The organism is Flavisericum labens (assembly GCF_045446075.1).
Classification (GTDB): domain Bacteria; phylum Bacteroidota; class Bacteroidia; order Flavobacteriales; family Flavobacteriaceae; genus Flavisericum; species Flavisericum labens.
In genome coordinates this window covers 403,701-461,371 of the sequence record NZ_JBJJBQ010000001.1, presented here as the reverse complement: position 1 = coordinate 461,371, position 57,671 = coordinate 403,701, and the positions used below count along the sequence as shown (strand labels likewise).

General features: G+C 36.2%; 51 protein-coding genes and 1 pseudogene (2 of these 52 cut by a window edge). 24 read left to right on the top strand and 28 right to left on the bottom strand.

Annotated features, from left to right (window positions below; all coding sequences use genetic code 11):
- Positions 1–517, bottom strand: partial view of a flavin reductase family protein gene (locus tag ACIEHO_RS02035; RefSeq protein WP_406968125.1) — the 5' portion only. It extends 353 nt beyond the left edge of the window; the window shows 517 of its 870 coding nt (coding positions 1–517); the start codon lies at positions 515–517; its stop codon lies beyond the left edge, outside the window.
- 124 nt (positions 518–641) lie between these two features.
- Between ACIEHO_RS02035 and ACIEHO_RS02030 the strand changes: the two genes are divergently transcribed.
- The gene (locus ACIEHO_RS02030; RefSeq protein ID WP_406968124.1) at positions 642–1,802 is read left to right on the top strand and encodes a sensor histidine kinase; all 1,161 of its coding nucleotides are present in this window, start codon (positions 642–644) and stop codon (positions 1,800–1,802) included.
- On the top strand, positions 1,795–2,145 hold the full coding sequence (locus tag ACIEHO_RS02025) for a hypothetical protein (protein WP_406968122.1): 351 nt from the start codon (positions 1,795–1,797) through the stop codon (positions 2,143–2,145). Before ACIEHO_RS02030 ends, ACIEHO_RS02025 begins: the two co-directional genes overlap by 8 nt.
- Here the strand turns inward: ACIEHO_RS02025 and ACIEHO_RS02020 are convergent.
- On the bottom strand, positions 2,140–2,529 hold the full coding sequence (locus ACIEHO_RS02020) for an HIT family protein (protein ID WP_406968120.1): 390 nt from the start codon (positions 2,527–2,529) through the stop codon (positions 2,140–2,142). The genes ACIEHO_RS02025 and ACIEHO_RS02020 overlap by 6 nt on opposite strands.
- Positions 2,530–2,628: 99 nt before the next feature.
- A complete protein-coding gene (gene greA / locus ACIEHO_RS02015) occupies positions 2,629–3,102 on the bottom strand; it encodes a transcription elongation factor GreA (RefSeq protein WP_406968118.1) in 474 nt (157 codons plus the stop codon).
- Between the two features lie 194 nt (positions 3,103–3,296).
- Between greA and ACIEHO_RS02010 the strand changes: the two genes are divergently transcribed.
- The gene (locus ACIEHO_RS02010; protein ID WP_406968116.1) at positions 3,297–3,728 is read left to right on the top strand and encodes a hypothetical protein; all 432 of its coding nucleotides are present in this window, start codon (positions 3,297–3,299) and stop codon (positions 3,726–3,728) included.
- Between the two features lie 46 nt (positions 3,729–3,774).
- Here ACIEHO_RS02010 and ACIEHO_RS02005 read toward each other — a convergent pair whose 3' ends face one another.
- The 5 genes and pseudogenes from ACIEHO_RS02005 to pnuC all read right to left on the bottom strand — a co-directional run bounded on the left by ACIEHO_RS02005 (position 3,775) and on the right by pnuC (position 9,341).
- Positions 3,775–5,910: a TonB-dependent receptor gene (locus ACIEHO_RS02005; protein ID WP_406968114.1), complete on the bottom strand. Its 2,136-nt coding sequence runs from the start codon at positions 5,908–5,910 to the stop codon at positions 3,775–3,777.
- A gap of 310 nt (positions 5,911–6,220) precedes the next feature.
- Positions 6,221–6,628: an alternative ribosome rescue aminoacyl-tRNA hydrolase ArfB gene (arfB, locus tag ACIEHO_RS02000; RefSeq protein ID WP_406968112.1), complete on the bottom strand. Its 408-nt coding sequence runs from the start codon at positions 6,626–6,628 to the stop codon at positions 6,221–6,223.
- Between the two features lie 3 nt (positions 6,629–6,631).
- Complete coding sequence (locus ACIEHO_RS01995) at positions 6,632–8,179, bottom strand: DUF4301 family protein (RefSeq protein ID WP_406968110.1); 1,548 nt, start codon at positions 8,177–8,179, stop codon at positions 6,632–6,634.
- Between the two features lie 14 nt (positions 8,180–8,193).
- Positions 8,194–8,748, bottom strand: a pseudogene (locus ACIEHO_RS01990) (AAA family ATPase).
- Positions 8,709–9,341 (bottom strand): nicotinamide riboside transporter PnuC, encoded by a 633-nt coding sequence (gene pnuC, locus ACIEHO_RS01985; protein WP_406968108.1) that lies wholly within the window; start codon positions 9,339–9,341, stop codon positions 8,709–8,711. The pseudogene ACIEHO_RS01990 and the gene pnuC overlap by 40 nt, the downstream one beginning before the upstream one ends.
- Positions 9,342–9,563: 222 nt before the next feature.
- Here pnuC and ACIEHO_RS01980 point away from each other — a divergent pair, with 222 nt between their 5' ends.
- From ACIEHO_RS01980 to ACIEHO_RS01970, 3 genes are all read left to right on the top strand, one after another.
- Entirely contained in the window at positions 9,564–11,663 is a 2,100-nt protein-coding gene (locus tag ACIEHO_RS01980; RefSeq protein ID WP_406968106.1) for a rhamnogalacturonan lyase family protein, read from the top strand.
- 257 nt (positions 11,664–11,920) lie between these two features.
- Positions 11,921–13,717: a rhamnogalacturonan lyase gene (locus ACIEHO_RS01975; protein WP_406968104.1), complete on the top strand. Its 1,797-nt coding sequence runs from the start codon at positions 11,921–11,923 to the stop codon at positions 13,715–13,717.
- A gap of 15 nt (positions 13,718–13,732) precedes the next feature.
- Positions 13,733–16,561 (top strand): sugar-binding domain-containing protein, encoded by a 2,829-nt coding sequence (locus ACIEHO_RS01970; RefSeq protein WP_406968102.1) that lies wholly within the window; start codon positions 13,733–13,735, stop codon positions 16,559–16,561.
- A 4-nt stretch (positions 16,562–16,565) separates the two neighbouring features.
- On the opposite strand, the gene ACIEHO_RS01965 is transcribed toward ACIEHO_RS01970, so the two are convergent.
- Both ACIEHO_RS01965 and ACIEHO_RS01960 read right to left on the bottom strand, forming a co-directional pair.
- Positions 16,566–17,288 carry a phosphoglycerol geranylgeranyltransferase gene (locus tag ACIEHO_RS01965; RefSeq protein WP_406968100.1) on the bottom strand — a complete coding sequence of 241 codons (723 nt, stop codon included), beginning with the start codon at positions 17,286–17,288 and terminating at the stop codon, positions 16,566–16,568.
- Positions 17,289–17,915, bottom strand: coding sequence for a 4'-phosphopantetheinyl transferase family protein (locus ACIEHO_RS01960; protein ID WP_406968098.1), 627 nt, complete (start codon positions 17,913–17,915; stop codon positions 17,289–17,291).
- 130 nt (positions 17,916–18,045) lie between these two features.
- On the opposite strand from ACIEHO_RS01960, the gene ahcY reads away from it, so the two are divergent.
- Positions 18,046–19,362, top strand: a complete 1,317-nt coding sequence (ahcY, locus tag ACIEHO_RS01955; RefSeq protein WP_406968096.1) for an adenosylhomocysteinase — start codon at positions 18,046–18,048, stop codon at positions 19,360–19,362.
- A gap of 85 nt (positions 19,363–19,447) precedes the next feature.
- Positions 19,448–19,918, top strand: coding sequence for a very short patch repair endonuclease (locus tag ACIEHO_RS01950; protein WP_406968094.1), 471 nt, complete (start codon positions 19,448–19,450; stop codon positions 19,916–19,918).
- Between the two features lie 9 nt (positions 19,919–19,927).
- On the opposite strand, the gene ACIEHO_RS01945 is transcribed toward ACIEHO_RS01950, so the two are convergent.
- Entirely contained in the window at positions 19,928–20,200 is a 273-nt protein-coding gene (locus tag ACIEHO_RS01945) for a hypothetical protein (RefSeq protein WP_406968092.1), read from the bottom strand.
- Between the two features lie 110 nt (positions 20,201–20,310).
- Between ACIEHO_RS01945 and ACIEHO_RS01940 the strand changes: the two genes are divergently transcribed.
- Positions 20,311–20,775 carry a DUF1569 domain-containing protein gene (locus ACIEHO_RS01940; RefSeq protein ID WP_406968090.1) on the top strand — a complete coding sequence of 155 codons (465 nt, stop codon included), beginning with the start codon at positions 20,311–20,313 and terminating at the stop codon, positions 20,773–20,775.
- A gap of 75 nt (positions 20,776–20,850) precedes the next feature.
- Here the strand turns inward: ACIEHO_RS01940 and rpmA are convergent, their stop codons facing one another.
- The 3 genes from rpmA to ACIEHO_RS01925 all read right to left on the bottom strand — a co-directional run bounded on the left by rpmA (position 20,851) and on the right by ACIEHO_RS01925 (position 22,340).
- Positions 20,851–21,111, bottom strand: a complete 261-nt coding sequence (gene rpmA / locus ACIEHO_RS01935; RefSeq protein WP_166960674.1) for a 50S ribosomal protein L27 — start codon at positions 21,109–21,111, stop codon at positions 20,851–20,853.
- 35 nt (positions 21,112–21,146) lie between these two features.
- Positions 21,147–21,809, bottom strand: coding sequence for a 50S ribosomal protein L21 (rplU, locus tag ACIEHO_RS01930; protein ID WP_406968088.1), 663 nt, complete (start codon positions 21,807–21,809; stop codon positions 21,147–21,149).
- A gap of 84 nt (positions 21,810–21,893) precedes the next feature.
- Entirely contained in the window at positions 21,894–22,340 is a 447-nt protein-coding gene (locus ACIEHO_RS01925) for a DUF4199 domain-containing protein (protein ID WP_406968086.1), read from the bottom strand.
- A 204-nt stretch (positions 22,341–22,544) separates the two neighbouring features.
- Between ACIEHO_RS01925 and ACIEHO_RS01920 the strand changes: the two genes are divergently transcribed.
- A complete protein-coding gene (locus ACIEHO_RS01920) occupies positions 22,545–22,922 on the top strand; it encodes a heavy-metal-associated domain-containing protein (RefSeq protein ID WP_406968085.1) in 378 nt (125 codons plus the stop codon).
- 117 nt (positions 22,923–23,039) lie between these two features.
- On the opposite strand, the gene gldD is transcribed toward ACIEHO_RS01920, so the two are convergent.
- From gldD to mutY, 4 genes are all read right to left on the bottom strand, one after another.
- Positions 23,040–23,645 (bottom strand): gliding motility lipoprotein GldD, encoded by a 606-nt coding sequence (gene gldD, locus ACIEHO_RS01915; protein ID WP_406968083.1) that lies wholly within the window; start codon positions 23,643–23,645, stop codon positions 23,040–23,042.
- 31 nt (positions 23,646–23,676) lie between these two features.
- Positions 23,677–24,981 (bottom strand): gliding motility-associated protein GldE, encoded by a 1,305-nt coding sequence (locus ACIEHO_RS01910; RefSeq protein WP_406968082.1) that lies wholly within the window; start codon positions 24,979–24,981, stop codon positions 23,677–23,679.
- Positions 24,982–25,034: 53 nt separating this feature from the next.
- On the bottom strand, positions 25,035–25,487 hold the full coding sequence (locus ACIEHO_RS01905; protein WP_406968080.1) for a single-stranded DNA-binding protein: 453 nt from the start codon (positions 25,485–25,487) through the stop codon (positions 25,035–25,037).
- Positions 25,488–25,576: 89 nt separating this feature from the next.
- Entirely contained in the window at positions 25,577–26,617 is a 1,041-nt protein-coding gene (gene mutY / locus ACIEHO_RS01900) for an A/G-specific adenine glycosylase (protein WP_406968079.1), read from the bottom strand.
- A 139-nt stretch (positions 26,618–26,756) separates the two neighbouring features.
- Between mutY and ACIEHO_RS01895 the strand changes: the two genes are divergently transcribed.
- Together ACIEHO_RS01895 and ACIEHO_RS01890 are read left to right on the top strand one after the other, a co-directional pair.
- Positions 26,757–27,047 carry an HU family DNA-binding protein gene (locus ACIEHO_RS01895; protein ID WP_019386001.1) on the top strand — a complete coding sequence of 97 codons (291 nt, stop codon included), beginning with the start codon at positions 26,757–26,759 and terminating at the stop codon, positions 27,045–27,047.
- A 416-nt stretch (positions 27,048–27,463) separates the two neighbouring features.
- Complete coding sequence (locus tag ACIEHO_RS01890) at positions 27,464–29,011, top strand: Rne/Rng family ribonuclease (RefSeq protein ID WP_406968076.1); 1,548 nt, start codon at positions 27,464–27,466, stop codon at positions 29,009–29,011.
- Positions 29,012–29,094: 83 nt separating this feature from the next.
- Here the strand turns inward: ACIEHO_RS01890 and ACIEHO_RS01885 are convergent, their stop codons facing one another.
- The 3 genes from ACIEHO_RS01885 to ACIEHO_RS01875 all read right to left on the bottom strand — a co-directional run bounded on the left by ACIEHO_RS01885 (position 29,095) and on the right by ACIEHO_RS01875 (position 32,152).
- On the bottom strand, positions 29,095–30,135 hold the full coding sequence (locus ACIEHO_RS01885) for an NADP(H)-dependent aldo-keto reductase (RefSeq protein ID WP_406968074.1): 1,041 nt from the start codon (positions 30,133–30,135) through the stop codon (positions 29,095–29,097).
- Positions 30,136–30,402: 267 nt separating this feature from the next.
- Positions 30,403–31,362: an OmpA family protein gene (locus ACIEHO_RS01880; RefSeq protein WP_406968072.1), complete on the bottom strand. Its 960-nt coding sequence runs from the start codon at positions 31,360–31,362 to the stop codon at positions 30,403–30,405.
- A 25-nt stretch (positions 31,363–31,387) separates the two neighbouring features.
- The gene (locus tag ACIEHO_RS01875; protein ID WP_406968070.1) at positions 31,388–32,152 is read right to left on the bottom strand and encodes an exodeoxyribonuclease III; all 765 of its coding nucleotides are present in this window, start codon (positions 32,150–32,152) and stop codon (positions 31,388–31,390) included.
- 178 nt (positions 32,153–32,330) lie between these two features.
- Between ACIEHO_RS01875 and ACIEHO_RS01870 the strand changes: the two genes are divergently transcribed.
- The 4 genes from ACIEHO_RS01870 (at position 32,331) to ACIEHO_RS01855 (ending at position 41,728) form a co-directional block, all read left to right on the top strand.
- Positions 32,331–35,753: a hypothetical protein gene (locus ACIEHO_RS01870; protein ID WP_406968068.1), complete on the top strand. Its 3,423-nt coding sequence runs from the start codon at positions 32,331–32,333 to the stop codon at positions 35,751–35,753.
- A 39-nt stretch (positions 35,754–35,792) separates the two neighbouring features.
- Positions 35,793–36,185, top strand: a complete 393-nt coding sequence (locus ACIEHO_RS01865) for a hypothetical protein (protein WP_406968065.1) — start codon at positions 35,793–35,795, stop codon at positions 36,183–36,185.
- A gap of 78 nt (positions 36,186–36,263) precedes the next feature.
- On the top strand, positions 36,264–40,577 hold the full coding sequence (locus ACIEHO_RS01860; RefSeq protein ID WP_406968063.1) for a CusA/CzcA family heavy metal efflux RND transporter: 4,314 nt from the start codon (positions 36,264–36,266) through the stop codon (positions 40,575–40,577).
- Between the two features lie 2 nt (positions 40,578–40,579).
- Positions 40,580–41,728 carry an efflux RND transporter periplasmic adaptor subunit gene (locus ACIEHO_RS01855; protein ID WP_406968061.1) on the top strand — a complete coding sequence of 383 codons (1,149 nt, stop codon included), beginning with the start codon at positions 40,580–40,582 and terminating at the stop codon, positions 41,726–41,728.
- A 16-nt stretch (positions 41,729–41,744) separates the two neighbouring features.
- Here the strand turns inward: ACIEHO_RS01855 and ACIEHO_RS01850 are convergent, their stop codons facing one another.
- The 5 genes from ACIEHO_RS01850 to ACIEHO_RS01830 all read right to left on the bottom strand — a co-directional run bounded on the left by ACIEHO_RS01850 (position 41,745) and on the right by ACIEHO_RS01830 (position 48,159).
- Positions 41,745–42,668 (bottom strand): M28 family peptidase, encoded by a 924-nt coding sequence (locus ACIEHO_RS01850; protein ID WP_406968058.1) that lies wholly within the window; start codon positions 42,666–42,668, stop codon positions 41,745–41,747.
- 83 nt (positions 42,669–42,751) lie between these two features.
- Entirely contained in the window at positions 42,752–43,495 is a 744-nt protein-coding gene (locus ACIEHO_RS01845; RefSeq protein ID WP_406968056.1) for a succinate dehydrogenase/fumarate reductase iron-sulfur subunit, read from the bottom strand.
- Positions 43,496–43,505: 10 nt separating this feature from the next.
- On the bottom strand, positions 43,506–45,518 hold the full coding sequence (locus ACIEHO_RS01840; protein WP_406968054.1) for a fumarate reductase/succinate dehydrogenase flavoprotein subunit: 2,013 nt from the start codon (positions 45,516–45,518) through the stop codon (positions 43,506–43,508).
- An 11-nt stretch (positions 45,519–45,529) separates the two neighbouring features.
- Positions 45,530–46,201: a succinate dehydrogenase cytochrome b subunit gene (locus ACIEHO_RS01835; protein ID WP_406968052.1), complete on the bottom strand. Its 672-nt coding sequence runs from the start codon at positions 46,199–46,201 to the stop codon at positions 45,530–45,532.
- Positions 46,202–46,359: 158 nt separating this feature from the next.
- Positions 46,360–48,159: a T9SS type A sorting domain-containing protein gene (locus ACIEHO_RS01830; RefSeq protein ID WP_406968050.1), complete on the bottom strand. Its 1,800-nt coding sequence runs from the start codon at positions 48,157–48,159 to the stop codon at positions 46,360–46,362.
- Positions 48,160–48,268: 109 nt separating this feature from the next.
- Here ACIEHO_RS01830 and ACIEHO_RS01825 point away from each other — a divergent pair, with 109 nt between their 5' ends.
- Positions 48,269–49,561, top strand: coding sequence for an aminopeptidase P family protein (locus ACIEHO_RS01825; protein ID WP_406968048.1), 1,293 nt, complete (start codon positions 48,269–48,271; stop codon positions 49,559–49,561).
- A 57-nt stretch (positions 49,562–49,618) separates the two neighbouring features.
- Here ACIEHO_RS01825 and ACIEHO_RS01820 read toward each other — a convergent pair whose 3' ends face one another.
- Positions 49,619–50,941, bottom strand: coding sequence for an aspartate kinase (locus ACIEHO_RS01820; protein ID WP_406968046.1), 1,323 nt, complete (start codon positions 50,939–50,941; stop codon positions 49,619–49,621).
- A 112-nt stretch (positions 50,942–51,053) separates the two neighbouring features.
- On the opposite strand from ACIEHO_RS01820, the gene ACIEHO_RS01815 reads away from it, so the two are divergent.
- The 4 genes from ACIEHO_RS01815 to ACIEHO_RS01800 all read left to right on the top strand — a co-directional run bounded on the left by ACIEHO_RS01815 (position 51,054) and on the right by ACIEHO_RS01800 (position 53,180).
- Positions 51,054–51,710 carry a hypothetical protein gene (locus tag ACIEHO_RS01815; protein ID WP_406968044.1) on the top strand — a complete coding sequence of 219 codons (657 nt, stop codon included), beginning with the start codon at positions 51,054–51,056 and terminating at the stop codon, positions 51,708–51,710.
- Positions 51,711–51,755: 45 nt separating this feature from the next.
- Positions 51,756–52,535: an alpha/beta fold hydrolase gene (locus tag ACIEHO_RS01810; RefSeq protein ID WP_406968042.1), complete on the top strand. Its 780-nt coding sequence runs from the start codon at positions 51,756–51,758 to the stop codon at positions 52,533–52,535.
- A 58-nt stretch (positions 52,536–52,593) separates the two neighbouring features.
- Positions 52,594–52,848, top strand: coding sequence for a hypothetical protein (locus ACIEHO_RS01805; RefSeq protein WP_406968040.1), 255 nt, complete (start codon positions 52,594–52,596; stop codon positions 52,846–52,848).
- A gap of 74 nt (positions 52,849–52,922) precedes the next feature.
- Complete coding sequence (locus ACIEHO_RS01800; protein ID WP_406968038.1) at positions 52,923–53,180, top strand: hypothetical protein; 258 nt, start codon at positions 52,923–52,925, stop codon at positions 53,178–53,180.
- Here the strand turns inward: ACIEHO_RS01800 and thiL are convergent.
- Positions 53,170–54,216: a thiamine-phosphate kinase gene (gene thiL, locus ACIEHO_RS01795; RefSeq protein ID WP_406968036.1), complete on the bottom strand. Its 1,047-nt coding sequence runs from the start codon at positions 54,214–54,216 to the stop codon at positions 53,170–53,172. The two genes, ACIEHO_RS01800 and thiL, sit on opposite strands and share 11 nt — an antisense overlap.
- Positions 54,217–54,299: 83 nt before the next feature.
- Between thiL and ACIEHO_RS01790 the strand changes: the two genes are divergently transcribed.
- The 3 genes in view from ACIEHO_RS01790 to ACIEHO_RS01780 are tightly spaced (each overlapping or abutting the next) and all read left to right on the top strand, a layout consistent with a single transcriptional unit that may run on beyond the window.
- Entirely contained in the window at positions 54,300–55,652 is a 1,353-nt protein-coding gene (locus ACIEHO_RS01790) for a choice-of-anchor B family protein (RefSeq protein WP_406968034.1), read from the top strand.
- Entirely contained in the window at positions 55,652–57,013 is a 1,362-nt protein-coding gene (locus tag ACIEHO_RS01785; protein WP_406968032.1) for a hypothetical protein, read from the top strand. Before ACIEHO_RS01790 ends, ACIEHO_RS01785 begins: the two co-directional genes overlap by 1 nt.
- On the top strand, positions 57,010–57,671 hold the 5' portion of the coding sequence (locus ACIEHO_RS01780) for an MbnP family protein (RefSeq protein ID WP_406968030.1). It continues 106 nt past the right edge of the window; the window shows 662 of its 768 coding nt (coding positions 1–662); it begins with the start codon at positions 57,010–57,012; its stop codon lies off the right edge, out of view. Before ACIEHO_RS01785 ends, ACIEHO_RS01780 begins: the two co-directional genes overlap by 4 nt.

The following is a 57,671-nucleotide window of genomic DNA, read 5'->3' as shown; positions in this document are numbered from 1 at the left end:
CGTTTTCATCTAAAAACTCATCGTCAATATGTAACCTAACGACTTCACAAATAATTAAATTTCCTGCTCCACCTTCAGTACCTAACTTAATAATATTGTTCACGGTACACTCAAATTGTACTGGCGATTCACCAACTCTAAAAGGTTTAACAATATCTGATTTGAGCATGGTAAACCCAGCCTTTTCAAATTCATTAACCCCATCAGGATATTCTGTGCTGCTCAACGACATCTGGTGAACCATATCAAAATTCACCATATTTATCACTACTTCTTTAGTAGCTTCAACGTTTTGCAGCGTATGTTTTACCGTATTATCCCTAACCCTTCTAGCAGGAGAAAACACCATAATTGGCGGATTGGCACTAAAAACATTAAAAAAACTAAAAGGCGACAAATTTGGGTTTCCATTAGCATCCAATGTACTCGCAAAGGCTATGGGCCTAGGAGCCACAGCACTCAACAAATAACCATGTAATTTACTGGTTGACAAATGCTTTGGGTCAATTGATGCCATAAGACTTTTTAATGAACAACAAATGTAACCAAACTATAACTCATGTAAAAACCGATTTACTAACAACTTGCACAATAATATTAACAGATTTACATTATATTACCAATCAAAAAATTATTTTTTAATGTTTTTTACAAAGCATAACAATGCCTTTAGGTGGATTATTATAGCAGCATCTTTCGCTATCGTTTCCCTTATTTTATGGAAAACATATGAGTTTTTTCAGCATTTTAAAGATGAAGAGAGAACGAAAATGGAAAACTGGTCGTTTGCCCAAACCGAATTTGTAAATGCCGAAACCAGTACCAATTTAAACCTTACGCTAAAAATTTTACATAGTAACACTACAACGCCCATGTTGGTTATAGACCAAGATGGTAATCTAAACAACTCGAACAACATTGACGAAAAAAAGTTAAAGGACAAACGCTCCATTCAAAAACTGATTGAAACTTTTAAAAGTGAAAATAAACCCATTTATATTAACTACGAAGGTGAAGTATTCTACACCATTTACTATGGTAACTCGCCATTGTTGAACAAACTAAAATACTACCCATTAGCATTATTACTGATTGTTTTTCTTTTTGGTGCCGTTATTTTCTTTTTTTACCGCAGCAATAAAAACGCTACACAAAACAAGTTATGGTCTGGAATGGCGAAAGAAACTGCACACCAAATTGGCACACCGTTATCCTCATTAATTGGTTGGACCGAAATACTGAAAACTGAAAATGTTAGCCCCGATTATATTTCTGAAATGGAAAAAGACATCGACCGATTAAAAACCATTACAGAACGTTTCAGTAAAATTGGCTCATTGCCAACTTTAGAAACAGCAGATATCATAAAGGAAACTGTTAACTCTTATGATTATTTAAAAGCACGGTCATCAAAACTTATTGAATTTGAAATTATAATCCCAGATGATGAAATCCCTGTTGAACTAAACAAACAGCTTTATAGCTGGTGTATTGAAAACTTAGTGAAAAATGCAATAGATGCGATGAAAGGTCGTGGAAAATTGACCATCGAAATATCGCAGTTGGAAAGCAATGTAAAAATAACCGTTTCTGATACAGGAAAGGGAATCAACAGAAAGGACTTTAGCAAGATTTTCGAACCTGGATTTACTACAAAAAAAAGAGGCTGGGGTCTTGGTTTGTCGTTAACCAAAAGGATTATTGAAGATTTTCATAATGGAAAAATAAGTGTATTGGAATCTGAAAAAGATAAAGGAACCTCGATACAAATTAACTTAAAACGCGCTCAAAGCTATGCCTGAAAAATTTATTGACTTTAAAGCCCTAGTTTTAAAGAACAACTGCCCAGAATGTTACAGCAACGACGGGTTACGTTTAAAATTTAGTCAAAAAATAATAGAAACCACATTTTACAAATCTATTACTTCTGAAATTGAACACGAATTGACTTGTGAGAACTGTAACTCCATAATATATCCTGTACAATGGACTGATGATATTGAACAGGTTGTAGACTATCAAAAAAAGGCGTTTACCCCTAAAAAAACATCTACTTACCTTAAAAGCATGTTCTGGCTGATTATTGTTAGCGTTATTTTTGTAGCTACCATTATATTTTTTACGGTATTTTACACCAAACTATAATTGTGCTTTTATAGCATCTGCAGTCTCTTGAAATTCTTCTGTCGAAAGTTTTTCCTTTTTTATAAATCGGGCATCGTCCATGGAATGCAAAGGGATTAAGTGCACATGCACATGAGGCACTTCCAAACCAATTACTGAAACACCTACACGATTACACGGTATCACCTTTTCTATGGCCAAGGCCACTTTTCTAGAGAATGCCATGAGTTCCATATACGTAGCTTCATCTAAATCGAAAATTTTATCGACTTCTTTTTTTGGGATGCATAGCGCATGACCTTTGGTATTGGGGTTAATATCTAAAAATGCCAAAAACTCATCTGTTTCAGCAATTTTGTAACACGGAATTTCGCCGCTGATTATTTTCGTGAATATTGAAGCCATCGTTATATTAAAATTAGTTTTGAAACCTTTATAAAGATAAAAGATTCCTGAATGATTTAATCAGGAATCTTTTAAAAATTAAGTTCTTACCTTATTCTTTTATCTAGTAATTTCGATAACATCAAATTTCATTATACCACTAGGCACTTGAATTTCAGCGACATCACCAACCGACTTACCTAGTAAACCTTTACCAATTGGCGAGTTCACTGATATTTTTCCTGATTTTAAATCGGCTTCACCATCAGCCACCAAAGTATAGGTCATCTCCATACCGTTGGTTTGGTTTTTTATCTTAACCTTCGATAGCACCAAGGCTTTAGAAGTGTCAAGCTGTGATTCGTCAATAACGCGCGCTCCAGCCAAAGCGTCTTCAAGTTTAGAAATACGCATTTCTAACATACCTTGAGCCTCCTTCGCAGCATCGTACTCTGCATTTTCACTTAAATCGCCTTTATCTCTAGCCTCTGCAATAGCCTTTGAAGCTTTTACACGCTCAACATCCTTGAGCTGCCTTAGCTCATCTCTTAATTTTTTTAATCCTTCAGGTGTATAGTATGATACTTTACTCATAACTTCATCGTTTATTTATAAAAAGATGCTGAATTTAAATATTCACGAATATCTATATAAATTAAATATTAATGAATAACCAAGTTCAGCAAACAAAAAAATCTCGCACATACGAGATTTACAATACAAATATACAAAATTTTATATCAGTTTGCTTTTTATCGTAAATTGCAAGTCTATTTTTTAAGTGAATTATGAAGTACATTATATGTCTTACCAGTTTTGTTTTATTGTGGTCTTGCAGCGGAAACAATGTTGATGACAAAAATTGCAGGTTCTTACTAGATATAGGTCTTAGTGAAAATATAAATCTAAACTTCCCACAATACAGTCAGCTGAAATCGATAAATGTACCTGTTCATATACCAAATATTGGAGGAAGAGATGGTATTATTGTGAACAATACTGGGGCACGCTATGTTGCTTTTGATGCCACCGACCCTAACCATATTCCTAACGACTGTTCTATGTTGAGGATTGATGGGATTATTGCCAAATGTAATTGTGACGATGGCAATGAATATAGTCTACTAGACGGAATTCCTCTTGGAAACACAGGAACCAAATGCCCTTTGCGCGGATACAATGCTGAAAGAAGCGGTGACAACCTTTTAATCTATAATTAAAAAAGCCCTAACGGGGAAGGCTTTTTTAAAATTGAAATTAAATCTTTTAAAATTTCAAAGTGGCTCCTACTAAAAAGTTTGTGGTGGCTTGTGGATAGTAACCCGCATAATATCCTGTTGTTATACCGGTTGAACTTGAGGTATCGTCATAATCAAACGAACCAAAATATCCATTAGAAACATACTTTTTATTGAACACATTGTTAACTAAGCCAGACAATACAATTGACTTAAAAATTTTGTTCGTTTTAATTTCATAATTCACGTTAAAATCGTTCACAAAATAGCCATCAAGCTTAGACTCTTCATTGTCTGTATTTCCCATGTATTGTTCCCCAACATATTTGCTCAAAAAAGACAATTGCAAACGTTCTGCTGGATAGAAATTAAGAGCATTTCCGACTACTATACTTGGTGAAAACGAAATATTGGTATTACCCAAATCTACTACTTCACCATTAATTGATGAATTAAAATCTACATTTTTATTAGTGCTTAATGCAAAATTTGTTGATGTACCAAAAGATTTACAAAATTGAATATTGGCATCAACCTCCAATCCTAGTCTATAACTTTTTCCACTGGTTGCCCTAACGGGGCTTCCAACATCATCTAACTCACCAGTTAGCACCAATTGATTTTGATAGAACATGTAATACAGATTGGTATTCAAGTTAATATTGTTTTTTTTGTATCGCCAACCCAACTCTATATCATTAAGAGTTTCGTTTTCGGTAACGCCTGCTTTAAAATCATCACGATTAGGTTCGCGATTAGCTCTCGCATAAGACGTATAAAAACTACTAAATTCTGAATTTCTATATGTCAATCCTAACTTTGGATTAAAGAAACTAAAGTCGGCATCGGTATTGAATTCAGCTCTATCGGAATTTAGCCCATTGGTTTTATAACTGACAAATCGACCCTGAAAATCTAGAAACCCCGTTATTTTTTCAGCAACTTTAAATGTAGCTTTTGAAAATACACTAAAATCATTTTTAGTAGCATCACCATCATAATAGCGGTCGCGAATATTGGTATTTTCAGTTAAATCACTTCCCCAAATCACTTCCCCAAAATGGTCACCCGTGTAGCTGCTCATCGAAAGACCTGAAATAATTTCCAGTCCAGTATTTTTATAGCTTAAGTTCGCATTCAACACATAAAAATCATTGTCTAACCACCGTCGCACTATAACATCGGAGCCTTCTTCAATTAAGTTATTGAAATCCTCAGCACGTTCTTCTGGTTTGTACTGCTCAAAATAGCCTTTCCCTTTAGTATAATTCAATCCTAGGTTTGTTGACCAATTGCCATTAAATCTTTGGTTCCAGTGAAATTGATAATGGTCTTGCCAATAGTTATCAGTTTCGTTATCATAAGTGTAAGGGTTTTGGCGACGATCTTCTTTCAACTCATCTGCAGTTAGTCCATACCAAGCTTGATAAGTGTATTCTTTATTACCAAAAGCTAACGCCTTTATTAAGGTATTTCCATCTTTATAAACCCCTTGCAGAAAATATGATTTTAAATCGGTGAACGCCCTATCGACATAACCATCAGAATCAATTTTTGAAAAGCGTCCCGAAACCTCAAAGCGGTCGTTCAACAAGCCTGTGCTCAATTTTACTGTATGCTTTCTTGTGCCATAACTACCAAAACTATTGGCAATTTCTCCAGAAGCTTCGTTGGAGACGGCATCGGTAAGCAAGTTTATACTTGCTCCAAAAGCCCCCGATCCATTAGTAGATGTTCCAACACCACGTTGTAGCTGTAAACTTTCAGTTGAAGATGCAAAATCCCCCAAATTAACCCAAAACGAACCTTGGCTTTCTGGGTCGTTGTAGGGAATTCCGTTAATTGTTACGTTAACACGCGTAGCATCTGTACCACGAACTCTAATCCCCGTATAACCAACACCTGCACCGGCATCACTTGTAGTAACTACCGATGGCAAATAGTTTAGTAGCACAGGAATGTCTTGCCCTAGATTGCGTTTTGCCAACTCTTCTTTTGAAACGTTGGTGTGGGTAATGGGCGAATCGGCATCAACGCGAACGGCCTTTACCAAAACCTCATCTAGGTTTTCTGTTTTTGTTGAATCTTGTTTTTTTTGATTTTGTTGTGCATTGGCACTGACTGATAACAAAAGTAGTGTTAAAAAAAGAAAAATGTTTTTCATGTCGATTATGGTTTTATAATCGAATAAAAAGAGGTAATTATTCTTATATTGTTAATAATTGATTTTGAAATAATTCCGAAAAAATGCTACGTCGTTAAAAAACTCCTCGCAATGACGCTATTATTTCTAAAACGGCGATTATCGCCTCCCTAAACAGCATTATCTGTTCTAGGTTCAATGGGTATGATCTCAGCCTATAATTGGCACCCCTTTTTTGAGAACGGTGCAAATGTAGCAACCAATTATCAATTAATAAAGCTTTCTTGAAACTATTTCCTAAAAAGAAAATCACTGAACCTAATCTGTTTTTTTAATCAACGCTAGGTTTCTTTCTATTCTCTTTTTTTTCAGAATGATTACGCTTATTTTTTAACCGTTTCCGAATAGCTGATTTTGGAATTTTGGTTGGCTTTCGTCTTTTAGGTTTTACTAAATTTGATTTAATCAAGTTTAAAAAACGAGCAAGCACCATATTTTTATTTTGATGCTGACTTCTACTTTCATCGCATTGCAAAACTAAAACTCCATCTTTAGTGAGTCTATTCTGAAGCTTGTTTTGAAGCCTGCTTTTTTGCTCTTCATTAAGTACCAAAGAGTCTTTCAAATTAAAAGTTAACTCCACTTTTGATGATACTTTATTAACATGCTGCCCACCACTACCCGAGCTTCTTAAGGCCTTGAAAGTTAATTCTTTTATTAATTGATCTACACTAAACATAATCTACACTTGGTGCGCCGGTTTAAGCAAATCGTTCACCGTTTTTACCGGATTGAAGGTTTCAACGGGTACCTCAACAAAAATAGAATTCCAATGCGCCATACTACCATTCCACAGTCCCGGAAGCTCCAAAGCTTGAATATCTATTCCGTTTTGTGTTTTCATGGTGACAAAAGCAGCCTCAGGATCTACAAACTTTTTAAGATCAAACTTTTCTCCTTTATAATTTTTTACAGCACAAACCAAATCGGTTGGGTTAAAATGCGTAGCCTTGTACACCAATTCCTGTTGTCCTTTTTTACTGAAGTTTATTTGCGCAAATTCCACAATTTGCAATGAAATTTTTCCGTCTTTATCTTTAACCCAAAAAGGGCCTCCACCAGGCTCCCCTTCATTTTTAACCATACCGCAAACGCGCATAGGTCTATTAAATTTTTCTTTTAAAAATTCAACTTTCTCATGATTAGCGAACCCTTCAACTTCTGCCGGAACAGGCTCATTTAAGCGAAATTTTAAAAACAGAAGCATAATTTTCAAGTCGGCATCTTCAAGATGACCTTCATCCAATTTATTGAGATATGCAAACACAGTCTCTTGAGCTTCGAGTAAAACTCCTGCCAATAACTTTTTATATTTTGAAACTTCAATATTTCGTTGAGAAACAACGATGTTGTCAATATTCTTTATAAAAATGAAATCGCTATCTAAATCGTTCAAATTTTCCAATAAAGCTCCATGGCCGCCCGGTCTGAACAAAATTGAGCCGTCTTCATTTCTACAAACTTCATCTTTAGTAGTTAGCGCAATGGTTTCGGTAGCTTCTTTTTGATAAGAAAACGACACATTAAATATTGTATTTGTTCTTCTTTCAAGCTCTTCTTTTATTCTATTGAACTCTTTTGTAAAATACACGTGATGCTTTTCAGACACCGTAAAATGCAAGTTGGCTTGACCACTTGATGAAGCATATAAAGTAGATTCGAACAAATGCTCTTGAAATGCTGTAATAGCAACATCTTCATACTTATGATAAAGTAAAAGCCCTTTTGGCAGAAAACTATAATTTAAACCATTTTCATCAAGCATGGTTTTCACAAATTCGTAATATTTTTTGGAATCAATAAGCGAGTCATAATCAGGCTTAGTTTCCTTTAATTTTGAAATCACTTCCTCATAAAACGGAAAGTCTTTTAACTTTGTTATAAAAGTTTCAATTAAGTCGTCGCTGCGCCCTTCAATATATCCTTCAATGGTATCTTTCTCAGGATTAAAATTCTTTAAAAACTTAAACAAGAATTTAAACATTCTGGTAGCAGCACCCGATGCCGGCACAAACTTTATAAGATTTAAATTATCTCGTTTTTGTTCAAAACCCTTTATAAATTCTTCAATATCTGAATTACTATAGCGCTCTATGCCCTTTCCAATGGTTGCAGCCGACAATAAATTTGAATAGGTCATCCCATTTTTTATACGACTTACTTGTGCATTTACTCGATCTACTGGAATACCTTTATCTCTTATTCGTTTTATATCGTTATCAGAAAACATTCTTTTTATTCTTTTTATAATTTATTTATGTGTTTTACCGCCGTATCGAAGCACTCTTTTTTACTTCCTTTGAGTAGTATGTATGGGCTTTTGGTTTTTAATAATTCACGCTTAAAAGCTTCAAACATTTCATTGCGCTGCATAGGCCTATCGCGAATATCATCAGCTTACCATGGGGTGTCAATATAAGTTAAAAAATACAAATTGTAAGAATTCATCGATGCATACTTCTTTATAACCTCTGGACAGACACCGGAGTAAAATACCTCAGAGTACACTTTTGTTTCTAATAAATCGGTGTCGCAAAATAAAACGCTATTGGCTTTCTTTGCCAACTCGTTTTCAAGTTTCATTTGCCCTTCCGCTATGGGAACCAAATCTTGAATTTCGCAAGTTTTACCTTTATTAGCCCATTTATTTTGAAGATACTCTCTAGCATATTCTGGCACCCAAACCGTATTGTAGTATTTGGCCAACTGCTTTGAAAGCGTCGTTTTTCCAGTAGATTCGGGACCGAACAAAACTACTTTTATACAGTTTGCAAATTCTTGTTTAAGGTCTTTCTCCATGCTTTATAACCATAAATAGCAATAATAGTAAACAACAAATATTGAAATGATGTAAACATCAAACCCTTGTAGAAATATAATGGCACAGAAATGACGTCGCCAATAATCCAAAATATCCAATTTTCAACTTTCTTTTTGGCCATTAACCACATGCCAACAAAAAATAGTCCCGTTGTTATTGTATCAATATAAGCCACCCAGCTCGTCCATTTATCAAACCAATCATAAACTAAATAAACAAAAAATAGTGTTGCCAAAAATACACCCACCATTAATTTTTTCTCATTTAATGTAGTTTTGGTAATTGGGGTTAAATGGGTTTCATCAATTTTACGTGTCCAAACATGCCAACCATAAATACTCATAATAAAGTAGTAAGCATTAATCAACATATCACCTAACAGAGCGTAAATCCATAATATATATACAAAAATAGCAGTACTGATAATTCCAGTAGGATAGACTAGAATATTTTCTTCTTTAGAAAACCATACGCTTAAAAACCCAAAAAAAACACCTATAAACTCCAAAATAATGAGGTGTGTTGGCACGTCTTGATATTGCGAAAACATCCAATCGAAAATAGAGGTCATAGATTCTGTTCTTTTATTTAATTCAAACTACTATCCGCAAATCTAGCATTCTAAATATTAACCATGGAAGAACAGGATGGTATTTTTTAACTTTAAGGTTATTTTTATCCTTTATAAAAAACTTTGAAAATGCAAAAAAAATACTTCTCTCAAATCTTAGTGACAAAAACTCTTGTTTTTTGCTTATTACTTAACTCTTTTGCTTCTTTTGCCCAAAGGCAAATGGAAAAATTAGACCGAGGTGTTTTAGCCATAAGAATCGACGGATCCCATGTCTCAGTAAATTGGCGAATTTTCGGTACTGAATTTGAAAGCGCCTCATATAACGTTTACCGAGGGGGCACCAAATTAAATTCAACCCCAATTACGGGAGCAAGTAATTATATTGACGATAAAGCTTTTTTTCCTGGCTCGTATAGTGTTGCCGCAATTATTGATGGCGAGGAACAAGAACGTTCTGAAGCCGTAGATCCTTGGGATGACATTTACAAAACCATACCAATTACTGCTCCTACAGGCGGAACAACCCCAGACAATGTAACATATACCTATGAAGCCAATGATGCCTCGGTAGGTGATTTAGACGGTGATGGACAATACGAAATTGTTTTAAAATGGTACCCGACTAATGCAAAAGATAATGCACAAAGTGGTTACACCGGAAACACAATCCTACAAGGCCTTGAAATGGATGGCACCGTATTATGGACCATAGATTTAGGAAAAAACATAAGATCTGGAGCCCATTACACCCAGTTCATGGTTTACGATTTGGATGGAGATGGAAAAGCGGAAATAGCATGTAAAACGGCCGATGGCACAACAGATGGAACCGGAGACATTTTAGGCAATGCTAGTGTAGATTACCGCAATAATACAGGTCGTGTTTTAGCTGGCCCCGAATATTTAAGTATTTTTTCAGGAGAAACAGGTGCTTTCATAATAAAAGATGAGCCCTATGACCCACCAAGGGGAAACGTTTCTAGTTGGGGTGACGATTACGGCAATAGAGTAGACCGATTTTTGGCATGCGTGGCCTATCTCGACGAAGATCGCCCAAGTGTTATTTTTGCCAGAGGCTACTATACCCGAACAGTTTTAGCAGCTTATGATTACCGAAATGGCACACTTACAAAAAGATGGGTCTTCGATTCTAATGTTGAAGGTAGTCAATACGAACACCAAGGAAACCATAGTGTAACTGTTGGTGACGTTGACCAAGACGGAAAAGACGAAATTATATATGGATCTTTAACAGTTGACGACGATGGATCACCATTTAGCTCCACCGGGTATAAGCATGGAGATGCGAGTCATCTTGGTGACTTCGACCCTAGCAGCCCCGGTTTGGAATATTTCACATGTCACGAATCCGCTGGATACGGTGCGGACACGCCACTAGGAAGCTTTGGTAATTTAAGGACTAATTCGATCCCAAAAGCTGATTTTCGTGGTAACCAACTCGGTACAATTTATTGGCAAATAAACCAAAATAGTGGCACTGCAGATATCGGTCGGTGTATGATAGCAGATATTGACCCCAATCACCCAGGTGCGGAAGCTTGGGCATCAGATGGCACAGGTATACATGACATTAACGGTAATGTAATTTCCACAACTTACCCAACAACTGCAGGAAATGGTTCATCTTTTAATATGGCAGCTTGGTATGACGGCGATCTATCAAGAGAACTGGTTGACAGAACTGTTATAACCAAATGGAACGGCAGCGGTACAGATAGGGTACTAACAGCATACAGTTATGACAACCTTGAATTGGCGAGTAATAATGGCTCTAAATCCAATCCATGTTTAATCGCTGATATTATTGGTGATTGGAGAGAAGAAATTATTTGGAGAACATCCGATAATACAAACCTAGTAATCGTTTCATCTACAGATTTACCCTCAGAACGTATTTTTACATTAATGCACGACCCTGTTTACAGAACCAGTATAGCATGGCAAAATGTAGCTTACAACCAACCCGCACACACAGGTTTCTTTTTAGGCACAGATATGCAAACACCTTCTGCTCCAAACATTTACCTAGCAGGAGAAGGCGCATTATCTACAGACGACAAGCTTTCTAACAGTACCTCTCAAATAAAATTGTATCCAAACCCAACTACAGGAATGGTTTATTTTGGTGGAAATAACATAGAAACTATTGAGGTCTATAACAATCTAGGGGAATTGTTAATTCAAAAATCCGCTAATAACATTAAAAGTGTAGATTTAAAAGGTTATTCCACAGGAATGTACTTTATAAAGGTGAAGAAAGACAACAAAACGCTAACGGCCAAAATATTCTTAAAATAAAAAATTAGTTAGCAATAAACCGGATTCTTTCTTATAAGAATACTAAATAGAACGAAGCATTTTAACAAAAACATTTTTTGTTTATTAGTTAATGTTTTTAATTCAATTTAAACCTTGAAGCTATTATACTGTCTTAATAATGTACACCATTTTTAACAATTAAGAAGTAACGAAAAAATCCAATTTCATTGTTTACAAAAAAACTATTATTGTTTATTGCTTGCAGTTTTTCATTATTTGCTTTGGCTCAAAGACAAATGGAAAATTTAGATCGAGGCGTTTTGGCAATTCGAACAACTCCAAATGAAGTTTTGATAAGTTGGCGCATACTTGGTCCAGAGTTTGAAAATGTTTCTTACAATATTTATAGAGGAAAGATTAAATTAAACAACAAACCTATTTCAGGCGCCAGCAATTTTGTTGACGAAACAGATAAAAATTCCGCATATAGTGTTTCGGCAATTATTAAAGGAAAAGAACAAAAAGCAAGTAAACCTGTAAAAGTCTGGAATAATATCTACAACAAAATCCCGATTTCGCCTCCACTTGGAGGTACAAGTCCAGACGGAAGAAATTATACTTATAGAGCTAATGATGCGTCTGTTGGTGATTTAGATGGCGATGGACAATACGAATTGGTCTTGAAGTGGCAACCGTCAAACGCACACGACAACGCTCATCACGGGTATACAGGCAATACTATTTTGCAAGGTCTAGAACTTGATGGTACCGTACTTTGGAATATCAATTTAGGGAGAAACATCCGTTCTGGTGCCCACTACACCCAGTTTATGGTTTACGACCTTGATGGTGATGGTAAGGCAGAATTAGCATGCAAAACTGCCGATGGAACAACTGATGGTGTAGGAACCTTTTTAGGCGATGATAGTGCCGATTATAGAAATAAAAGAGGGTATGTTTTAAATGGACCAGAATTTTTAAGTGTCTTTTCAGGAGAAACAGGACAATTTTTAGCGACAACAAATTATATTCCTGAAAGAGGAAACGTTTCCGATTGGGGGGATAAATATGGAAATCGTGTTGACAGGTTTTTGGCTTGCGTTGCTTATTTGGATGGGAAACGTCCAAGTTTAGTTTTTTCTAGGGGCTACTATACGCGCACCGTTTTAGCTGCCTATGATTATAGAGATGGAAAGCTAACCAATCGTTGGGTTTTTGACAGTGACAAAAAGGGAAATGAAGCCTATTACGGTCAAGGCAACCATAATATTGCAGTGGGCGATTTAGACGGAGATGGCAAAGACGAAATACAATTTGGATCATGCGCCATTGATGACAACGGAACTGGGCTTTATTCAACGGGGCTTGGACATGGAGATGCCAGCCATTTAGGCGATTTTGACCCTTCCCGTAAAGGTTTGGAATTCTTTATGCCTCATGAAGTGGCTAACGGAACAACCATTCCCGCAATTGATTTTAGAGAAACTAAAAAGGGCAACATTATATGGAGTGTTAATGGCAAAGGTGATATTGGGCGTGGGGTAACGGCTGATATTGACCCCAATCACCTAGGTGCTGAAAGTTGGGCAGTTAATGGTTCAGGAATACATAACGTTAAAGGCAAAGTCATATCAAATACATACCCAACGGCAGGAAGACGAGGCGGTAGTTTTAATATGTTTGCATGGTGGGATGGCGATTTACTTCGCGAAATAGTTGACAAAACAGTTATTACAAAATGGGATGCCAATACCCAAAGTACAAGCATGCTACTAAAAGCATATAACTACGACGGTATGCGCTTAAGAAGTAACAATTGGACCAAATCGAATCCCTGTTTAATTGCTGATATTCTGGGCGATTGGCGCGAGGAAGTGATTTGGAGGAATGAAAACAGCACCGAATTGGTCATTTTCTCAACCCCCTACCCAACCGACCAAAGGATTTTTACCTTAATGCACGACCCTGTTTATCGATTGAGTATAGCGTGGCAAAACGTGGCATACAACCAACCTGCTCATACAGGGTTTTATTTGGGTGTTGGAATGAAAAAACCGAAAGCTCCTAAGATTTATTTGACAAAAAAGCACTAAACCATGTCGAAACATATGAAATTTTGGAGTTTATTAATTCTTGCGACTACTTTTTTTCAATGTTCCCAACAACCTGAGCATATAAATTTAGCTGGTAATTGGACTTACAAACTTGACAAATACAATATTGGCATTAAAGAAAAATGGTTCAATCTAAAATTTAAGGATTATATTGAGCTCCCCACAGCATTGCGTGATAAGGGTATTGGTGAAAACCCAACCTTAACCACAGAATGGACAGGCAGTATTTACGATAGCACATGGTTTTTAAATCCTGCCATGAAAAAATACCGAAAGAAGGACAGTTTAAAATTTCCGTTTTGGTTAACTCCCAATAAACATTATTTAGGTGCGGCTTGGTACCAAAAAGAAGTTGAAATTCCTGAAAACTGGAGCAACAAAACCATTTCGCTAACATTAGAGCGGCCGCATTGGCAAACGCAAGTATGGCTTGACAGCATTTATATGGGTGCGGATAACAGCTTGTCGGTGCCGCATAAATTTGCCACAAACAAAGCAATAACTACTGGTAAACATACATTAACCATTCGGATAGATAATGCCATTCGCAATTTAGATGTTGGTATTAATTCGCACAGTATTTCAGACCACACACAGGGCAACTGGAATGGTATTGTTGGTGGCATAAAACTTTCTGTTAAGAACTGGAATTGCATTGAATTAGTAAAATTAACACCAAATATTTCAGATAAATCTGTTGAAGCTAGAATTGTTTTAGATAAACCGGCCGAAAACCTATCAGCAGACATCAAAATAAAAGGTCTCAACCACCAGCAAAGCTTTGATGTTCTCAATTTTGAATTTGATAACGCTTCAAATGAATTATTAGCAAGCGTTCCGATGGGTGACAATTTTAAAATGTGGAGTGAGTTCAACCCTAAAATTTATCAATTAGAAGTCGACTTAAGGAAAGGAAACAATACAATCGACACTAAAAAAGAAGTGTTCGGTATGCGCGAGTTTACAATCACAGGCACACAATTTAAAATAAACGATACGTTTATTTCATTACGTGGTACAACCGAATGTAGTGTTTTCCCTTTAACAGGTTATCCACCAACCGATGAGGCCTCTTGGGAACGGATATACCACATCTGCAAGTCGTTTGGTTTAAACCACCTACGTTTCCATTCCTATTGCCCACCAGAAGCCGCTTTTATAGCTGCCGATAAAGCTGGTTTTTACCTGCAGATAGAAGGTCCAAGTTGGGCAAAATATTCCACTAGCTTAGGCAGAGGAAAACCAATAGACAAATATTTAATGGAGGAAACAAAACGCATAATTGACACCTATGGTAACCACCCTTCTTTTTGTATGATGGCTTACGGAAACGAGCCTTCGGGAAACTACGTACCATATCTTGAAAATTGGGTTGAACATTTTAAAAAATACGACCCACAACGTGTATTTACAGGAGCTTCAACAGGAAAGAGTTGGGCTATTATAGAAAATAGCGATTTTCTTGTGCGCGCCGCTCCTCGTGGTCTAAACTGGAAAAATGAACAACCTCAAAGTATTTTCGATTATAGAGACAAAACCGAAAGCCAAAACCGCCCTTACGTTACTTTTGAAATGGGACAATGGTGTGCTTACCCTAATTTTAATGAAATAAAAAAATACACTGGTCCGTTAAAAGCTAAAAACTTCGAATTGTTTCAGGAAGATTTAGCAGACCATCACATGGGCAATCAAGCGCACGATTTTTTAATGGCTTCGGGCAAATTGCAAGCCTCTTGTTATAAGCAAGAAATTGAAGCGACATTGAGAACACCAAATTTAGCTGGTTTTCAGTTGCTTAGTCTAAACGATTTTTCTGGCCAAGGGACGGCACTAGTTGGTGTTTTAGATGCCTTTTGGGATGAAAAGGGCTATGTTTCAGCAGATGAATTCAGTAGTTTCTGTAATGCCGTTGTACCTCTGGTAAGGTTGCCCAAATACACCTTTTCGAACACCGAAAATTTAACGGCAAAAGTGGAGGTTGCTAATTTTAGCGGTGGTATTTTAGAAAGCCCAAGACCGAAATGGAAATTACTTGATGACAGCAATACAACTGTTCAATCTGGATATTTAAAAAGTAATGCTATACCAATAGGAAAAGGAAACGAATTAGGGACCATTGATTTGCCGCTTGGTTTTGTAAAAAAAGCCTCGAAATTCATCTTAAAAGTTCAGGTTGGAGATTACAAAAACCAGTGGAATATTTGGGTTTATCCAAATTCACTAGAAAAAACTAAAACTTCAAACATTCACATTTGCAAAACTTTAGATGAAAAAGCCAAACTAATCTTAAATAAAGGTGGCAAGGTTTTACTTTTAGCCGCCGGAAAAGTTGAAAACGGCAAAGACATAATACAGTACCAAACAACGGTGTTTTGGAATACTTCATGGTTTAAAATGCGTCCACCGCATACCACTGGAATTTTAATTAAAAATGAGCATCCTGTTTTTAATGATTTTCCAACAGATTATTACAGCGATTTACAATGGTGGGAAATAGCCAACAGACAGCAAATAATGAATCTAGAATTTTTCCCGCCTGACTTCAAGCCAATTGTACAGCCCATCGATACCTGGTTTTTAAACCGAAGGTTAGCTATGCTTTTTGAAGCAAAAGTTGATGGCGGCAACCTTATGGTCTGCAGCATTGATTTGGATAAAAATGAAGTTAATTTGGTTTCAAAGCAACTGTATAAAAGTATTTTGGGCTATATGAACTCTGATAGTTTTAAACCTAAAAAAGAAGTTGATTTAAGTGTAATAAACGAATTGTTCGAGAAAAAGGAACGTGAAGTTTGGAACTCATATGTAGCGGGAAAACCTTAAAATTTCAGGTTAATTCCTCAAAAAAAGATTCGTCGTTCTCAAAAGCATTACCAATAACCACCAAATCAGCTCCAGCTTTATAAGCAGCATCCAAATACTTTTTACTTCTAATTCCACCACCAACGATTAACGGAATTTGCAGTTCCTTTTTAACTAGATTAATTATCTCAGAAGTTATTGGGTGCAATGCACCGCTGCCCGCTTCTAGATAAATGAGTCTCATTCCAAGTAATTCTCCCGCTTTTGCGGTATCAACAATTTTTTGAACGTGATTCCTCGGAACGGGTAAGGTATCAGTGACACGTTGTACAGCCGTTTCTTTACCATTTTCAATTAAAATATACCCCGTTGGAATCACTTCAAGTTCTATATGGCGTAGTTTAGAAACCGCTTTAACTTGCTTTTCTATTAAATAATCAGGGTTTCTACCCGAGATTAAGCTCAAAAACAACAGTCCGTCTGCTTTCTCGGTAATTTGCGATACATCTCCAGGGAATAAAATTACCGGTAATTTTGTATGTACTCTTATTTCAGCAACTAAATGGTCGGTGGCATTATCATCAACCGTACTTCCTCCAACAAAAATGTGTGTTGCTGTAGATTGGTTTACTTTTTCAATAAAGCCCTTGATATTTGAAAGTTTAAACTTATCAGGATCTATCAAAACGGCTAACAGTTTTTTCCCTTTTGAAACAGCTCTCAATATATTGTTGTAAACCGCTTTCATTTATGCAATCGCGTAGGCACAAGTAAACCCTTCAAATTCTAAAAACTCAACATTATATCGGCTCTTTTTGTTTTCATAATCGATCCAAGCAACCGTTTCATTTTCATCATCTGAAACTGGGATAACCAAACAGTGTTCCTTAAAACTTAATCCTGGCGTAGCAAACAACTTATACAACGATTCTTTCACACACCAAATAACAGTGAGTTTTTCTATATAATCACCATTCTTTTCATCAAGATAATCATTTTCATAATCAACAAACTTACTGGCAATTATCTGGATTTTATCCCTTTGCTTTTCAATATCAATTCCAATTATTGATTCACTGACTATAATAGCTGAAAAATTAAATGAATGGGTTATCGATATTTGCTTACCATCCTTTAAATGTGGTTTTCCGTTTTCATCATAAAACAAATCCGAATCAGCATATCCAAACTCCTGTAACAACCGGCGTACACTTAAAAAACCACGTTGATGCATTTCGCTCTTCATACCCAAAACACGATTTAAACTCTCAGTTTTTAAATTTACCGACTTCATCAAATCATCAAAAGATTCGGTTATCTTCCAGATTTTAACACTAGTTTGTAAGTTTGGCCTAATGGTTTTATAAAGTGGCATTTAGTATTCTGAAAGTTATTGATTATCTTTGCACCGCCTAATACAGCTCAAACTTTTTTATTAGCGAATTTAAGTATTTTAAAAGCTATTAGCAATGAAGTGGGAGTTTAAAAACAAAAGAAAAAAGACTATGAGTACGAAAACAATTCCTTATGTAGCCAATAAAGTAAAAGACATTTCGCTTGCAGATTGGGGAAGAAAAGAAATAGAATTGGCAGAAGCAGAAATGCCTGGCTTAATGAGCTTGCGCGAGGAGTATAAGAATGAGCAACCATTAAAGGGTGCACGTATTGCAGGATGTTTGCATATGACTATACAAACAGCGGTTTTAATTGAAACTTTACAAGCTTTAGGAGCTGAAGTGACTTGGAGCTCTTGTAATATTTTTTCAACTCAAGACCAAGCCGCTGCTGCCATTGCTGACGCAGGAACTGCCGTTTACGCTTGGAAAGATATGACCGAAGAAGAATTTGATTGGTGCATCGAGCAAACCTTATTTTTTGGTGAAGACAGAAAACCGCTAAACATGATTCTTGATGACGGCGGTGATTTGACCAACATGGTTCTAGACAAATACCCTGAATTGGTTTCTGGCATAAAAGGATTGAGTGAAGAAACCACAACTGGTGTTCACCGTTTGTACGAGCGTATGCAAAAAGGCACATTGCCCATGCCGGCTATTAATGTAAATGATTCGGTTACCAAATCTAAATTCGATAATAAATATGGTTGTCGCGAAAGTGCTGTTGATGCTATCCGTCGTGCTACAGATGTGATGTTAGCAGGAAAACGTGTAGTGGTTTGTGGTTATGGTGATGTGGGTAAAGGAACTGCCGCTTCATTTAAGGGTGCGGGGAGTATTGTAACCGTTACCGAAATTGACCCAATTTGTGCATTACAAGCTGCTATGGATGGTTTTGAAGTAAAAAAATTGGAAAACGTAATTGGCAAAGCAGATATTGTAATTACAACTACTGGAAATAAAGATATTGTTCGTGGTGAACATTTTGAAGCTATGAAAGACAAAACCATAGTGTGTAACATTGGGCATTTTGATAATGAAATTGATATGGCGTGGTTGAACAAAAACTATGGAAACACCAAGAATGTTATCAAACCACAAGTTGATAAATATACCGTTAACGGGAAAGATGTTATTATTTTAGCCCAAGGCCGTTTGGTAAATTTAGGATGCGCTACGGGTCACCCAAGTTTTGTAATGAGCAACTCGTTTACCAACCAAACTTTGGCTCAAATTGAACTTTGGAAAAACAGCGATAAATACGAAAACAAAGTATATATGCTACCTAAACAATTGGACGAAAAAGTAGCCAAATTGCACTTGGAAAAAATTGGTGTGGAGTTAACGGAATTAAAGCAAGACCAGGCTGAATATATTGGTGTAAAGATTGACGGTCCTTATAAGCCAGAATACTACCGCTACTAGATAAACTTAGATTTTAAATATTTAGAACCCTTGCAGAAATGTGAGGGTTTTTTAATTGATTTAAATTCTTTATCTTCAATGTGCTATGGCTTATAAAGAGCATAAAATAAAAGTCCCAAGATTTAATGAAGCCTCTGGTTTTTACACGACCAAAAAGCGCTCTAAAATAATGAGTAAAATACGTGGAAAAAACACTAAACCAGAACTTATATTCCGTCGTGCACTTTGGGCTCACGGTGTTCGGTACCGTGTGGACACCAAAACTTTGCCTGGCAAACCCGATGTGTCAATTAAAAAATATAAATTGGCCATATTTATTGATGGTGAGTTTTGGCATGGCTATAATTGGAACGAACGCAAAAAGACCATTAAAAGTAACCGCCTGTTTTGGATACCAAAAATAGAGCGCAATATGCAGCGCGACAAAGAAGTAAATCAGCAACTGGCTGATATGGGTTTTACGGTTTTCAGATTTTGGACTAAAGAAATTAAGCAGAACTTAAACCAATGCATTAATGATGTTTTGGTTTATGTTTCTACGGGGTACAACTATTAGTTTATTCCACTATTCATCAACCAAATCTTCTTCAAAATACCACCACAGGCTTGAGTCTATCGCCTGTTTCATTTTATCAATATCTACATCTTCGTTTAAAAACACAGTAATGTTTTCATTGGCACGATTTTGCTCAACACTTTCCCGAATTTCAATAGATTCAATTTCCTTAAAATGCTCCAAGTGCTTTTTAATTCTTTCGTCTAAAGACTCATCGCTCAAAAAAATTTTAATAGTAGGTGTTTTAGGGGAATTTCTAATTTCAGATCTAAAGGGAAGCATAGCTACATTATTTTTAAAGTAAACAATAATATCAATTTCAAATGCAATTGCTTAAAGTTAAGCATTTAATTTATATCTTTTAAACAAACTTTTGCATTAACAATGAGCAAATGGACATCTTAAATCAGCGATTATCACAAATAGAAAAATTCATATCATATCATGAACAAAAAAATACTAAAGTTTCCAATAGTAGTATTGGCTGGCATTTGCATCACAGTTTACAGGTAATTAATGGTGTTTGTGGTATATTACTAAAAACCAAACCTGAAAATTATAAGCGAAATTTCAATTTAAAACGAGCTATTTTATTTCCCTTGGGATACATTCCCAGAGGAAAAGCCAAAGCCCCAAAAATAGTTTTACCTCCTAAATATTTTTCAACAAAAGATTTATACGACAAATTAAACTTGGCAAAAAAGAATATTGAAAAAACAAAGCCACTTCCTAAAAAATCTTATTTTATCCATCATGTTTTTGGAATACTAACGAAAAAACAAACTCTTCATTTTTTGGGCATGCATACAAAACATCATTTGAAGATCGTGAAGGATATTTTGAAAAGCCCATATTAACCAAAAAGGCAATAAAAAAACCCTCTCTGTTTCCAGAAAGGGTTCAATAAAATTTATCTTTTAAGAAAAAATTTCCTAAGCCTCAAAAGGCTCAATAGAAACATAAGATTTGTTATCTTTTTTCTTAGTAAACTTCACAACACCATCAACCTGGGCATGTAAAGTATGGTCTTTCGAAGAATACACGTTCTCACCTGGGTGATGTGTGTTTCCTCTTTGTCTTACGATAATGTTTCCAGCAATGGCAGCTTGACCACCAAAAATCTTAACGCCTAAGCGTTTCGATTCTGATTCTCTACCATTCTTAGAACTACCTACTCCTTTTTTATGAGCCATTGTCTTAAGTTTTTATATTGTTAATAATAACGGAATTATTTTTCTATTCCGCCGTCTAATCTGTCTTGTAATTCTTTTAAGTCATCCCATTTACCTTCTGCAGCCAAACCTGCTTGTTTTGGCCAAGTATCGGTAACGATGTGAGATAGTCTTGAACTTGCTTCAGAAAGAATATTACTTAATTCTTCTGGTGTTGCCTTGGCAACTTTTGCAAACGTATCAAGTCCAGCATTAACTAAAGCTTCGGCCGCTTTTGGACCAGCACCTTCAATTTTCTTTAAATCATCTGCTTTGGCATCTGATTTTTTAGGTGCAGCCTTTTTAGTTTCAGCTTTTGGTTCTACTTTTTTGGTTTCTTTTTTAGCTGTAGCAGCTGGTTTTGCTCCTGAAGCTACAATATTTTCAATAACGATTTCAGTTAAAGATTGTCTGTGTCCATTTTTCACACGATAACCTTTACGTCTTTTCTTCTTGAAAACGATTACTTTATCACCTTTAAGGTGCTTTAAGACTTTTGCTCCTACTTGAGCTCCGTCTATAGCCGGGGCGCCTACAGTTACATTGTCACCATCTCCTAAAAGGAGTACGTTATCAAAAGATACGTTCTTTCCTTCTTCAGTTTGTAAACGGTTAACAAAAACTTTTTGGTCTTTTTTAACTTTAAATTGTTGCCCTGCTATCTCTACAATTGCGTACATAGCGTAACGTTTTTATTAATTAATTTTGTTCAAAAATGAGTGCAAATATACTGCTAATTAATTAAACTACAAACGTTTTATAAGTTATTGAGAAATATTTCCTGTTTTTTTTAAAAGTTGCATAACAGTGAGTGTTGCCACTACAGTTGTAGCAAAGCCCATTATAGCCACTACGAAGGTTACCATGCCAATATCTGCATTAAAAGCACCATTAATCGTCTTTAACAATTCTGGCAAAAAACCAACATTGACTTCAGTAGCATAAAACAGAAAGAAAATGGTAAATATAATGGTCGCTACAGCTCCTGTAACAACGCCCGTTTTGAATCCTTCGCCATAAGAAAAACCACTGAAGTTCTCTAATTTCTTTAACCTAACAGCTTCATAAATACCAAAACCAGTTATTAAGGCGTTAAAGAAGCTAAAAGCCGGATTTGTATGCTTACCAGCTAAGGATAATACCAGAAAATAAGCGATTAAAACCGCACCGGTCACTAATCCGAAACGAAGGGGAAGAGAAATGTTTTTCATAAGAGTTAGAATTATTAATTCACTTAAATTTCGGAAAAAATCTTTAAAAAAAATAATTTCAACATCCTTTTTTCGTTTTGAACTTTTTTAGTCAACCAAAATAAACATACAATTAAATTCCATTTCTGATATAAAAATCCTTCTTATATAACTCTTAAACATATATTTAGTAATTTTGTAAAACAGAAACTTAAAAACATTTTAATGAAAACTATAAAATATTTTTTAGCGTTTGCAATAATTGCAACCTTCACTTTTAGCTGTAAGAATGAAGTGAAACCTGAGATAAAAACTGTTGAAGTCGAAAACAGCGAGATTAAAGAATTAGACCCCAACGCAACTTACGCTCAAGCCGAATTCACTATTGACGGAATGATGTGTGCCGTTGGTTGTGCCGCTACTATACAAAAGAAAATTTCTGAAATGGAAGGTGTAAAATCTGCTAAGGTAGATTTTGACAAAAAGTTGGCCAAAGTTGAATATGACGAGGCCAAAGTAACACCAACTTTATTAACCAAAACAGTTACAAATGTCTCTGACACCTATAAAGTGAGCGACATGAAAACCGTTGATAATCTTTAACTGGAAAAAACTATTAGGCTAATTGTAAAATGGCTGTTGCTCAAAAAAAGAACGATGGCCTAATTTATAATTAGGTTTTAGACACAAGAAAAGCTTCTAAGAAATTAGAGGCTTTTTTTATTTCCACTTTACAGTTTCCATGATGTGTTTCATATCATTTTGCAAATAGTGAGCCGCTGGCAAAATGGAATCGTAATTAGGTTTAGCGTAAAAGTAAAGTGACCCTGTTAAAAAATGATTAACACTATCGGTTATATAAAACTGTGCCATTGAAGCAACATTGCCTTTTACTTCTGCGAATGCGCCAAATACATTTCGCTTTTTATTTTCGTATACTGTAACAGGAATTTCATCTGCTTTAATAGTGTGCTTTTGAGTGAGGTTCTGGGCATCTCGAATAAAATCCCTGAGGTTTTTATCACTTTTTTCAACCGATTTATAGGTAAGGAAAATTGTGCCCTTCAATAAGGGGTATTCTAAATTGATACCGTAACTTTTTGAGGAAGCCTCTATTTGTTTTACCTCAATATTTTTAGCTAATTTATTGACTTCACAACTAAATGGTAAATCAAAATCAACATCAGCATATTTAGTGTCAGGGTAATCTAACCTTAAGTGTCCTTTGGGCTTAGGCACATAATTATCTCCACAAGACACCACCATTAAAGCCATGACAATCAAAAAATTCTTTGTTGAAAATATATCCCTGATTTTTATTGTCATAAAGATTTTATTTTAACCGTGCTGTAAAATTTTATAACATGGTGAATTTAACAAGCTTGATTCGTTTTTTGTCCATAGCTTCAATAGTAAAAACGTAATTTTCAAAATTTATTTTACTATTTAACTTAGGGAAGCTTCCCGAAATCTCAAGCACAAAACCAGCCACGGTTTCGGCCTCGCCTTTGTTGGTCTCAAAAACGGTCTCGTCTTCTAACTTAGTAATTTTATAAAAGTCCTTTAAGGCTGTTTTTCCTTCAAAAACATAATTATTTTCATCAAGCTTGGAATACGTTAAGTCTTCATCATCAAACTCATCACTGATATCTCCAACAATTTCTTCAATAATATCCTCTAACGAAATTAATCCCGAGGTACCACCGTACTCATCAACCACCACAGCCAAATGCACTTTTTTATCTTGGAACTCGGTCATTAAATCATCCAATTTTTTGTTTTCTGGCACAAAAAACGGCTCTCTAATTAAGGTGGTCCAATCGAATTGTTTTCTGTCTATATAAGGCAATAGGTCTTTTACATAAAGGATGCCTTCAATGTTATCAATATTATCCTTGTAAACTGGAATTCTGGAATAGCCATTCTCAACTATTTCTGGCATAATTTCCAAGTACTTGCTCTCGATATTTACAGCGAAAATATCAATTCGCGGACGCATAACTTGTTTGGTATCGGTGTTTCCAAAGGACACGATACCCTGCAATATTTTATGTTCTTCTTTTGTGGTGTCTTCCTCACTGGTTAACTCCAAGGCCTGTGACAATTGATCGACACTTATGCCCGATTTTTGCTTCCCTAACCTATTATGAATTGCTAAAGTTACACCGCGCATGGGTAAACTAACAGGAGATAAAAACACATCTAACACCCGCAAAGGATAAGCCATAAATACGGCAAATTTTAAATTGTTCCTACTGGCGTAAATTTTAGGCAATATTTCGCCAAACAACAGGATTAAAAACGTTATGAGTACAACTTCGACAACGAATTTTAACTCAGGGCTTGCTATATTTCCGAAGAGAAAATCACCCAAAAAAGCAAATAAAATTACAATAGCTATATTGATAAAGTTATTTGCTACTAGTATGGTGGCTAATAATTTTTTAGGTCGTTCTAAAAGTTTAGAAATAACCTCAATACGTTTAGATTTCTGTTCTAGCCCTTCTTTTATTTGGTCAGACGAGAGCGAAAACAAAGCCACCTCCGCTCCAGAAATTAAGGCAGAGCACACCAAAAGCAAAACCAAAAATGCCAAACCAAAAATAACCGAATAATCTACGGTTACTATTAATGAAATAAAACTGGAGGGGTCAGGATCCAACTAGAAGTGCTTTAGTTAAACATAAGTTTCTCGATAAACTACCGAGTGTATTTTTAAAACGGCAAATCATCATTTTCATCTTCAATGGGCTTGTTGGCAGGTTGTTGGTTTTCAGCAGGCTTTTGTGAAACTGTCGCGTTTGATGTAACAGTATTATTTCCACTTTCCTGTTTTGTGGTGAGAAAAGTAAAATCTGTGCATTGTATTTCAGTTGAATACCTGTCGTTGCCGCTATCGTCTTGCCATTTTCTGGTTTTCAATCGACCTTCAATATAAACTTTATCACCCTTGCTTAAATACTTTTCACAAATTTCGGCCGCTTTATTTCGTACCACAATATTGTGCCACTCGGTATTTGTAACACGCTCGTTGGTTTGCTTATTTGTATAGGTTTCGTTCGTTGCCAACGGAAAACGCCCAATGCAACCGCCACCTTCAAAATAGTGCATTTTCACCTCATCTCCCAAATGCCCTATAAGCATTACTTTATTTAAAGTTCCAGACATAGTTTTCTTTTTTCAAGAGGGCAAAAGTAACCATTTGCCATTCATTTTTTTAAAATTAATAAAAAAATATGATTGCCATTGATAAACGGTCAAAAATTAAACGATTCAATAAAATTACCTATTAAAATAGGAACAGCATAATCGCGAACTTGATTTACAGGAATGCCCATTACCGGTAACTTTTCCACGTTAACTATCCAAAATTTTGTATGCAAATGCCTGTGTGATAATTTATGAACAATACACTCCTTATTATAAGGTGTAAATTTAAACGGATGACCTTTTACTAAATCGTGACTTTCAATCAACGGCTCAAAAGACTCAGCATCAAAATTTTTATTGGTTTCTACCAACGGGAACTGATATAAGTTTTGCCATATCCCTTTGCCTTGTCGTTTTTCTAAAATCGTTTTTCCATCTTCTGAAACGAACACCAAAAAGTTGAAGTATTTTTTTTTCGCTCTCGCGGATTTATTTTTTACTGGCAACGCATCAATATGATTATGACCAAAAGCTACACAACTATTTTGAAATGGGCAATTGCCACAATCTGGATTTTTAGGTTTACACTGTGTGGCACCAAACTCCATAATAGCTTGGTTGAATATGGCAGGATTATTTCTATCGATTAACTCCTGTGCCATGGCCTTAAATTCCTTTACCCCTTTTGATGAATTTATTGGTGTATCAACTCCAAAATAACGCGAAAGCACCCGGTAAACATTACCATCTACTACAGCTGTCGGCTCATTAAAACAAATGGAAGCAATAGCACTGGCCGTATAATCACCAACACCCTTTAATTTTAATAGTCCTTTATAAGTATTTGGGAATATTCCGTTAAACTCATCGACAACGTATTTAGCTGTTGCATGTAAATTTCTTGCTCGTGAATAATACCCTAGTCCCTGCCATAATTTTAAAACATCACTTTCATTGGCTTTCGCAAGCTCAAAAACTGTTGGATATTTTGCAACAAAAGCTTCATAATATGGTAACCCCTGCCTAACCCGTGTTTGCTGCAAAATAATTTCAGATAGCCATATTTTATATGGACTATTGGTTTCGCGCCAAGGCAAACTCCTCTTGTTTGCTGAATACCAGTTAATTATGGTTTTTGAAAAATTCATCGATTCATTAAATAAAACGAACAAAAATAAACCTTTATAATATTAAATTTTAATTAATTAGGTTTGAAATATTGAATATTTAATTCCTATATTTGCATCCCTTTTATAATTAATAGTAACAAAAAAATATAATATTAAAATGACGAAGGCTGATTTAGTAGCAAAAATTTCTGAGAAGTTAGGAATTGAAAAAGGTGATGTTCAAGCAACTGTTGAAACATTTATGGAAGAAGTTAAAACTTCATTAGAAAGTGGCGACAATGTTTATTTAAGAGGTTTTGGAAGTTTTATCATTAAAACCAGAGCAGAAAAAACTGGTAGAAATATTTCTAAAAATACCACTATTAAAATACCTGCTCACAATATCCCAGCGTTTAAGCCAGCAAAAGTTTTTGTAGAAGGCGTAAAAACAAACGTAGACGTAAAATAATTAAGACATATGCCAGAATTGTTCTGGTATTAAAATAAATCATTAATTTAAAAAGACACTATTTATGCCAAGTGGTAAAAAACGCAAAAGACATAAGGTAGCGACGCATAAACGTAAGAAACGTAGACGCGCTAACCGTCACAAAAAGAAAAAATAAATCAAAAAAGTAGTTAGATTAGCTACTTTTTTTGGTTTAAAAGCAATCAAGTTCTTTGAAAATGAGTTCGTTTATTTTTTAAGCACCGCTTAATGGTAATGAACTCCACGGAGATTAAAAAAATCCTGTGAAGAAAATAATGTATAATCCATCTGTACGATTCAGTTGGCAGTAATCAGTCACAGTTAACAGTAATAAAAATACTGTAAGCTAAACACTGAGAGTGTAAACTAAAGAAGTATGGATAAAAATTAACAAAATGGATAAAGAATTGATCATCCGATCTAGTTCCGAAAATGTTGATTTTGCCTTATTAAAAGATGGAAAACTTATTGAATTACAGAAAGATGAAGACAGTAATGACTTTTCTGTTGGTGATGTGTTTATAGCCAAAATAAGAAAAGCCGTTCCTGGACTAAATGCCGCATTTGTTAATGTGGGCTACGAGAAAGATGCATTTTTGCACTATCACGATTTAGGGCCAAAACTGCCTTCGCTTTTAAAATTCACAAAACGTGTAAGCACAGGTAAACTAAAAGATTTTTCTTTAAAAAACTTCCCATTTGAAAAAGATATTGAGAAAGACGGTAAAATTACCGACGCCTTAAAATCTAATCAATCGCTATTGGTACAAATCGTTAAAGAACCTATATCTACCAAAGGCCCTAGAATAAGCTCTGAGCTTTCTATAGCCGGCAGATATATTGTTTTGGTTCCTTTTTCCAGCCGTATTTCTATTTCACAAAAAATAGAAGACCGTGAGGAAAAAGACCGTTTAAAACGACTTGTTAAAAGTATTACACCGTCAGGTTTTGGCGTTATAGTACGTACCGTAGCACAAGGCAAAAAAGTAGCTGAACTAGATAAAGATTTGCAAAACTTGCTTAGTCGCTGGACGGCAATGTGCAAAAAGCTACACAAAGCACATCATCCAAGTAAGGTACTAGGTGAAATGAATAAAGCCTCGTCTATTCTGCGAGACATATTCAATGACACCTTTACAGGAATTACTGTAGATGACGAAGAGCTTTACATTCAAATTAAAGATTACGTGCAAGAAATTGCACCAAAAAAAGAATCAATAGTTAAATTGTATCAGTCAAAAGTTCCAATTTTTGAAAAATTTGGAATAGAAAGACAAATTAAAACCTCGTTTGGCAAGACTGTTTCTATGGCAAAAGGTGCTTATTTGGTAATTGAACACACCGAAGCACTTCATGTTATAGATGTAAACAGTGGAAACCGCTCTAATAAAGCAAATAACCAAGAGGATACGGCGTTAGAGGTTAATTTAATAGCCGCTACGGAAATGGCCCGCCAATTGCGCCTGCGTGATATGGGCGGCATTATTGTAGTCGATTTTATTGATATGACCAATGCTCAGAACAGGCAAAAGCTCTTCAATCACCTTCGAGATGAAATGAAGGACGATAGAGCGAAACACAAAATACTGCCACCAAGTAAATTTGGTTTGATACAAATAACAAGGCAACGCGTTCGCCCAGAAATGAACATTAAAACTCGCGAGGAAAACCCCGATGAGATTATTAATGGTTCCGAGGTTGAAGCGCCAATAGGAATCGTGCAAAAAATAAACCACGACCTTGAAAAACTATTAAAAAAAGACTATAAAAAGTTGACTTTAAACACACATCCTTTTATAGCAGCCTTTTTAACAAAAGGTTTTCCATCTGTGCGTTCTAAATGGTTTTTAGAGCACAAAAAATGGGTTAAAGTTTTACCAAGAGATGCTTACACATACTTAGAATACCACTTTTTCGATAAAGATGGTAATCAAATTAAATAATTAAAAAACCCGCTACTTTTTCAAGTTAGCGGGTTTTTTTTTACTTCATTTTTTAAAACTGAAAATCAAATTTCAGAAATTAATTAAGTCGCCGGATTAGGGATTTCGGCATGTACTTTATTTATCTGCTCTAAAATATCGTCGCGCAAAGTAATATTAATAGAATCTCCATTCTCCTTAAGCTGTTTTAAAGATGTTGCTCCAATAATATTACTAGTTACAAATGGCCGTTGGGTTACAAAAGCCAAGCTCATTTGAGCCAAACTCATATTGTTTTCTTCAGCTATTTTTAAGTAGCGCTTTGTGGCTTCTGTACATTGCTCGCTGCTATAACGTGCAAACCTTGGAAATAGCTTTAACCGTGCATTATCGGCCGCTGTTCCTTTTATATATTTACCAGAAAGCACTCCGAATGCCATGGGTGAATAGGCCAACAAGCCTAAATTTTCTCGTATGGATATTTCTGCCATATCACCTTCAAAAATTCGATTTAATAGCGAATATGCATTTTGTATGGTAATTATTCTTGGCAAATTGTGTGATTTAGATTCATCTAAAAAACGCATGGCACCCCAAGCTTTTTCGTTTGAAATGCCAACATGCCGAATTTTACCCGCCTTGATTTGAGCATCTAGTGCACGCAGTACCTCGTTAAAGTTGTCCTCCCATTCATCGTTCGGGTTGTGTTTGTAGTCTCTTGTTCCAAAAGTATTGGTTAATCGTTCTGGCCAATGAATTTGGTAAATATCAATATAATCGGTTTGCAATCGTTTTAACTCTTTGTTTAAAGACGCTTCAATTGTTTGTGTATTTAAACCACCACTGCGAACGTGCTTGGTATAATCGTTTACACGTCCCACAATTTTACTGGCCAAAACCACTTTATCTCGATTTCCGGTTTTTTTTAGCCATGTACCAATAATTTTACTGGTATCTCCCTGTGTTTCTGGTGTTGCTGGAACAGGGTACATCTCGGCGGTATCTATAAAATTAATACCCTGGTTTATGGCGTAATCCAGTTGCGCATGTCCTTCCGCCTCAGTATTTTGATTTCCCCAGGTCATGGTTCCTAGGCAGATTTTACTAACTTTTATATTGGTTTGCGGTAGTGTTGTGTACTTCATAAAAAAATCTTTTTCTCATTTCCGCAAAGGCGGGAATATTATTAATCGAAATGTATTTTTAGTGGATTCCTGGCTACGCAGGAATGACAATTCACATATATTTTTTGACGAAGCGTAAAGATAAAAAACCTTTAAAAGCCTCAGTAGCTTTTAAAGGTTTTTTATGCGCTAGGGATTGAACGGCATGTTTGAAATCCCCGACAAAGGAGGGATTGAGTAGTGAAAGCCTAATCTCCCGATAGTTATCGGGAGTGGAACGCCCAAATTCTAATTCTCGTTCAAAAGCTTAGAAAGCTCATCTAACTTGGGTGTTAAAATTACTTCTATTCGTCTGTTTTTTGCACGACCTTCTACCGTTTCATTTGTATCGACCGGTGCATACTCTCCTCGTCCTGCAGCCGTAAGATTTTGAGGATTGATTTCCCGGTTTTCGCGTAAAATATTCACTATCGAGGTGGCACGTTTGGTGGATAAATCCCAGTTACTGGTTAACGGTCCGTTTCCAGAATACGGCACATTATCTGTGTGACCTTCAATTAATACAGCAACATCTGGATTGTCTCCCAAAACAGAACCCAATTGTTCTACGGCTCTTCTTCCCTCGGCACCAACAGACCAACTTCCTGAGCTGAACAACAGTTTGTTCTCCATACTAACATATACCTTGCCGTCTCGCTGCTCTACCGTTAAACCCTTACCTTCGAAATCGGTTAATGCACTTGAAATAGCATTTTTTAAAGCCGTCATAGCCGCATCTTTATCAGCAATTAATTTTTCAAGTTCGGCCACGCGTTCAGAACGCTCCTGTAATTCTCTCTTAATTTTTTCCAAACGGGCGTTTTCTGCTTCTAAAGCTTGTTCTTTAGCTTCTAGCTGTGCCAACAATTCTCTATTCTTTTGAGAGTTTTCAGTAATTGCTCTAGAACTGTTTTTCTCCAACGCATCATACGACGCTTTTAGATTATCTAAACTGGCCTTCGTGGCATTGTATTCGGCCTGCAGGTTATCACGTTGCTCAACGGCTTCGTCATAGGCCGATTTTAACTGTTTCAATTCGTTTTCGGCTGCCGTTTTTGCCTTTGACAACGATCTATTTTCTCTCGCTAGATTTCTATTTTCTTGTTTAAGGTCGGCATACTTGGCTTCTAAATCTTTATAAATTTTTGGCGAAACACAGGAGGCCAAAATCAATAAACTAAATACGGTTAACAGGCTTTTTTTAATCATTTACTTGGGTTTGTTTTTTAAATTTCTAATTTTCAAGCTCTAACAGAATAGGACAATGGTCGCTATGCACTGCTTCGCTAAGTATAACGGCTCGATTTATGTTTTCTTGCAAAGGTTGTGCCACCATAGCATAATCTAATCGCCAACCTTTATTATTGGCACGGGCATTGGCGCGGTAGCTCCACCAACTGTATTGCTGTAACTCCGGGTTTTTGAATCTAAAAGAATCAACAAAACCACTATCAATAAAGTTTCCTATCCACTTACGTTCAACAGGCAAAAATCCGGACACCTTGCTCAAGCCTTTCGGATTATGGATATCTAATTCTTCATGGCAAATATTATAATCACCACATATAACAAGATTAGGAGTGACTTTTTTCAAGTTATTGATGTACTCTTGAAACATATCCATATATTCTAATTTATGATCTAACCGGGCGTCGTTTGTTCCAGACGGTAAGTACAAACTCATTACCGAAACCCCATCAAAATCTGCACGGATGTTTCTGCCTTCAAAATCCATAGATTCTATTCCTGTACCATACTCTACATCATTGGGCTCGGTTTTACTTAAAATAGCTACACCGCTGTAGCCCTTCTTTTGGGCACTAAACCAATAATTGTATTTATATCCAGCCTCTTCAAAAACACTCAAGTCCAACTGCTCCTTCATCGCTTTTATTTCCTGCAAACAAACCACATCTGGGTTTGCTGCTTTTAACCAATCGATAAAACCTTTATTTATGGCGGCACGAATACCGTTTACGTTATAGGATATAATTTTCAAACTATTGAATTTTAAATTGTTACACTTCCAAAACCCCAAGGTTTTTAAACCTAACTGGTCTTTTAAAGATATTTCGGCTAAAATAAATAATACGCTACTTTTACGCCATACTTTATAACAGGAGTTTTAACGAAGCTATTAACAAAATATTTTAAACATATATCAGTTTAAGTATTCAATGAAGGGCATTTTATATATTCTGGCATTGCTTTGTGGTTTTTGCGGTTTTTCGCAGAGCCTTAACAGTAATTACAGAACAAAAACAATGGCTGTAAACGATACAATCAAAATTGATAGCGTAAGCATCAACCCCAATTGGTTTTCTATCAAAACGAAAGACCTTACGTCCGTTGATTCATCTTTCTATTCCGTTGATTTTTCCAAAGCTATTTTGAAAATTAAAAAGCCAATTAATACCGATTCCATTGTTATAAATTATTTGAAATATCCTGAGTTTTTAACCAAAACTTACAAACAGCTTGATGACCATATAATTGTTGAAAACAATGGTAACGACCAACCTTTATATAAATTTTCGGAATCTAACGTATCGAAAAAATTTATTCCTTTTGATGGATTGACTACATCGGGCAGTATTTCGAGAGGTGTTACCATTGGAAACAATCAAAATTCAGTTTTAAACAGTGAATTAGATCTGCAGATTACCGGAAAATTAAATGACAAAGTCTCGCTTCGGGCATCGATTCAAGATGCGAATATTCCTTTACAAGAAAGCGGGTATAGCCAACGTTTGGATGAATTTGACCAAGTGTTTATTGAGCTTTTTAGCGACCGCTGGAATGTGCGCGCCGGGGATATTGATCTGGTCAACACCAATTCTTATTTTGCCAATTTCTCTAAACGCGTACAAGGCTTAAATTTCAATTTGAAATTAGGCGAAGAAGATTCACAAACCAACATTTTTGCCGCTGGTGCATTGGTTCGCGGACAATTTACCACCAGCCAATTTACAGCCCAAGAAGGCAACCAAGGGCCGTATAAATTACAAGGCAATAACGGCGAACTTTTCGTGCTTATTGTATCGGGAAGCGAAACGGTTTACGTTAACGGAACACCCGTAAAACGCGGTGAAGACCAAGATTATATTATTGATTATAATGCCGGTGAAATTATTTTCAATTCCACATTCCCCATAACTTCCGAAATGCGCATCACCGTCGATTACCAATTTAGCGACCGCAACTATTCCCGTTTTGTAACTTATGGTGGCACCAACCACGAAACCGAAAAGTTAAAAATCGGCGTTTCGGTATATTCTGAAAACGATGCCAAAAACCAACCCTTACAGCAAAATCTATCAGATGAACAGATTGAAATTTTGAGTAATGCCGGTGACGACCGCTCGCAAATGGTGGCCCCTTCGGAAATAAGGGAAACACAAAATGAAAACCGTATTTTATACAGAAAAGAATTGATAGGCGGTAACGAAGCTTTTGTCTTTTCTAACAACCCAGACGATGAGCTTTTTCGTGTTACCTTTTCTGTTGTTGGTGACAACCAAGGCGATTATGCTCTCAGTAACATAAACGCTATAAACAATATTTACGAATATATTGGCCCGAATCAAGGCAATTATGCGCCCATCGTACAGTTGGTGGCCCCAACAAAATTACAAATTGCTGTTGTTAACGGCCATTACAAACCTTCTGAAAAAACCGATTTTGGTTTTGAATTGGCCGCCAGTAAAAACGACTTGAATCTGTTTTCAGGTGAAGACGATGATAACAATAATGGCTTCGCCGGAAAAATAATCGCTAACCAAGCCTTAATAAAAACCGATAGCCTTTGGAACGTAGATGCTTTTATAGACAGTGATTACATCAACCAAAACTACAGAAACATTGAAGGACTTTACAACCCCGAATTTAACCGTGATTGGAATTTAGACATCAAAAACATTAACGGTATTGGCTTTGGTTTAGGAAATCAGGCATTATTTTACTCAGGATTAAAATTGCATCATCAAAAAAAGGGTTTTATTAATTATCAGTTTGAACATTTAAATTTTTCTGAAGGATTTAACGGAAACCGACATGTGGCCCATGCCAATCTTCAGTTAAATAGATTTAATATTGCGTCATATTCCAGTTTTTTAGATGCCAATTCAATGGTGAATACCTCAACCTTTTTAAGGTCTTACAACCGAATCACCTATAACATGGATAAAAGTTGGCTGGGCACAAAATTCTCGGTTGAAGATAACGAACAACGCGAAAAGGCAACGCAAAACCTAACACCATTTAGCCAAAAATTCAAATCTTACGAAGTGTTTTTGGGTATTGGTGACAGCACCAAGATATTTACCGAAATTGGCTATAAAAACCGTGTTAATGATAGTATCAGAAATGATGAATTGCAAAAGGTAAACACCTCTAATACCTTTTATTTGGATTCTAGATTAATTCAAAACAAAAACACTAATTTGTCTTTATATGCCAATTACCGAACATTAAAAAGCGCAGACGAAGGCGTTGATGACGAGAGGTCGATTAACTCTAGATTGCAATTCAGCCAAAAATTGTTCAATCAAATTATACAATGGAACACGATTTTTGAAACCAACTCGGGCACATTACCTCAACAAGATTTCACATATGTTGAAGTGGAAGCAGGACAAGGCGCCTACACCTGGAACGATTATAACGAAAATGGTATTCAAGAACTAGAAGAATTTGAAATAGCCCAATTTCAAGACCAAGGTAAATACATTAGGGTATTATTGCCCAATCGGGTTTTTATAAAAACACACCAAAACAGGCTAAGCCAAACACTAACCATCAACCCCAATCAATGGTCCGTTTCAGAAAGTAAATCAAAAAAAATCTGGTCGCATTTTTATAACCAATCGAGTTATTTAATAGACCGGAAAACAAAACGTGAAGGCGAAAGCTTTAATTTAAACCCATTTAACGGCAATGAAGACGACCAACTCGGCCTTCAACTAAACTTTAGAAATGTTCTTTTCTTTAACCGTGGTATGCAGCGCTATACAACATCTTACACCTATTTAAGCAACACCACAAGCAACATTCTTTCTGTCGGCTTCATTGAAAACAGTTTAAAAAGCCATCAATTTAATTTTAACCATAAAATAGCAGAAAGTTGGCTGATTAATATGCTATCGGCTTTTGATAACAATGAGAGTATCAGTGAGAATTTTTCCAGCAAAAACTACAATTTCGACGAGTCCAGATTTAACCCAAAACTCTCTTATTTATTTAACGACAACTCCAGTTTCGACGTTTTTTACCAATACGCCAATAAAAGAAATACGATTGGCGCCAAGGAATCTTTAAAACAACAAAAATATGGAATGTCCTTCAGCCTAGCTAGCAGTCAAAAAAGTGCTATTAATGGCGAACTAAATTACATATCCAATAGTTACAATGGCAACGTAAACACACCTGTAGCTTATCAAATTCTTGAAGGTTTACAACCAGGAAAAAACTTCACTTGGACCTTATTGGCCCAAAAAAAACTGACTGATTTCTTAGACTTAAACCTTAGCTATTTTGGAAGAAAAACCGAATCCAGTAAAACCATTCATACAGGTTCAGTACAACTGAAGGCTTACTTTTAACATTTATTATACTTAATTTTTTGTAATATTGTTATTGGTATGAGTAAGCTAGTTGTAATATTCTATTCGTTTTTGATCCTTGCACAAAGCATCAATATTAATCTTGAAGATTTGTTAAAATTCAGTGTTTTAATTGAGCATGCGCAGTACCATAAAGAAATGTATGGCGATACTTTTTTAGAATTTCTTGCTGAACATTATGGCGATAAAGAAGCTCCGCATCCCAACGACCATAAAGAGCACGAAGATTTACCCTTTAAAAACCACCACCATATGCTTTGTCAAGTGAATGGCGTTTTTCTCATGGTTCCAGAGCTTGCCTGCCAATTAGTGTACCAATCTTATCAAAATATTCCTCTGAATTTTTTCTACAAAGAATCGACTTCTTTATTTGAAAAACCTTCTGTTTTTCAACCACCGCGCTTAGCATAATTTATTTCGAATTGTATTTATAAATTACTCATAGCAAGTTTATTGAGTAAGTTTTTCAATTGTTCATCAAAATGAATCATGCTAGAAACCATCATAAAATTCAGCTTAAAGAATAAGCTAATTATTATTCTTTTTACACTTTTTGTTATTGGCTTTGGGATTTTTTCGTTAACCCAAATCCCCATTGGTGCCGTACCCGATATTACCAATAACCAAGTACAGGTTATTACCACGTCAAGAAATTTATCCACACAAGATGTGGAACAATTTATCACCTACCCTGTTGAGTTGGAAATGGCCAATCTTCCTGGGGTTGAAGAAATTCGTTCGGTTTCAAAATTTGGATTATCTGTGGTTACGATCGTTTTTGAAGACAAAATGGGCACCTATTTACCCAGACAGTTAATTGCTGAAAAAATTAAGTCTGCATCCGAAAAAATTCCAGTCGGTTTTGGTTCGCCCGAAATGGGTCCCATTACAACAGGCTTGGGTGAAATTTACCAATACATCCTAGATGTAAAACCAGAATTCAAAAATCGGTATTCAGCAACTGAATTGCGAACCATCCAGGATTGGATTGTAAAACGTCAACTTTCAGGTATACCAGGTGTTGTAGAGGTAAACACTTGGGGCGGCTATTTAAAGCAGTATGAAGTTGCCATCAATCCGCAAAAACTTAAAGCCATGAACATTAGTTACATGGATATTTTTAACGCTTTAGAGAAAAACAACAGCGTTGCCGGTGGCGGTTATATTGAAAAAACCAATAAAGCCTTTTTTATTCGTGGAGAAGGTTTAGTGACTTCTTTAAAAGACATTGAAAACATCGTCATTAAAAACGAAGGTCTCCCTATTTACATAAAAAATGTAGCAAAAGTAGGTTTTGGCAGTGCAACTCGATTTGGCGCTATAACCGGTAATGGCGAGGGTGAAAAAGTATTAGGGCAAGTCATGATGCTTAAAGACGGAAACTCTAAAGAAGTTATCGATGCCGTAAAAGAGCGGGTTGCTTCTATTCAAGGTTCGTTGCCAGAAGGTGTTTATATAAACGGATTTTTAGAGCGTAGCGAACTTATAGGCAAAACCACTTTTACCGTAGCTGAAAATTTAATATTAGGCTCCCTTATTGTTATTTTTGTTGTTGTTTTACTACTAGGAAACATACGTTCTGGATTGGTGGTAGCCTCAGTAATTCCATTATGCTTGATGTTTGCCATTTCATTGATGAACATCTTTGGAATCGACGCCAATTTAATGAGTTTGGGTGCTATAGATTTCGGTATCATAATCGACGGCGCCGTTATTATTGTTGAGTTTATTGCCTTTAGGATTACATCGCAAAGTGCAAAAATCGAAACGCTTTCTCTATCAGAACAACAATCGCATATCAATACCATTACTCAAAAAAGTGCCTCAAAAATGATGAATTCGGCCATATTCGGCCAGCTTATCATTCTCATTGTTTTCATTCCTATTTTGTCATTAAGTGGTGTAGAAGGTAAAATGTTCAAACCCATGGCGCTCACCTTTAGTTTTGCGCTTTTAGGGGCTATGATTTTTTGTTTGACCTATGTTCCTGTAATATCATCCATGTTTTTAAAACCAAGTAGACAGACCGAAAAAAATGTATCAGTTAGACTGATGCGTTTTTTAAGTAAAGTTTACAAACCATCTATTCACTGGGCATTAGGAAACAAAAAGCTGGTAGTTGGTCTCGCTGGAGGTTTATTAGCGATAAGTATCTGGATTTTCACCAGCATGGGCGGCGAATTTGTACCGACCTTAGATGAAGGTGATTTTGTTATTCAACCTGTATTAAAAACCGGAACCTCACTCGGAAAAACGATTGAAATCACAACAAAAATTGAAAAAACACTTTTAGATAATTTCCCAGAAGTAGACCAAGTGGTGAGTAGAATTGGTGCAGCCGAAGTGCCTACAGACCCCATGAGTATGGAAGAAAGTGATGTGATTATTAAATTAAAACCAAAAGATGAATGGGTATCAGCCGAAAGTAAAGACGAGCTGGCCGATAAATTTAAAGAAGCTTTAGAGATTATTCCAGGCATGGAAGTGGAATTCACACAACCCATTGAAATGCGCTTTAACGAATTAATCACTGGGGTTAGAGCCGATGTGGCCATTAAAATTTTCGGTGAAGATTTATCAGTTTTGGCCAATATAGCCAATGAAATTAAATCGCTTATCCAAGATGTGGAAGGTGCTTCAGATATTATTGTTGAGAAAGTTGAAGGTTTACCCCAAATGAGTGTTAACTTCAATAGAGCAAAAATCGCACGTTACGGATTGAATATTTCAGATGTCAATCAACTTATTTCTATGGGGTTTGCGGGTACAACAGTCGGCAATATTTTTGAGGGCGAAAAACGATTTGATATGGTTGTACGTTTGGACGAGCAAAACCGAAAAAATATTGAGAACCTTAAAAATTTATATGTAGACACGCATCACGGAATAAAAATTCCGTTAAGCGAATTGGCCGACGTGGAATACACAACCGGTCCTGCAAAAATTTCGAGAGATGATACGCGACGCCGAATTGTGGTAGGCATTAATGTTAGAAATAGAGATTTACAATCGGTTGTAGATGACGTAAGAAAAATTATTGAAAGTAAGATTAAATTGCCCGTTGGCTATAGTATTACCTATGGCGGTCAATTTGAAAACTTGGAAAGTGCCAAAGCTCGATTAATGATTGCAGTACCTGTTGCCCTTATACTTATTTTTATTCTGTTACATTTTGCTTTCGGTTCCATAAAAGAAGCGCTTATGGTGTATTCGGCTATACCGCTTTCAGCTGTTGGAGGGGTTTTCTTTTTGTGGTTTAGAGATATGCCCTTTAGCATTTCTGCAGGTGTTGGGTTTATTGCTCTTTTCGGTATTGCGGTACTAAACGGTATTGTTTTAATTGAACATTTTAAAGACTTAAAAGAAGAAGGTATTACCAACATTGAAGAACGCATAAAACGAGGAACTACGGAACGCTTAAGGCCTGTTTTGTTAACAGCGGCTGCAGCGGCACTCGGGTTTCTTCCTATGGCCATTTCAACAAATGCGGGAGCCGAAGTGCAACGTCCACTAGCGACTGTGGTTATTGGTGGCTTGGTATCGGCAACAATATTAACGCTCATCGTTTTGCCAATTTTATATGCCTGGTTTGAAGAGAAAAAAGAAATTAAAATGAATAAAAAAACAATAGTCTCAATAGTTATCATCCTGTTATCCTTCAATATAAACGCACAGAAAAAGCCACTGACTATTTATGAAACCATGAATTTGGCCATTGAAAATAATGCAGGATTAAAAGTGTCTTTATTAAAGACAGCTGAAAGCAGGGCTTTAATCGGCAGTGCTTTTAATTTTGATAAAACTTCTGTTTATTATAGTTATGACGAAAACAACTTAGCTGTTAACAACGCCCCTTTAAAGGTCTTTGGTGTCTCTCAAGATTTCAAATTCCCAACACGTTACTTTGTCGATAAAAAGGTAAACAAAGCAAAATACCGTTTACAAAACGCAAAACACAACATAACATTAGAAAACTTAAAACGGGACGTGCACGCCGCATATTATCATTTAGTTTTTTCTAAAAACAAAGCCAAAACCTATCAATTTCTCGACAGTTTATATACCAATTTTGTTACAGCCGCTCAGCGCAGATTTGAATTGGGTGAAACCAATTACTTGGAGATGCTTAGTGCCAAATCCAAACAAAAACAGTTGGAAACTTCTTTTAAGCAATCGCAACAAGAAGTAACTTTGGCCACCGAGCACCTAAAAGCTATTGTACAAACCGATAGCCTAATAATAGTAGATGAACCTCTAAAAAAATTGGAATTAGAAACCATTTCAATTGAAAATAATAGCGGGCTTTCATTTTATGAAAATTCAAAATCCTACTACAAAGATTTAAATCAGCAACAAAAGCAAAATATGCTGCCCGATTTAAGTGTAGAATACTTTCAAGGTACCAATAGCTCGTTAAATGGTAACATCATAGGTTATCAATTTGGGGTTAAAATTCCTTTGTTTTTTAGCGGAAATGCTTCGAAAATAAAAGCTTCAAATATTGCTAAAGAAGCTGCCGAAGCCCAAAGGCAAGATTATGGAGTAAAACTTAAGGCAAAATACCAATCGTTATTAGCCAAACTTCAACAGCATAACGAGTCCATAAATTATTATGAAAATGAAGGCAAAAACCTTTCAGAAGAAATTATAAAAACGGCAGAACGCACGTTTAAAGAAGGTGAGATTGATTTCTTTCAATATATCCAAAGCATTGAAACAGCCACCGATATTGAGTTAACTTACCTTGAAAACCTTAACGCCTACAACCAAACCATAATTGCAATCAATTATTTAATTCTATAAAAATGAAATATCTATATATCTTAATCCTTTCGCTTCTTTTTATTGCCTGCGGAAATTCAGAAAAAAACGGAAAACCCGTTGCTGAAGCAGAACACAATTCCGACGAAATTATAATTTCTAAAATTCAATTTGAAGGCGAAAACATGCAGTTGGGCAAACTCGAGAAACATACATTCAACCAAACCATAATGACCAGTGGTATGATTGACGTGCCACCGCACAACAAAGCTACCATAAGCACTTTTATGGGTGGTTATATTACAAAAACACCTTTATTAATTGGTGACAAGGTAAAAAAAGGACAGCTTTTGGTAACCCTTCAAAATCCAGAATTTGTAGAAATTCAGCAACATTATTTAGAAATTTCTGAGCAGCTTAGTTACCTGAAATCCGAATTCGAGCGTCAACAAACACTTTATAACGAGAAGATTACATCTCAAAAGAACTTTTTAAAAGCAGAAAGTAACTATAAAAGTAATTTAGCACAACTGAATGGTTTGCGTAAAAAATTGCAAATGCTACATATTAGTCCAGAAGGCGTAGAACACGGTAAAATTTCTTCAACCATTAGTTTATATTCGCCTATTGATGGGTTCGTAACGAAAGTAAATATTAGCAATGGCGCATATGTTTCGCCCTCTGATATCGTTATGGAAATTGTTGACACAGAACATATCCACTTGGAATTAGCGGTTTTTGAAAAGGATATATTGAATGTGAAAAAAGGTCAAAAAATACGGTTTAAAATACCTGAAGCTTCCGATGAAACTTTTGATGCTGATGTTCATTTAGTTGGCACTACAATTGACGAAAACTCGCGGATTGTAAAAGTACACGGCCATATTACGAATGAAAAACAGGCCAATTTTATTGTAGGCATGTTCGTTGAGGCCAAAATACTAACTAATGCCACTTCTCATTTATCATTACCTAACGATGCTATTCTAGAAATTGAAAACGGTTATTATGCTTTGATACTAAATAAAAAAGTAGATGATAACTTCTATTTTAAAAAGGTAAAACTCAATATTGGAGAGCAAACTGAAGCCTTTACTGTTATTGAAAACCCGGAAACATTAGAAAATAAAGCTATTTTAACCCAAGGTGGGTTTATGTTGTTAAATGAAGGTGGTAGTGGACATTCGCATTAATGAAAATTGAAAAAGGCTAGATTTTTAAAGCATCTATTTTTTTAAATACCGAAATTATAGTTTTAACGGCATCGATGTAAAATTCTGAATCGATGTTTTCGTAATCATCGGTGGGCTCATGATAATCTTTATGATCTTCTACTCCAAAGTATAAAAACGGAATTCGTTTTTTGTAGAAATTGGTATGATCGGATGCGAACGTCCAATTATCTAGGCCATCATAGCCATCATGGCCTAAAATCAGCTTCAATGAATTTGAGTGATTTGTATTTTCAATTAAATATTTTAACCTTTTATTTTCTGAAGCACCAACAACAAATAACTCTTTTTTATCGCTTCGGCTAATCATATCCATATTAATATTTAGAATAATCTTTTTTAGAGGAATAACGGGATGATTCACAAAAAACTCAGACCCTTGAAGTCCTAATTCTTCTCCATCAAAAGCCGCTAAAATAACTGAATGTTTAGGCGGATTCGCTTTAAAGTATTCAGCAAAACTAAAAAGAGCGCTAACACCCGAAGCGTTGTCGTCTGCTCCATTATATATTTTACCTCTTTTTATTCCTTCATGATCATAATGCGCGCTTATTACAATGTATTCATCCAGAAATTCACTTCCTTTTATTAATCCAAGAATGTTGGCTCCGTTATACGCATTTTTCTTATGCATGAAAAAAAATGGTTGTACATAGTCCTCAATCAATGGCAGCACTTCTAAACTGTGAAATTGATTTACAATATACTTTTGGGCTTTTATAGTTCCTTTAGAGCCTGTCCGTCTGCCTTCAAAAGCATCGGAAGATAAAGATTGAAGATGTTTTAAAAGTGTGTCTTCATCAAAATATGTTTGTTTTTTATCTGTTAAAACTATTCCTTGCGAATAGACTGAACCACATAAAAACAAATAAAATACAAGAAAAGATATGATTCTATTCATTCCATAAATTAGCTGGCTAAAGCTAATAAAAAAACCCAAGCAATTGCTTGGGTTTTCTATTTTTACGATGAAAGTGCTACTTATTATGACAATGCCGCTTTCATTAATTCTCTATTCATTCTAGCGATGTTATCTAAAGAAATGCCTTTTGGACATTCAATTTCACATGCTCCAGTATTCGTACAATTACCAAACCCTTCCAAATCCATCTGCTCAACCATATTTTTAACTCGGTCTACAGCTTCAACTTGACCTTGTGGCAACAATGCATATTGTGAAACTTTAGCACCCACAAAAAGCATCGCACTAGAGTTTTTACAAGTTGCAACACACGCACCACAACCTATACAAGTTGCTGCATCCATAGCTTCATCAGCAGCATGTTTAGAAATTGGAATTGAATTGGCATCCTGGGTGTTTCCTGAAGTGTTTACAGAAATGTACCCGCCTGCCTGTTGGATACGCTCAAACGAGGTTCTGTCAACTACTAAATCCTTTATTACCGGAAAAGCAGCAGCTCTCCATGGCTCGATAGTAATCGTATCACCATCTTTAAACATACGCATGTGCAGTTGGCAAGTTGTAATACCTCTGTCAGGACCATGGGCTTCTCCGTTTATATACATGGAACACATACCACAAATACCTTCGCGACAGTCATGATCGAAAGCTACAGGCTCTTCGCCAGAGTTTACCAATTGCTCATTCAAAACATCCATCATTTCTAAAAAAGACATATGCTCTGAAATATCCGTTATTTTATAATCGACCATTTGACCCTTCGCATTTGAGTCTTTTTGTCTCCAAATTTTAAGCGTTAAATTCATAATGTCAACCTTATTTGTATGAACGTTGTTTTAGTTCAATATCTTTAAACTCTAATTCTTCTTTGTGCAGCACTGCATCAGAAGGCTCTCCTTTATACTCCCAAGCTGATACGAAAGCAAAATCTTTATCGTTTCGTTTAGCTTCACCTTTTTGAGGCCCTGATTCTTCAGCAGATTCTTCTCTAAAGTGACCTCCACAAGATTCCTCTCTTGCTAACGCATCTTTAGCAAATAACTCTCCAAGTTCTAGGAAGTCTGCAACTCGCCCTGCTTTTTCAAGTTCAGGATTCATTTCGCCGGCACTTCCTGGAACAGAAACGTCTTTCCAGAATTCTTCCCGAATAGCTTTAATTTCAGCCATGGCCTCTTTTAAACCTTTTTCGTTTCTGGACATACCACATTTATCCCACATTACTTTACCAAGTTTTTTATGGAAATAATCAACAGACTTGGTTCCTTTATTATTTACAAAAAAGTCAATTCTATCATTTACTTCTTTCTCAGCTTCATCAAACTCCTTAGTGTCGGTTGGAATTTTTCCTGTACGGATATCATCAGCCAAATAATCACCAATAGTGTAAGGCAACACGAAATAACCATCGGCTAATCCTTGCATTAGCGCAGAGGCCCCTAGCCTGTTTGCACCATGATCTGAAAAATTAGCTTCACCTATACAATAGAGTCCGGGTACAGTAGTCATTAAATTATAGTCCACCCAAACACCACCCATAGTGTAATGCACGGCAGGGTAAATCATCATTGGTGTTTTGTATGGATTTTGATCAACAATTTTCTCATACATTTGGAATAGGTTTCCGTATTTTGCTTCAATTATTTTCTCGCCCAGATCAATTATTTTTTCTTTTGAAGGGTTTGAAATATTATGAATTTTAGCTTGCTCTTTTCCGTAGCGCTCAATGGCCGCAGCAAAATCTAAATATACCGCCTCACCTGTTGCATTAACACCATAACCAGCATCACAGCGCTCTTTGGCTGCACGAGAAGCCACATCGCGAGGCACCAAGTTACCAAACGCCGGATAGCGACGCTCTAAGTAGTAATCTCTTTCGTCTTCAGATAAATCAGTTGGCTTTTTTCTGCCTTCACGAATAGCCATAACATCTTCCATGTTTTTTGGCACCCAAATACGTCCGTCATTACGCAAAGATTCAGACATCAACGTAAGTTTAGACTGGTAGTCACCCGAACGCGGAATACAAGTTGGGTGAATTTGTGTATAACATGGATTAGCAAAATAAGCGCCTTTCTTATGTATTTTCCAAGCAGCAGTTACATTACTTCCCATGGCATTTGTAGATAAGAAATAAACATTTCCGTACCCACCGGAAGCCACCACAACAGCATGTGCCGAGTGTCTTTCTATTTCACCTGTTATTAAATTTCTAGCGATTATACCTCTTGCTTTTCCGTCAACTTTTACAACATCAAGCATTTCATGACGGTTAAACATTTCTATTTTACCACGAGCAATCTGTCGGTTCATAGCTGAATATGCTCCCAATAACAACTGCTGACCTGTTTGCCCTTTAGCGTAAAATGTTCTTGATACCAAAACACCACCAAACGAACGGTTATCTAACAACCCACCGTAATCTCTTGCGAAGGGTACACCTTGGGCCACACATTGATCGATGATATTGGCCGACACCTCAGCTAAACGATATACGTTAGCCTCACGAGAACGGTAATCACCACCTTTTACGGTATCATAAAACAATCTGTATGTAGAGTCGCCATCACCTTGATAGTTTTTAGCAGCATTTATTCCGCCCTGTGCAGCAATAGAGTGCGCACGACGAGGAGAATCTTGATATGCAAACGCTTTAACATTATAGCCCAACTCTGCTAATGTAGCTGCTGCTGAACCTCCTGCTAAACCTGTTCCAACAACAATAACATCAATATGACGTTTGTTCGCTGGATTAACAAGATTGATATGGTTTTTATAGTCTGTCCATTTATCTTTAATTGGACCTTTTGGTACTTTTGAATCTAAAGCCATTTTTTTTAAGATTAATGGTTAAAGTGATGAACTACGGCAATAATTATAAACCCTAATGGAATAATAATTGAATACACTTTGCCTAAATTTTGCAATGTTTTTTTGCGTCCGGCTGAAGAACCCATTGACTGGAATGCCGAGGTGAATCCGTGTGCTAAATGCAGCCCAAGTAGAACAAATGCCAAAACATAAGCCCCTACCCTTAACGGATTTTCAAACTTTGCGACCAATTCGTGGTAATATCTAAAATCACCATCGTGCATACCAGACATATCACCTAAAACATACTTAGTGTTTAATTCTGGTATCCAGAAGTCGATAAAATGAAGCACAATAAAAGCGAGTATTACCAACCCGCTGTAAATCATATTTCTACTCATCCAAGTAGAATTTGCAGCTCCATTATTTTTTACATAAGCGACTTGTCTTGCTTTTTTGTTTTTTATTTCCAGCACAAACCCCATAACAAAATGGAATACTACACCAAAAATCAAAACGGGCTGTAAAGCAAATTGCACTAAAGGATTTGTACCCATGAAGTGCGACATTTCGTTAAACAAATCTTCACTAAAAAGTGACATGATATTAACGGCCAAATGTATAATTAAGAAAAACATAAGAAAGAAAGCAGATAGCGCCATGGCTACTTTTCTTCCAATCGAAGATTTAAAAAATCCACTCATTTTAATAAAGTTAGTTATTTGGTACAAATGTAGTTTAGGAAGGTGTCTTAGACAAATAAGAACCGTTAGTTTTTGCTATTTAGAATGGTTTTAATTAAAGTTTTATTAATAAAAAAAGCACTTTAAATTAAGTACTCTTATTACAACTTTCCTATCACCTATTCAACAACAACCTTTTTTTCAATTTTAGCATTTCCCAAAAAAATATTCATTAAATAAACACCTTTAGAAATATGACTTAGATCAATCCTTTTGGTCCTTGAAGCATTGGTCAAATCGACTCTTAAAATAACTCTACCACTAACATCACATAAAATGGCTTCATCCATATTAGCAGAGGCGCCATTCTTTATATACAAAATATTTTCAACAGGATTTGGATAAACACGTACTTCGTTTGCCAAAACTTCTCCTTGCACCCTCAAACTGCACCCGGCTCCAGAGTAATCCGTCATCATGGTTTGTCCACACATTTGAGTGGTTGTACTAAAATTTTGAATTATTCCTGCTGCAGTGGCATTATTTCCGCTTAAAAACCTTTGAGACTCACTGTTGGAAATGGCATAATGCATAACATCATTAGTTTCAATAACATGTGCAAGTTGGTGTCCATGGCCCAGTTCATGCAGAGCAACACTTTCAAAATCGTATTGCTCGAACGCAGGCAAGCCCGTGCCAAAATACCAGCTTTCCTCAAGACCAGTTTCCGGGTCGTCAATATCATTACTAAATACAATATCCAGTTCGGTCACAACGTCTCTTGTGTCTCCACAGCTTCCGCTGGTAGTTATACATTGACCTAAAACACCTTCATCCAAAGGATCAGCATCATCAAAAAGAATAACATTGGTACCATCTACAACACCTTGATTTATCGAAGTCGTTGTTCCTATCACCCAATTAATACCTGTTTCACAACGCCAAGTATCAAAGGCCCTTAAAAACGCTTCCTTAGCTTGGGTATTAGAGTCAAAATCTATATTAAAGTCCCAAGTTACACCCGTACCATTAACACCAATATGCTGAATTAAAAAGGCACTTCCCGAATTAACCCTATTAGTTAGAGCATAAGAAATGAATAGGTCATCGCCAGTCGAAACTACCGATGCATCATTGCTATCGGTAATCCTAATGGAACCTGTACCAGCTTTAGACGGAACTTCAACAACAATCTCTTCGTCCGTCCACGAAAGCACTTGAGAATCGAGTGCGGCTATGTAGGTATCTCCCCCGTCATCAGCGTTTTTAAATTCAACCATTCCCTGTTCATCTCCGAACCCAGTGCCGACAATGGTCAATGAATCGCCATTTCCAGCTGATACACTAGCTGGACTAAACCCAATTATAACAGGCGCTAAAGCTTTACTGCTTAAATTCTTTAATTTTTCAGATTCAACTTTTACGTCGAAGCGCACTAACTCTTTGTAGGGCTGTCCAGTTATTTTTGTTATACGATTATGCAGCCCATTAGAAATATTCTTGCTTTTAGCAAAGGGGTTTGTTGCCGAATTATCCAATAAATCATACTTGTAAAACCCTTGCAAAGAGCTATAAGTTTTATACTTTTTAAAACTTGAGTTTGCTCTTTCAGAGAGTACCATATTGTTATCATACAAAGTAAAGACCCCTATCTCGCCTTCATTCAAACTAAGACTTGGGGTTACTGTTTGGGTAATCGAACCCACTGTCCCACCTGGCGTAACAACCTCTATTTTCAAATTTGTTTTCCCTTTAAAGACTTTGTAAACTTCTACCGTATTTAAAGTTAATATCCTGTTCTGCTCTGCATTCCAAACTGATTTTTTTGCAACAACCAGACCTTCGACGACCAAGCTGGATTTATCAACCTGCCTTTCTAATGGCACTTCACGAAGCATTCCTTGAGCCTCAATATTGTAATGAAGAGCAAACAATGCCGCAATAGCCATAAACCATTTTAATAGTAATTTCACTTTCATGAAAACAGAATTCATATTAGAAGATTATCAAATATAAACAAATATGATTAGGATTTGTTTAGTTTTGTATTGATATATTACCAAATAACACAAAAAACAAGATTTATCGATGAAATACAACCCAATAGACAAGTCGCTATTTGTTAAAAACAGAAAAAAATTCGCCAAACTAATGCAAGCCAATAGTTTGGCTATCTTTAACTCTAACGACATATACCCTATTAGTGCAGACAGCACCCTGCCCTTTCAGCAGCATCGTGATATTTTCTACCTCAGCGGCGTAGACCAAGAGGAAAGTGTTCTTGTACTTTTTCCAGATTGTCCAAAGGATAAACACAAAGAGATTTTGTTCCTTAAAGAAACTAATGAACATATTGCCATATGGGAAGGCGAAAAACTAACCAAAGAAAAAGCTTTTGAAACCAGTGGCATTAAAACAGTTTACTGGCTTCAAGACATGGAAAAAATTTTGTTCGAAATCATGACACAGTGTGATACGGTTTACATAAACACCAACGAACATTATCGAGCGAATATAGAAGTTGAAACTCGAGAAGCCCGATTTACGAAGTGGCTTAAAGAAAAATTTCCTGCCCACAGTGTTGCGAAAAGCAATCCCATTTTACAAAAATTACGATCTGTAAAAGAAGACATTGAAATAGATTTAATGCAACAGGCTTGTAATATTACCGAAAAAGGATTTCGGAGGGTTTTAAGTTTTGTAAAACCTGGAGTATGGGAATACGAAATTGAAGCCGAACTCATGCACGAGTTTTTAAGAAATCGCTCCAAAGGCTTTGCCTACACTCCCATCATAGCATCAGGAAACAACGCAAACGTATTGCACTATATTGAGAACAACCATCAGTGTAAAGCAGGCGATTTAATTTTATTTGATACGGCAGCAGAATATGCCAACTATTCAAGTGATTTAAGCCGAACTATTCCTGTATCAGGGCAATATTCCAAAAGACAAAAAGAAGTATACAACGCTGTTTTGAAGGTGAAAAATGAGGCAACAAAAATGTTAGTCCCAGGAACGATATGGGCCGATTATCATGTTGAAGTTGGCAAACTTATGACTAGTGAGTTGTTGAGTTTAGGCTTACTTGACAAAGCCGATGTAAAAAATGAAAACCCAGAATGGCCAGCCTACAAAAAGTATTTTATGCATGGCACATCGCACCATATAGGCTTAGACACACACGACTATGGTATTTTAGCAGACCCCATGGAACCCAATATGGTTTTTACGGTAGAGCCTGGGATTTACATTCCTGAAGAAGGTTTTGGAATCAGGCTAGAAGACGACGTTGTCATTCAAAAAATAGGTGAACCTGTTAATTTAATGGAGAACATTCCTATTGAAGCTGATGAGATTGAAGAACTCATGAATACTTAAAATAATAAAGGGCCGTCAAGTTGACGGCCCTTTTCGCTAAAATACTAATATCGTAATTTAAAGAGTGACTAATTCAAATAAATAATTGTTTAGTTTTTGTAGCGTGTTTATTTTATCTTTTGAATCAATAAGTAATGATATATTGTTTTTACTTCCACCGTAAGAAATCATTCTAATCTTTACGTCCTGAAGAATTTGAAACAACCTATAAGTATCTTGATGATTAACCACAGAATGCCCAACCAAACAAACAATGCTTTGGTTTTTATCTACCTCAATAGTTGCTATTTTATCTAATTCCAAAAAGATAGCGTCTAAATTTTTGTCGTCATCGATAGTCAATGACACAGCTACCTCAGATGTTGTAATCATGTCGATTGAGGTTTGGTGCGTTTCAAAAATTTCGAAAACTTTTTTCAGGAAACCGTGCGCCTGCAACATGCGCGCCGATTTTATCTTAATGGCTGTAATACCATCTTTAGCAGCAATGGCTTTTATTCCGTTCTCTGATGTAGTACTTGAAATCAAAGTTCCATGTGCATCAGGATTCATCGTATTTTTTAATCTAACGGGTATATTATCAGCCCTTACTGGAGTTACAGTCTGCGGGTGCAATATTTTGGCTCCAAAATATGCAAGCTCGGCTGCCTCATCAAACGATAGGTTTGATATAGGATTGGTGTTTTCAACATATCTAGGGTCGTTATTGTGCATTCCGTCAATATCGGTCCAAATCTGAACTTCCTCAGCTTTTATGGCTGCTCCAATAATGGTGGCCGTGTAATCACTTCCACCACGTTGCAGGTTGGATATGTTATCCTTATCATCCAAGCAAATAAAACCCTGTGTTATGTAAATTTCAGCCACCTCTGTGTTATCAAAAACCTCACGTAACTGTTCCTTTATATAGTTAATATCAGGCTCTTTAAAAGCATCTATCCTCATAAAATCCAAAGCTGGTAATAAAGTCGAACTCACACCCTCTTGCTTCAAAAAGCTATTAAACATATATGTTGAAAGCAATTCACCCTGAGCGACTATTTTATTTTCCAGTAGTTCAGAAAATGTTTGACCGGCACACTCAGTTAAGAAACTAAATACTTTAGAAACATAAGCCTTAACGTCGTTGTTCAAATCGGCATGGCTTAACAAGCTATCTATGGTCTTGCTATAATTTTCTTTAAGATTGTTTATTTTGCCTATTGCTTCATTAACGTTTCCGTTCTTAATTTCTTCAGCAATTGCCACCAATTTGTTGGTTGTGCCTGACATAGCAGAAAGCACAACGATTTTCTTATCGCCATCGTTAATGATACTTTTAACGTTAGCCATATTTTCAACCGAACCAACAGAGGTTCCACCAAACTTTAATACTTTCATTTTCATTATTTTGAGGTGCAAAATTATAATTCATTTGCATACTAACTATGTTTATTAAAAAAATTGTTTATTTTTACACATAATGTTAAATATTTAACAAAAGTTTTAAGTAATGAAGACCGTATCGAATTGTGTTGAAGACATTTTGATTGCACAACCCTATCTAGAAGAAGCCCTTTCAAGAAATATTATAAATTTTAGCGCGCTGGCTATTGAACTTACAGAGCCGATAAGTAAAATGCTAAAAAAAGATGTAAAACCTGGCGCAATAATGATGGCCTTAAGGCGCTACAACCCTCCCGTGGCTCTTTCTAATTCTGTTAAAATGAAACGTGTTATTCAGAATTTGGGAGATATTACGGTGCGCTCAAATCTTACTGATTTTACCGTTAAAAATTCTGAAACAATTATCGATAACCATGCTAAAATTTTAGAACGGATTAATCAAGAATCAAAACTATTTTATACGTTCACGCGCGGTATTCACGAAAGCAATATTATAGTTTCGAGCAGTTTAAACGATTTTATAAAAGAATCTTTGAAAAACGAAAGGTTTTTGGCCGTTCAGGACGGACTATCTGCCATTAGCATCAACCTACCACAGGACAACTCAAAAATAGCCGGACTTTACTATCACTTTTTTAAGCGTTTAGCTTGGGAGGGAGTCGTGCTTTATGAAGTCCTATCAACTACAAACGAATTTACTATTTTGGTTGAAGACGAATTTGTTGACAAAGCATTTACAGCAATTAAAAAGGTGAAATCTTAGATTTTTAGTAAGTATGATTTTATCGTTTCAAAAGATAATGGCAACATGATGTTACGACACAAAGGCATCAACATTAATTACACGGATAATGGCAAGGGGAATGCCCTAGTTTTACTACATGGGTTTTTAGAAAATATTAATATGTGGAAACCCTTTTTATCCGAACTCTCAAAAAAACATCGGGTTATTTGCATTGATTTATTGGGTCATGGTCAAACCGGCTGTTTAGGTTATGTTCACACCATGGAACTTATGGCTGAGGCTGTAGACGTGGTACTCAAAAGGTTAAAGATTAGAAAATCTACCATTATTGGACACTCTATGGGTGGTTATGTGGCACTCGCTTTTGCCGAGAAGAAACCCGATGCTCTAAGAGGCCTCTGCCTCATGAATTCTTCTGCGCAAGCCGATACTACAGAAAAAAAACAAAATAGAGACCGCGCAATATTAGCAGTAAAGCAAAATCACAAAACATTTATTAGAATAGCCATTGTAAATTTGTTTAGACCTAAAAATAGAACCATATTTTCCGATGAAATAAAACAAATAACAAAAGAAGCTCAACAAACCCCTCTACAAGGGATTGTCGCCGCCCTTGAAGGCATGAAAATAAGAACGGACCGAGAAGCCCTTCTTCACTTTACCCCTTTTAAAAAAATGCTCATGCTTGGGAAAAAAGATCCTGTTTTAAATTATAATTCTTTGATTAACCAAGCCAAAAATACCGAAGTTGAAATAGTAGAATTTCCAGACGGACACATGAGTCATATTGAAAATAAACATGAATTCCTACAAAATTTAATGCATTTCATCGAAAATATATGACTTTTTATCGGTTTTATTGTTTTTTATTCTTAAATTTATACTCCTAAAGAATATAATCATGGAAAAACCTACTTTATTACCAAGAATGTACTGCAGCCTTTTTGGGCATGATTATCAGGTAACTAAAAAAGTAACCTATCATGTAAAGGAGTACACATGTCGGCATTGCAAAAAAGAGTTAACCACAAACAGCAATGGGAATTTAATTGAACTCACCCCTAAATTTAAGGAGATTAATAGCATACTGGAACGCATACACCAGTCAAGAACTGCACGTTTAAAGAAAAAAATGTACGCTTCATCGATTTACTAACGGTTTATTAACAATTATCTGCCATTTTTAATAATTTTAAGGGTCTCTCCCTAAAAATTAATTATGCAGTAAGAATGAGAAGTATTAATTGTAAAGTATTTGGCCACGACGTTGAAGTAACCAAACAAATAACCTACCATGTTAAGGAGTATAAATGCAAGGTCTGTGGCAAACAATTCACCACTAATAGTAATGGGCGTTTAACAGAGCTCACTCCCAAATTTAAGGAAATTAACGAAGTTTTAGAGCGCGTGCACAATAAACGACTTTTAAAGTCCTTTAAGGAAGATAGCCCGATTAAATTCGAAGACCTTTTAGTTTTTAAGCATTAAAGTTTTTCCACCCTTGAGCTTTTATAGGTATTTTAGTACCAGCTCGTGTTACGAGATGCATACCATCCCTTTCCTCTTTTATAAAACCTATGACCGTCAAGTTTGGGTTTGCTTTTATTTTAGGATAATCGTTCTGTGAGACGGTAAATAACAATTCATAATCCTCTCCTCCATTCAATGCCACTGTGGTGCTATCAATATTAAATTCTTCACAGGTAGAAATAACTTGTGGGTCTAAAGGTATTTTCTCTTCATACAAATCGCAGCCTACTTTACTTTGTTTGCATAGATGCATAATTTCAGAAGAAAGCCCATCACTTAAATCAATCATTGATGTTGGTTTTACATTCAATTCCTCCAACAGCTTAATAACATCCTTCCTAGCTTCGGGTTTAAGTTGCCTTTCAATTATGTAAGTGTAAGGTTCCAAATCTGGCTGATTTTGAGGGTTCACCTTATAAACTTCCTTTTCCCGCTCTAAAACCTGTAAGCCCATATATGCTGCACCTACATCGCCAGATACAACTAACAAATCATTGGGTTTTGCACCACTCCGATATACTTCAGCTTTGGGGTCAACTTCGCCAATAGCGGTAACCGAAATCATCAATCCTGTTGTAGAAGATGTGGTATCACCACCAACAACATCTATATCATAAATAGAAGCAACCGTTTCAATCCCGGCATACAATTCTTCGAGTGCCTCAACCGGAAACCGATTCGATACTGCCACCGAAACCGTTATTTGTGTTGCCTTGGCATTCATGGCATAAACATCAGATAAATTGACTATTACAGCCTTATAGCCTAAGTGCTTTAGTGGCATATAACTCAAATCAAAATGAACCCCCTCAACCAACAAATCGGTTGTAACCACCACATTTTTATTTTCAAAATTTAAAATGGCAGCATCATCACCTATTCCTTTTACAGTCGACTTATGCTTTATTTTAAAATTTTTGGTCAAGTGGTCTATTAACCCAAACTCTCCAAATTCACTTAACGGCGTACGTTGTTGGTTTTTATCTTCTATCATAGCGCAAAAATAAGAAGCTAATTTTGTTTTTACTATTTTTATACTAAAACAAGCTATATTTAGTTTTTAATATAAACTCTGCTATGAAAAACTTAAGGTATTATTGCTTTATAATTCTGTTGGCAATACCGATGTTCGCTTTTGAATCGTGTAACACTGAACCCACCGAGGACATTATTGAATCTATGGATAGCGATAACGATGGCATTCCAGATGATATTGACAATTGCCCAAATCAACCAAATGCCGACCAAAAAGATATTGATAAAGACAATATTGGCGATGTGTGTGATGATAATATTATCGTTCCCTTAGCTTTTTGTGAGAACGGTTTTGCCGATATTTACCCTTGTAATGATTATGATTTAATGGGATTTGTTCCAATCGAACAACTTGGCGGGGCAGTATCAGAAGGAAATGATTGCTGGGGTTGGACCGACCCCACTACCCAAAAAGAATATGCACTTTTCTGCGCCACAACTGGGGTGGCTTTTGTTGACATAACTACACCTAACAAACCCATTCTAATAGGTAAACTTCCAACGGCAACGGTAAGCAGTCCATGGCGCGACATAAAAGTTTACAACAACTATGCTTTTGTTGTTGCCGATAATGCCACAACACACGGCATGCAAATATTCGATTTAACCAAACTAAGAAATGTTTCCAATCCCCCAGAAACTTTTACGGCAGATACGCGATATACGGGTTTTGGAAGCGCGCACAATATAGTAATTAACGAAACTAGCGGTTACGCCTATGCCGTTGGCACTAGCCGATTGGAAACGTATGCTGGAGGCCCTTTATTTATTGACATTCAAAACCCATTAAACCCAATAGACTCTGGTGGCTTTCTGGGATACTCGCATGATGCACAGGCCATAACCTATAATGGTCCAGATAGTGAACATAACGGTAAGGAAATATTAATTAGCAGTAATGAAATTGAAGTTGTTATTGTTGACGTCACCAACAAAGCAAATCCTATTTTGCTTTCAAAAATAAGTTATAATAATGTTGGCTACACACACCAAGGTTGGTTTACGGAAGACATGAAATATTTTATTTTAGGCGACGAAACCGACGAGATAAACTTTGGAACAAACACCCGTACTATAGTTTTCGATTTTTCAGATTTGGATGCACCTAAATTCCACACGGATTATCTAGGCCCTTCTGCTGCTATTGACCATAATGGCTATGTTAAAAACGATTGGTACATTCAGGCAAGTTACACTGCTGGTATGAGAATTTTGGACATCTCAGACATAACATCAAAAAACATTACCGAAATTGGCTACTTTGACACTTACCCCGAGAACAATAGTACAAGTTTCAATGGAGCCTGGAGCATATATCCTTATTTCCCAAGTGGCAACATTATTATTAGCGATATCAATAGAGGTTTGTTTATTGTTAGAAAAAGTGGCGCCTAATGTTTCTTCATCAGAAAAATATCTTTTTCAGATTCTATTTAATTACAATATTTGCAGTTTTTAGTTGCTCTAAATCGAACGACTCTGAAACCAGCCTACCAACAGGGAACAACGTAAATTTTATCAAAACCATTGGAGGTTCAAAAAATGAAAGTGCTCAGGCGATTACTAAAACAGATGATGGCGGCTATGCCATATTAGGCCACACCCAAAGTATGGATGGCGATATAACCAACAAATTAAACGAATCTTTTGACTATTGGTTAATCAAGTTCGATAAAAATAACAACACGGTATGGCAAAAAACGTATGGCGGAACCGATAACGATAGAGGCAAGGACATTAATCAAACCAATGATGGTGGTTTTGCGCTAATTGGCTTTAGCCAAAGTAATGATGGTGACATTACCGAAAACAATGGTGCTGGTGACTTTTGGGTAATTAAAACAGGTGCTGCTGGGGAAATAATTTGGGAAAAATCATATGGGTTTCTTGGAGCCGATACAGGCACATCTATCATACAAACCTACGATAATGGTTTTTTACTTACTGGTGTTTTAGATGTTTCCGCTTCCCAAGGACAAGGCAATAGTAAATCTACCAGAAAAATGCACGCCGGAGGCGATTATTGGGCTATAAAACTCAACACGTTTGGCGAAAAAGAATGGAGCAAATTTTATGGAGGCACCTTTACCGACACACCATACGACGCCATTCAAACAGCCGATAACGGATACATAATTGTTGGCTCTTCCGACAGTGATGATGTTGATATTAAAGGCAACAATGGCTCATACGATTTTTGGGTAATAAAAATTTCTGAGGGCGGCACTTTGCTTTGGGAAAAATCGTTTGGCGGGAGCGAGATTGATGAAGCCTATGCCATAACTCAATCCAACGACGGCAATTATATCATAGTTGGCGATACTAGAAGTGACGACCAAGACGTTTCATTTAATAACGGTGCTGCAGATTTGTGGGTGATAAAAATTTCACCAACTGGAGACCTCCTTTGGGAAAAGACTTATGGCGGAACAAGTTTCGACGTGGGTCGTTCAGTATCAAAAACCAATGATGACGGCTTTATCATTTCCGGAAGCTCTCGAAGTGCCGATGGCAACATTACTAAAAACAATGGCCAAAACGACGCTTGGATAGTCAAAATAGATACAAACGGCAATTTAATATGGCAAAAAACCATTGGTGGCTCCAATACCGATTTTGCCCACGATACCATTGAACTGGACAACAGCAGAATTATAACTGTCGGTGAATCTAGCAGCTCTGATTTTGATATAAAACGAAACCAAGGTTTCAACGATGTATTAATTTTTGAAATTGAATTAAAAGAAACGCCATGAAGAAAACAACAGCCCTAATTCTATTAAGTATTTTTACTTTTTTATCGTGCAGCGAAGATGTCGACGATAAAGTATCGCAAATTAGCACAGCCTTTAATTTTAGCCATACTTGGGACGGCACGGAAGTAACCAACACCAATTTCAACGCCATTCAATATACTAATGCCAATGGCGAACAACTCAGCATTTCAAAACTGCGTTATTTAATTTCAAACATCACCTTTGAAAAATCTACTGGCGAAATATACATATTGGATGGTTACCATTTAATTGATGTAACAAACAACGAAAACCTGAGCTTCAATTCTACCTCTACCATTCCAGCTGGTCAATATAGCAATGTTTCATTCACTTTCGGATTTAACAACGAAGACAACTACAACAATAACTACACCGACCTTAATTCAGCTTCATGGAACGTACCCGAAATGTTAGGTGGAGGATACCACTACATGCAATTGGAAGGCAAATTTATTGATAACACCTCAACCGAAATAGGTTATGCATATCACGCCATCAGGGCCGTCGATAACTCAGGAGTAACACCAATATTTGAAGATACTTTTATTGAAGTTAATTTAGGTGAAATCAACATAAAAGATAGCACAACATTTAATATTGAAATGAATATTGCCGAATGGTTTAAAAGACCGAATAT

What these genes read in the sequence shown, in the direction of transcription:
- ACIEHO_RS01815 (WP_406968044.1), top strand. Translation starts at nt 51,054, where the DNA reads ATGAAGACCGTATCGAATTGTGTTGAAGACATTTTGATTGCACAACCC.
- ACIEHO_RS01860 (WP_406968063.1), top strand. Translation starts at nt 36,264, where the DNA reads ATGCTAGAAACCATCATAAAATTCAGCTTAAAGAATAAGCTAATTATT.
- ACIEHO_RS01825 (WP_406968048.1), top strand. Translation starts at nt 48,269, where the DNA reads ATGAAATACAACCCAATAGACAAGTCGCTATTTGTTAAAAACAGAAAA.
- ACIEHO_RS01940 (WP_406968090.1), top strand. Translation starts at nt 20,311, where the DNA reads ATGGACATCTTAAATCAGCGATTATCACAAATAGAAAAATTCATATCA.
- ACIEHO_RS01905 (WP_406968080.1), bottom strand. Translation starts at nt 25,487, where the DNA reads ATGTCTGGAACTTTAAATAAAGTAATGCTTATAGGGCATTTGGGAGAT.
- ACIEHO_RS01865 (WP_406968065.1), top strand. Translation starts at nt 35,793, where the DNA reads ATGAGTAAGCTAGTTGTAATATTCTATTCGTTTTTGATCCTTGCACAA.
- ACIEHO_RS01810 (WP_406968042.1), top strand. Translation starts at nt 51,756, where the DNA reads ATGATGTTACGACACAAAGGCATCAACATTAATTACACGGATAATGGC.
- mutY (WP_406968079.1), bottom strand. Translation starts at nt 26,617, where the DNA reads ATGAATTTTTCAAAAACCATAATTAACTGGTATTCAGCAAACAAGAGG.
- ACIEHO_RS01835 (WP_406968052.1), bottom strand. Translation starts at nt 46,201, where the DNA reads ATGAGTGGATTTTTTAAATCTTCGATTGGAAGAAAAGTAGCCATGGCG.
- ACIEHO_RS01945 (WP_406968092.1), bottom strand. Translation starts at nt 20,200, where the DNA reads ATGCTTCCCTTTAGATCTGAAATTAGAAATTCCCCTAAAACACCTACT.
- gldD (WP_406968083.1), bottom strand. Translation starts at nt 23,645, where the DNA reads ATGACAATAAAAATCAGGGATATATTTTCAACAAAGAATTTTTTGATT.
- ACIEHO_RS01880 (WP_406968072.1), bottom strand. Translation starts at nt 31,362, where the DNA reads ATGATTAAAAAAAGCCTGTTAACCGTATTTAGTTTATTGATTTTGGCC.
- rplU (WP_406968088.1), bottom strand. Translation starts at nt 21,809, where the DNA reads ATGTACGCAATTGTAGAGATAGCAGGGCAACAATTTAAAGTTAAAAAA.
- ACIEHO_RS01950 (WP_406968094.1), top strand. Translation starts at nt 19,448, where the DNA reads ATGGCTTATAAAGAGCATAAAATAAAAGTCCCAAGATTTAATGAAGCC.
- ACIEHO_RS01785 (WP_406968032.1), top strand. Translation starts at nt 55,652, where the DNA reads ATGTTTCTTCATCAGAAAAATATCTTTTTCAGATTCTATTTAATTACA.
- ACIEHO_RS01840 (WP_406968054.1), bottom strand. Translation starts at nt 45,518, where the DNA reads ATGGCTTTAGATTCAAAAGTACCAAAAGGTCCAATTAAAGATAAATGG.
- ACIEHO_RS01980 (WP_406968106.1), top strand. Translation starts at nt 9,564, where the DNA reads ATGGAAAAATTAGACCGAGGTGTTTTAGCCATAAGAATCGACGGATCC.
- ACIEHO_RS01970 (WP_406968102.1), top strand. Translation starts at nt 13,733, where the DNA reads ATGAAATTTTGGAGTTTATTAATTCTTGCGACTACTTTTTTTCAATGT.
- ACIEHO_RS01790 (WP_406968034.1), top strand. Translation starts at nt 54,300, where the DNA reads ATGAAAAACTTAAGGTATTATTGCTTTATAATTCTGTTGGCAATACCG.
- ACIEHO_RS01895 (WP_019386001.1), top strand. Translation starts at nt 26,757, where the DNA reads ATGACGAAGGCTGATTTAGTAGCAAAAATTTCTGAGAAGTTAGGAATT.
- ACIEHO_RS01850 (WP_406968058.1), bottom strand. Translation starts at nt 42,668, where the DNA reads ATGAATAGAATCATATCTTTTCTTGTATTTTATTTGTTTTTATGTGGT.
- ACIEHO_RS01845 (WP_406968056.1), bottom strand. Translation starts at nt 43,495, where the DNA reads ATGAATTTAACGCTTAAAATTTGGAGACAAAAAGACTCAAATGCGAAG.
- ACIEHO_RS01855 (WP_406968061.1), top strand. Translation starts at nt 40,580, where the DNA reads ATGAAATATCTATATATCTTAATCCTTTCGCTTCTTTTTATTGCCTGC.
- ACIEHO_RS01800 (WP_406968038.1), top strand. Translation starts at nt 52,923, where the DNA reads ATGAGAAGTATTAATTGTAAAGTATTTGGCCACGACGTTGAAGTAACC.
- arfB (WP_406968112.1), bottom strand. Translation starts at nt 6,628, where the DNA reads ATGTTTAGTGTAGATCAATTAATAAAAGAATTAACTTTCAAGGCCTTA.
- ACIEHO_RS01805 (WP_406968040.1), top strand. Translation starts at nt 52,594, where the DNA reads ATGGAAAAACCTACTTTATTACCAAGAATGTACTGCAGCCTTTTTGGG.
- pnuC (WP_406968108.1), bottom strand. Translation starts at nt 9,341, where the DNA reads ATGACCTCTATTTTCGATTGGATGTTTTCGCAATATCAAGACGTGCCA.
- ahcY (WP_406968096.1), top strand. Translation starts at nt 18,046, where the DNA reads ATGAGTACGAAAACAATTCCTTATGTAGCCAATAAAGTAAAAGACATT.
- ACIEHO_RS02025 (WP_406968122.1), top strand. Translation starts at nt 1,795, where the DNA reads ATGCCTGAAAAATTTATTGACTTTAAAGCCCTAGTTTTAAAGAACAAC.
- ACIEHO_RS01830 (WP_406968050.1), bottom strand. Translation starts at nt 48,159, where the DNA reads ATGAAAGTGAAATTACTATTAAAATGGTTTATGGCTATTGCGGCATTG.
- greA (WP_406968118.1), bottom strand. Translation starts at nt 3,102, where the DNA reads ATGAGTAAAGTATCATACTATACACCTGAAGGATTAAAAAAATTAAGA.
- ACIEHO_RS01975 (WP_406968104.1), top strand. Translation starts at nt 11,921, where the DNA reads ATGGAAAATTTAGATCGAGGCGTTTTGGCAATTCGAACAACTCCAAAT.
- ACIEHO_RS02020 (WP_406968120.1), bottom strand. Translation starts at nt 2,529, where the DNA reads ATGGCTTCAATATTCACGAAAATAATCAGCGGCGAAATTCCGTGTTAC.
- rpmA (WP_166960674.1), bottom strand. Translation starts at nt 21,111, where the DNA reads ATGGCTCATAAAAAAGGAGTAGGTAGTTCTAAGAATGGTAGAGAATCA.
- ACIEHO_RS01870 (WP_406968068.1), top strand. Translation starts at nt 32,331, where the DNA reads ATGAAGGGCATTTTATATATTCTGGCATTGCTTTGTGGTTTTTGCGGT.
- ACIEHO_RS01820 (WP_406968046.1), bottom strand. Translation starts at nt 50,941, where the DNA reads ATGAAAGTATTAAAGTTTGGTGGAACCTCTGTTGGTTCGGTTGAAAAT.
- ACIEHO_RS02010 (WP_406968116.1), top strand. Translation starts at nt 3,297, where the DNA reads ATGAAGTACATTATATGTCTTACCAGTTTTGTTTTATTGTGGTCTTGC.
- ACIEHO_RS02005 (WP_406968114.1), bottom strand. Translation starts at nt 5,910, where the DNA reads ATGAAAAACATTTTTCTTTTTTTAACACTACTTTTGTTATCAGTCAGT.
- ACIEHO_RS01920 (WP_406968085.1), top strand. Translation starts at nt 22,545, where the DNA reads ATGAAAACTATAAAATATTTTTTAGCGTTTGCAATAATTGCAACCTTC.
- ACIEHO_RS01925 (WP_406968086.1), bottom strand. Translation starts at nt 22,340, where the DNA reads ATGAAAAACATTTCTCTTCCCCTTCGTTTCGGATTAGTGACCGGTGCG.
- ACIEHO_RS01885 (WP_406968074.1), bottom strand. Translation starts at nt 30,135, where the DNA reads ATGAAGTACACAACACTACCGCAAACCAATATAAAAGTTAGTAAAATC.
- ACIEHO_RS01890 (WP_406968076.1), top strand. Translation starts at nt 27,464, where the DNA reads ATGGATAAAGAATTGATCATCCGATCTAGTTCCGAAAATGTTGATTTT.
- ACIEHO_RS01960 (WP_406968098.1), bottom strand. Translation starts at nt 17,915, where the DNA reads ATGCCACTTTATAAAACCATTAGGCCAAACTTACAAACTAGTGTTAAA.
- ACIEHO_RS02030 (WP_406968124.1), top strand. Translation starts at nt 642, where the DNA reads ATGTTTTTTACAAAGCATAACAATGCCTTTAGGTGGATTATTATAGCA.
- ACIEHO_RS01965 (WP_406968100.1), bottom strand. Translation starts at nt 17,288, where the DNA reads ATGAAAGCGGTTTACAACAATATATTGAGAGCTGTTTCAAAAGGGAAA.
- ACIEHO_RS01995 (WP_406968110.1), bottom strand. Translation starts at nt 8,179, where the DNA reads ATGTTTTCTGATAACGATATAAAACGAATAAGAGATAAAGGTATTCCA.
- thiL (WP_406968036.1), bottom strand. Translation starts at nt 54,216, where the DNA reads ATGATAGAAGATAAAAACCAACAACGTACGCCGTTAAGTGAATTTGGA.